This is a genomic window from Streptomonospora wellingtoniae, from assembly GCF_031845375.1.
Classification (GTDB): Bacteria; Actinomycetota; Actinomycetes; order Streptosporangiales; family Streptosporangiaceae; genus Streptomonospora; species Streptomonospora wellingtoniae.
In genome coordinates, this window is record NZ_JAVREK010000001.1 from 173,014 (window position 1) to 228,318 (window position 55,305).

57 protein-coding genes (1 of these 57 only partly in view) are annotated in these 55,305 nt (G+C 72.1%); 28 read left to right on the forward strand and 29 right to left on the reverse strand.

The window, feature by feature from the left end:
* Positions 1–235: 235 nt before the first annotated feature.
* From RM446_RS00705 to RM446_RS00720, 4 genes are all read right to left on the reverse strand, one after another.
* The gene (locus RM446_RS00705; protein ID WP_311543045.1) at positions 236–871 is read right to left on the reverse strand and encodes a DUF6879 family protein; all 636 of its coding nucleotides are present in this window, start codon (positions 869–871) and stop codon (positions 236–238) included.
* Positions 864–1,133: a hypothetical protein gene (locus RM446_RS00710; RefSeq protein WP_311543046.1), complete on the reverse strand. Its 270-nt coding sequence runs from the start codon at positions 1,131–1,133 to the stop codon at positions 864–866. The genes RM446_RS00705 and RM446_RS00710 overlap by 8 nt, the downstream gene beginning before the upstream one ends.
* A 375-nt stretch (positions 1,134–1,508) precedes the next feature.
* Positions 1,509–1,853 (reverse strand): transcriptional regulator, encoded by a 345-nt coding sequence (locus tag RM446_RS00715; RefSeq protein WP_311543047.1) that lies wholly within the window; start codon positions 1,851–1,853, stop codon positions 1,509–1,511.
* Entirely contained in the window at positions 1,850–2,314 is a 465-nt protein-coding gene (locus RM446_RS00720) for a hypothetical protein (protein ID WP_311543048.1), read from the reverse strand. Before RM446_RS00720 ends, RM446_RS00715 begins: the two co-directional genes overlap by 4 nt.
* 449 nt (positions 2,315–2,763) lie before the next feature.
* Here RM446_RS00720 and RM446_RS00725 point away from each other — a divergent pair, with 449 nt between their 5' ends.
* The 6 genes from RM446_RS00725 (at position 2,764) to RM446_RS00750 (ending at position 7,983) form a co-directional block, all read left to right on the forward strand.
* Positions 2,764–3,099, forward strand: a complete 336-nt coding sequence (locus RM446_RS00725; RefSeq protein ID WP_311543049.1) for an ArsR/SmtB family transcription factor — start codon at positions 2,764–2,766, stop codon at positions 3,097–3,099.
* Positions 3,099–3,821 (forward strand): cation transporter, encoded by a 723-nt coding sequence (locus RM446_RS00730; protein WP_311543051.1) that lies wholly within the window; start codon positions 3,099–3,101, stop codon positions 3,819–3,821. Before RM446_RS00725 ends, RM446_RS00730 begins: the two co-directional genes overlap by 1 nt.
* A gap of 33 nt (positions 3,822–3,854) precedes the next feature.
* Complete coding sequence (locus RM446_RS00735) at positions 3,855–5,090, forward strand: flavin monoamine oxidase family protein (protein ID WP_311543052.1); 1,236 nt, start codon at positions 3,855–3,857, stop codon at positions 5,088–5,090.
* A gap of 247 nt (positions 5,091–5,337) precedes the next feature.
* Complete coding sequence (locus RM446_RS00740; protein WP_311543054.1) at positions 5,338–5,661, forward strand: ArsR/SmtB family transcription factor; 324 nt, start codon at positions 5,338–5,340, stop codon at positions 5,659–5,661.
* A gap of 653 nt (positions 5,662–6,314) precedes the next feature.
* On the forward strand, positions 6,315–6,881 hold the full coding sequence (locus tag RM446_RS00745) for a hypothetical protein (protein WP_311543055.1): 567 nt from the start codon (positions 6,315–6,317) through the stop codon (positions 6,879–6,881).
* Positions 6,874–7,983: an SRPBCC family protein gene (locus RM446_RS00750; RefSeq protein WP_311543056.1), complete on the forward strand. Its 1,110-nt coding sequence runs from the start codon at positions 6,874–6,876 to the stop codon at positions 7,981–7,983. Before RM446_RS00745 ends, RM446_RS00750 begins: the two co-directional genes overlap by 8 nt.
* A gap of 281 nt (positions 7,984–8,264) precedes the next feature.
* Here the strand turns inward: RM446_RS00750 and RM446_RS00755 are convergent, their stop codons facing one another.
* From RM446_RS00755 to RM446_RS00765, 3 genes are all read right to left on the reverse strand, one after another.
* The gene (locus tag RM446_RS00755; RefSeq protein ID WP_311543057.1) at positions 8,265–8,492 is read right to left on the reverse strand and encodes a hypothetical protein; all 228 of its coding nucleotides are present in this window, start codon (positions 8,490–8,492) and stop codon (positions 8,265–8,267) included.
* Between the two features lie 48 nt (positions 8,493–8,540).
* Positions 8,541–9,350, reverse strand: coding sequence for a hypothetical protein (locus RM446_RS00760; protein ID WP_311543058.1), 810 nt, complete (start codon positions 9,348–9,350; stop codon positions 8,541–8,543).
* A 497-nt stretch (positions 9,351–9,847) separates the two neighbouring features.
* Positions 9,848–10,261, reverse strand: coding sequence for an arsenate reductase ArsC (locus tag RM446_RS00765; protein ID WP_311543059.1), 414 nt, complete (start codon positions 10,259–10,261; stop codon positions 9,848–9,850).
* A gap of 163 nt (positions 10,262–10,424) precedes the next feature.
* Between RM446_RS00765 and arsB the strand changes: the two genes are divergently transcribed.
* Positions 10,425–11,531, forward strand: a complete 1,107-nt coding sequence (gene arsB / locus RM446_RS00770; protein ID WP_311543060.1) for an ACR3 family arsenite efflux transporter — start codon at positions 10,425–10,427, stop codon at positions 11,529–11,531.
* A gap of 149 nt (positions 11,532–11,680) precedes the next feature.
* Here arsB and RM446_RS00775 read toward each other — a convergent pair whose 3' ends face one another.
* Positions 11,681–12,049, reverse strand: coding sequence for an ArsR/SmtB family transcription factor (locus tag RM446_RS00775; RefSeq protein WP_311543061.1), 369 nt, complete (start codon positions 12,047–12,049; stop codon positions 11,681–11,683).
* 60 nt (positions 12,050–12,109) lie between these two features.
* Here RM446_RS00775 and RM446_RS00780 point away from each other — a divergent pair, with 60 nt between their 5' ends.
* The gene (locus RM446_RS00780) at positions 12,110–13,189 is read left to right on the forward strand and encodes a flavin-containing monooxygenase (RefSeq protein ID WP_311543062.1); all 1,080 of its coding nucleotides are present in this window, start codon (positions 12,110–12,112) and stop codon (positions 13,187–13,189) included.
* A 133-nt stretch (positions 13,190–13,322) separates the two neighbouring features.
* Here RM446_RS00780 and RM446_RS00785 read toward each other — a convergent pair whose 3' ends face one another.
* Positions 13,323–14,552 (reverse strand): MFS transporter, encoded by a 1,230-nt coding sequence (locus tag RM446_RS00785; protein ID WP_311543063.1) that lies wholly within the window; start codon positions 14,550–14,552, stop codon positions 13,323–13,325.
* A complete protein-coding gene (locus RM446_RS00790; protein ID WP_311543064.1) occupies positions 14,549–15,889 on the reverse strand; it encodes an FAD-dependent oxidoreductase in 1,341 nt (446 codons plus the stop codon). The genes RM446_RS00785 and RM446_RS00790 overlap by 4 nt, the downstream gene beginning before the upstream one ends.
* 93 nt (positions 15,890–15,982) lie before the next feature.
* Here RM446_RS00790 and RM446_RS00795 point away from each other — a divergent pair, with 93 nt between their 5' ends.
* From RM446_RS00795 to RM446_RS00810, 4 genes are all read left to right on the forward strand, one after another.
* Positions 15,983–16,843: a helix-turn-helix domain-containing GNAT family N-acetyltransferase gene (locus RM446_RS00795; RefSeq protein WP_311543065.1), complete on the forward strand. Its 861-nt coding sequence runs from the start codon at positions 15,983–15,985 to the stop codon at positions 16,841–16,843.
* Between the two features lie 225 nt (positions 16,844–17,068).
* Positions 17,069–18,043: an arsenic resistance protein gene (locus tag RM446_RS00800; protein WP_311543066.1), complete on the forward strand. Its 975-nt coding sequence runs from the start codon at positions 17,069–17,071 to the stop codon at positions 18,041–18,043.
* Between the two features lie 68 nt (positions 18,044–18,111).
* Entirely contained in the window at positions 18,112–18,471 is a 360-nt protein-coding gene (locus RM446_RS00805) for an ArsR/SmtB family transcription factor (protein WP_311543067.1), read from the forward strand.
* Positions 18,468–19,625 (forward strand): MFS transporter, encoded by a 1,158-nt coding sequence (locus RM446_RS00810; RefSeq protein WP_311543068.1) that lies wholly within the window; start codon positions 18,468–18,470, stop codon positions 19,623–19,625. Before RM446_RS00805 ends, RM446_RS00810 begins: the two co-directional genes overlap by 4 nt.
* Before the next feature lie 152 nt (positions 19,626–19,777).
* Here the strand turns inward: RM446_RS00810 and RM446_RS00815 are convergent, their stop codons facing one another.
* Positions 19,778–20,266 carry a CPBP family intramembrane glutamic endopeptidase gene (locus tag RM446_RS00815; protein ID WP_311543069.1) on the reverse strand — a complete coding sequence of 163 codons (489 nt, stop codon included), beginning with the start codon at positions 20,264–20,266 and terminating at the stop codon, positions 19,778–19,780.
* Between the two features lie 264 nt (positions 20,267–20,530).
* Here RM446_RS00815 and RM446_RS00820 point away from each other — a divergent pair, with 264 nt between their 5' ends.
* Together RM446_RS00820 and RM446_RS00825 are read left to right on the forward strand one after the other, a co-directional pair.
* Complete coding sequence (locus tag RM446_RS00820) at positions 20,531–21,100, forward strand: redoxin domain-containing protein (RefSeq protein WP_311543070.1); 570 nt, start codon at positions 20,531–20,533, stop codon at positions 21,098–21,100.
* A gap of 4 nt (positions 21,101–21,104) precedes the next feature.
* Positions 21,105–21,974 (forward strand): cytochrome c biogenesis CcdA family protein, encoded by an 870-nt coding sequence (locus RM446_RS00825; RefSeq protein ID WP_311543071.1) that lies wholly within the window; start codon positions 21,105–21,107, stop codon positions 21,972–21,974.
* A 90-nt stretch (positions 21,975–22,064) separates the two neighbouring features.
* Here RM446_RS00825 and RM446_RS00830 read toward each other — a convergent pair whose 3' ends face one another.
* Positions 22,065–23,009: a LysR family transcriptional regulator gene (locus RM446_RS00830; RefSeq protein ID WP_311543072.1), complete on the reverse strand. Its 945-nt coding sequence runs from the start codon at positions 23,007–23,009 to the stop codon at positions 22,065–22,067.
* Between the two features lie 141 nt (positions 23,010–23,150).
* On the opposite strand from RM446_RS00830, the gene RM446_RS00835 reads away from it, so the two are divergent.
* The 3 genes from RM446_RS00835 to RM446_RS00845 all read left to right on the forward strand — a co-directional run bounded on the left by RM446_RS00835 (position 23,151) and on the right by RM446_RS00845 (position 27,096).
* The gene (locus tag RM446_RS00835) at positions 23,151–24,401 is read left to right on the forward strand and encodes a M24 family metallopeptidase (protein ID WP_311543073.1); all 1,251 of its coding nucleotides are present in this window, start codon (positions 23,151–23,153) and stop codon (positions 24,399–24,401) included.
* Positions 24,401–25,741: an MFS transporter gene (locus tag RM446_RS00840; RefSeq protein ID WP_311543074.1), complete on the forward strand. Its 1,341-nt coding sequence runs from the start codon at positions 24,401–24,403 to the stop codon at positions 25,739–25,741. The genes RM446_RS00835 and RM446_RS00840 overlap by 1 nt, the downstream gene beginning before the upstream one ends.
* A gap of 98 nt (positions 25,742–25,839) precedes the next feature.
* Positions 25,840–27,096, forward strand: coding sequence for an NAD(P)/FAD-dependent oxidoreductase (locus RM446_RS00845; RefSeq protein ID WP_311543075.1), 1,257 nt, complete (start codon positions 25,840–25,842; stop codon positions 27,094–27,096).
* A 322-nt stretch (positions 27,097–27,418) separates the two neighbouring features.
* Here RM446_RS00845 and RM446_RS00850 read toward each other — a convergent pair whose 3' ends face one another.
* Positions 27,419–27,979 carry a TetR/AcrR family transcriptional regulator gene (locus RM446_RS00850; protein ID WP_311543076.1) on the reverse strand — a complete coding sequence of 187 codons (561 nt, stop codon included), beginning with the start codon at positions 27,977–27,979 and terminating at the stop codon, positions 27,419–27,421.
* 95 nt (positions 27,980–28,074) lie between these two features.
* On the opposite strand from RM446_RS00850, the gene RM446_RS00855 reads away from it, so the two are divergent.
* Positions 28,075–28,818 (forward strand): SDR family oxidoreductase, encoded by a 744-nt coding sequence (locus tag RM446_RS00855; protein WP_311543077.1) that lies wholly within the window; start codon positions 28,075–28,077, stop codon positions 28,816–28,818.
* Between the two features lie 160 nt (positions 28,819–28,978).
* On the opposite strand, the gene RM446_RS00860 is transcribed toward RM446_RS00855, so the two are convergent.
* The 3 genes from RM446_RS00860 to RM446_RS00870 form a co-directional block, all read right to left on the reverse strand.
* Positions 28,979–29,704, reverse strand: a complete 726-nt coding sequence (locus RM446_RS00860; protein WP_311543078.1) for a CPBP family intramembrane glutamic endopeptidase — start codon at positions 29,702–29,704, stop codon at positions 28,979–28,981.
* Positions 29,705–29,790: 86 nt separating this feature from the next.
* Positions 29,791–30,519, reverse strand: a complete 729-nt coding sequence (locus RM446_RS00865; protein WP_311543079.1) for an ABC transporter permease — start codon at positions 30,517–30,519, stop codon at positions 29,791–29,793.
* Between the two features lie 34 nt (positions 30,520–30,553).
* Entirely contained in the window at positions 30,554–31,438 is an 885-nt protein-coding gene (locus RM446_RS00870) for an ABC transporter ATP-binding protein (RefSeq protein ID WP_311543080.1), read from the reverse strand.
* Between the two features lie 222 nt (positions 31,439–31,660).
* Here RM446_RS00870 and RM446_RS00875 point away from each other — a divergent pair, with 222 nt between their 5' ends.
* Both RM446_RS00875 and RM446_RS00880 read left to right on the forward strand, forming a co-directional pair.
* Positions 31,661–32,806, forward strand: coding sequence for a sensor histidine kinase (locus tag RM446_RS00875; RefSeq protein WP_311543082.1), 1,146 nt, complete (start codon positions 31,661–31,663; stop codon positions 32,804–32,806).
* Positions 32,803–33,405, forward strand: coding sequence for a response regulator transcription factor (locus RM446_RS00880; protein ID WP_311543083.1), 603 nt, complete (start codon positions 32,803–32,805; stop codon positions 33,403–33,405). The genes RM446_RS00875 and RM446_RS00880 overlap by 4 nt, the downstream gene beginning before the upstream one ends.
* A gap of 194 nt (positions 33,406–33,599) precedes the next feature.
* Here the strand turns inward: RM446_RS00880 and RM446_RS00885 are convergent, their stop codons facing one another.
* The 6 genes from RM446_RS00885 to RM446_RS00910 all read right to left on the reverse strand — a co-directional run bounded on the left by RM446_RS00885 (position 33,600) and on the right by RM446_RS00910 (position 40,019).
* A complete protein-coding gene (locus tag RM446_RS00885) occupies positions 33,600–34,394 on the reverse strand; it encodes an ABC transporter permease (RefSeq protein ID WP_311543084.1) in 795 nt (264 codons plus the stop codon).
* Entirely contained in the window at positions 34,391–35,362 is a 972-nt protein-coding gene (locus RM446_RS00890) for an ATP-binding cassette domain-containing protein (RefSeq protein WP_311543085.1), read from the reverse strand. The genes RM446_RS00885 and RM446_RS00890 overlap by 4 nt, the downstream gene beginning before the upstream one ends.
* A gap of 122 nt (positions 35,363–35,484) precedes the next feature.
* Entirely contained in the window at positions 35,485–36,279 is a 795-nt protein-coding gene (locus RM446_RS00895; protein WP_311543086.1) for a DUF4097 family beta strand repeat-containing protein, read from the reverse strand.
* Between the two features lie 81 nt (positions 36,280–36,360).
* Positions 36,361–36,918, reverse strand: coding sequence for a histidine kinase (locus tag RM446_RS00900; protein ID WP_311543088.1), 558 nt, complete (start codon positions 36,916–36,918; stop codon positions 36,361–36,363).
* A gap of 156 nt (positions 36,919–37,074) precedes the next feature.
* Positions 37,075–38,025: a CPBP family intramembrane glutamic endopeptidase gene (locus tag RM446_RS00905; RefSeq protein WP_311543089.1), complete on the reverse strand. Its 951-nt coding sequence runs from the start codon at positions 38,023–38,025 to the stop codon at positions 37,075–37,077.
* 521 nt (positions 38,026–38,546) lie between these two features.
* The gene (locus RM446_RS00910) at positions 38,547–40,019 is read right to left on the reverse strand and encodes a helix-turn-helix domain-containing protein (RefSeq protein ID WP_311543090.1); all 1,473 of its coding nucleotides are present in this window, start codon (positions 40,017–40,019) and stop codon (positions 38,547–38,549) included.
* Positions 40,020–40,653: 634 nt separating this feature from the next.
* Here RM446_RS00910 and RM446_RS00915 point away from each other — a divergent pair.
* Positions 40,654–41,331 (forward strand): hypothetical protein, encoded by a 678-nt coding sequence (locus RM446_RS00915; RefSeq protein WP_311543092.1) that lies wholly within the window; start codon positions 40,654–40,656, stop codon positions 41,329–41,331.
* A 104-nt stretch (positions 41,332–41,435) separates the two neighbouring features.
* On the forward strand, positions 41,436–41,951 hold the full coding sequence (locus RM446_RS00920; RefSeq protein WP_311543093.1) for a MarR family winged helix-turn-helix transcriptional regulator: 516 nt from the start codon (positions 41,436–41,438) through the stop codon (positions 41,949–41,951).
* A gap of 67 nt (positions 41,952–42,018) precedes the next feature.
* Here the strand turns inward: RM446_RS00920 and RM446_RS00925 are convergent, their stop codons facing one another.
* Positions 42,019–42,720, reverse strand: coding sequence for a response regulator (locus tag RM446_RS00925; RefSeq protein WP_311543094.1), 702 nt, complete (start codon positions 42,718–42,720; stop codon positions 42,019–42,021).
* Positions 42,717–44,345, reverse strand: a complete 1,629-nt coding sequence (locus RM446_RS00930) for a sensor histidine kinase (protein ID WP_311543095.1) — start codon at positions 44,343–44,345, stop codon at positions 42,717–42,719. The genes RM446_RS00925 and RM446_RS00930 overlap by 4 nt, the downstream gene beginning before the upstream one ends.
* Before the next feature lie 258 nt (positions 44,346–44,603).
* Between RM446_RS00930 and RM446_RS00935 the strand changes: the two genes are divergently transcribed.
* From RM446_RS00935 to RM446_RS00950, 4 genes are read left to right on the forward strand one after another with little or no spacing between them, the layout of a single operon-like run.
* Complete coding sequence (locus RM446_RS00935) at positions 44,604–45,623, forward strand: tripartite tricarboxylate transporter substrate binding protein (RefSeq protein WP_311543096.1); 1,020 nt, start codon at positions 44,604–44,606, stop codon at positions 45,621–45,623.
* Position 45,624: 1 nt separating this feature from the next.
* Positions 45,625–46,224, forward strand: a complete 600-nt coding sequence (locus RM446_RS00940; protein ID WP_311543097.1) for a tripartite tricarboxylate transporter TctB family protein — start codon at positions 45,625–45,627, stop codon at positions 46,222–46,224.
* A gap of 17 nt (positions 46,225–46,241) precedes the next feature.
* The gene (locus tag RM446_RS00945) at positions 46,242–47,879 is read left to right on the forward strand and encodes a tripartite tricarboxylate transporter permease (protein ID WP_311543098.1); all 1,638 of its coding nucleotides are present in this window, start codon (positions 46,242–46,244) and stop codon (positions 47,877–47,879) included.
* An 8-nt stretch (positions 47,880–47,887) separates the two neighbouring features.
* A complete protein-coding gene (locus RM446_RS00950; RefSeq protein ID WP_311543099.1) occupies positions 47,888–48,889 on the forward strand; it encodes a tripartite tricarboxylate transporter substrate binding protein in 1,002 nt (333 codons plus the stop codon).
* A 40-nt stretch (positions 48,890–48,929) separates the two neighbouring features.
* On the opposite strand, the gene RM446_RS00955 is transcribed toward RM446_RS00950, so the two are convergent.
* Both RM446_RS00955 and RM446_RS00960 read right to left on the reverse strand, forming a co-directional pair.
* Positions 48,930–49,250 carry a DUF397 domain-containing protein gene (locus tag RM446_RS00955; RefSeq protein ID WP_311543100.1) on the reverse strand — a complete coding sequence of 107 codons (321 nt, stop codon included), beginning with the start codon at positions 49,248–49,250 and terminating at the stop codon, positions 48,930–48,932.
* A complete protein-coding gene (locus RM446_RS00960; RefSeq protein ID WP_311543101.1) occupies positions 49,247–50,107 on the reverse strand; it encodes a helix-turn-helix domain-containing protein in 861 nt (286 codons plus the stop codon). Before RM446_RS00960 ends, RM446_RS00955 begins: the two co-directional genes overlap by 4 nt.
* Positions 50,108–50,305: 198 nt before the next feature.
* Between RM446_RS00960 and RM446_RS00965 the strand changes: the two genes are divergently transcribed.
* Positions 50,306–50,875, forward strand: a complete 570-nt coding sequence (locus RM446_RS00965) for an ATP-binding protein (RefSeq protein ID WP_311543102.1) — start codon at positions 50,306–50,308, stop codon at positions 50,873–50,875.
* A gap of 169 nt (positions 50,876–51,044) precedes the next feature.
* Positions 51,045–51,497 (forward strand): hypothetical protein, encoded by a 453-nt coding sequence (locus RM446_RS00970; RefSeq protein WP_311543103.1) that lies wholly within the window; start codon positions 51,045–51,047, stop codon positions 51,495–51,497.
* 97 nt (positions 51,498–51,594) lie between these two features.
* On the opposite strand, the gene RM446_RS00975 is transcribed toward RM446_RS00970, so the two are convergent.
* The 3 genes in view from RM446_RS00975 to RM446_RS00985 are tightly spaced (at most 47 nt apart) and all read right to left on the reverse strand, a layout consistent with a single transcriptional unit that may run on beyond the window.
* A complete protein-coding gene (locus RM446_RS00975; protein WP_449657166.1) occupies positions 51,595–52,542 on the reverse strand; it encodes a shikimate dehydrogenase in 948 nt (315 codons plus the stop codon).
* Positions 52,539–54,455, reverse strand: coding sequence for a sugar phosphate isomerase/epimerase and 4-hydroxyphenylpyruvate domain-containing protein (locus RM446_RS00980; RefSeq protein ID WP_311543104.1), 1,917 nt, complete (start codon positions 54,453–54,455; stop codon positions 52,539–52,541). The genes RM446_RS00975 and RM446_RS00980 overlap by 4 nt, the downstream gene beginning before the upstream one ends.
* A 47-nt stretch (positions 54,456–54,502) precedes the next feature.
* On the reverse strand, positions 54,503–55,305 hold the 3' portion of the coding sequence (locus RM446_RS00985) for a DctP family TRAP transporter solute-binding subunit (RefSeq protein ID WP_311543105.1). 196 nt of this gene lie beyond the right edge of the window; the window shows 803 of its 999 coding nt (coding positions 197–999); its start codon lies off the right edge, out of view — the gene reads right to left on this strand; the stop codon is at positions 54,503–54,505.

Sequence of the window (55,305 nt, forward strand, 5' to 3'; positions counted from 1 at the left end):
TTCGCGCCTCAGCGCCCGGCGCTGAGGGCGAACTCACACGCAAGCCGTAGCCGTACCTCCTCCCTGCCGTCGATCCCGAGTTCGTGTCGGCCGCGCTGGGCGCTGAGGCCGCGATCATCGCGCACAGGGTCGTGTCCCCGGTGGCGCCGACCGACGCCATTACCGGGGGTGAGCAGGTCCCGCCACACGGCGGACATTTGTGTGGGGCGCTCCTACGCAGACCGCCCCACGACCCTCAAACCGCCGGGAAACCCCCGACACTGCCGCGCGCCGGGGCCTTCGAGGCGATCTCTCGCTCGAAAAAGCCCACGAACGGTTCCGCCTGCTCGTACAACTCGGACACACTTCGTGCTGCGGCACGCGCCAGCGCGGGGTCGTCGACGCGCTTCGCCCCGGCCGGAACTCCGTTCTCGTCGTAACGGATGTGGTAGAGGACCTGACCGCCGTACACCATGAGCTCCGGAAGCGGGTACCCGCTCTCGAAGTGGCGGATGAGCCCTGCGTCGAGCACGCGAATCTCGAAACCGCACTCGACGAATATCCGGTGGCTATGCGCCTCCCAAACCAGGTAGGCCGTGGGCGGAAGTGCGACGATGCGCAGCCGCCGCAGCCGCAGGCCCAACCGCTCGTAGCTCTGACGCTCCGCGCGAATGTCCTCGCGCTCGCTTTCGAAGATCTCCAGGACGCGATCCCAGTCACCGGAGCAGAACGCCTCCCAGGCCGGATCTCCCGACTCGGAGAAGACCTGTGACCGCTCCAGTTTCCAGACGTCACCGGTCATGGCCGGATCCGCGCGCAGGGCGGCGGCGTCAGCGTGGTAGGCGCGGCGGTCCATGACCGCGCCCTCAGCCGCGCGCACGGCGTCAAACATCAGAGATGTCCGGCTTCGCGGCTCGCAACATCTTCCCAGGGATGACCACGAGCCGCTCGTCGGCGCCTATGCTCAGCCCGGTCGGCAGGCGGTCGCTGAAGCGTTCGGTGACGTCGCGCCCCACGATCGCCACATCGCCGTTGTCGAGTTCCCAGATCTCCGGGCAGTCGTCGTTGGTGCGGCTTTGTTCCAGTTCGGCGGCTGTCTTCCCGAGACGCTGCTTGAACTGGGCGTCGGGCTTCACGTCCCACAAACGTTCCACTGGGATCCTCCTGTGTTCAGAAGCGGGAGAGAACCATTCCCGCCTCGGCGCGTTGGACACCCGACACCCTATGAATGGCGGAATCCGGCCAGGCGAAGGCATGACCGATTCAGTTTCGCCGCCGCGGCCTTGCTCTCGGCCAGACTGGGGCGTCACGGTGGACCGACAACGAGCCTCGCGCGCCTCCGCCCGCGCTTCGCCGAGCACGTCGCCCGCCAGAGCCGGCGGCACTTCGTGCCCTCCGGTGGACAGGCCGAACGGACTCCGCGTCGCCTCTCGGTACCGGTACCGGTACCGGTATTGGTACCGGTATTGGTACCGGTATTGGTACCGGTATTGGTGCCGGTGCCACTCCTCGCGTCCGGGGCCTCGGCCTCAGGGCCCCCGGTCGACCGCCGAACCCAGCTCGGTCAGCCAGGCCAGGTGGCTCGCCAGGACCGCGCGCCCGACCGGGGTCAGGCGGAACCAGGTCTTCGGTCGGCGCCCGACCGCTCCCTTGCGGACTTCGAGCAGCCCCGCATCCTCAAGGGTGCGGCTGTGTTTGGAGACCATCGAGTCGCTGACGTCGAGCAACGTGCGGGCGGTGGCGAATTCGATCCAGTCGGCTCCCTGTAGGAGCGCGCACATCGCCAGCCGCGGGCCGGTCTCCAGGATCGGGTGGCGCCCGGGGGCGTCCGGCCCCTGAGCAGCCTCCCCACCCGGGCTTGGGGATGCGGTCACGGGGTGACCCTGCCGTCCTCGATACTGCGGCGCATGGCCGAGCGGATGAGCACTTGGCCCACGAGCATGACCGCGGCGACGGGCACCAGCACTGCGAGCGCGAGGCCAGGGAGGCCGCGGTCGACCAGTGCGCTGATGCCCAGGTAGCCGGCCCCCGTGGCGGCCAGGGTGGTGATCCACAGGAGTCGGGCACCGGGGTAGGAGGTGACGCGGCGCGGCAGGTACACGCCGCTGCGTCGCCGCCGGATCACCGCGTAGGCCGCCGAGATCAGGACCGCTCCGAGGAGAGCCCACTGGAAGTAAAGGCCGCTGCCGGGAAGGAGCGAGGTCCAGATCGGAAGGCCGGCGATCAGCACGCTCGCGGCCGTGAAGAAGACCCAGTAGGCGACGGGGAATCCGGCCTGGGCGGCGAGCTTGCGGCGGGCTTCGGCAACCTGGTCGAGCTCGGGGGTGTCGGTCATATGTTCTCCTTAATCGGCATCTACTTTCTACATGGAAAGTAGATGCCGATAGACGGAGTGTCAAGTCTGATCGGTGCGAGGACCGCGAGCGCGCCGCACTTTCTCGGGCCGGGAGCCGGCCGTCACCGGTAGTGCACCCCGCGCGGACCCGGCTCCAGATCTCCCAGACCTCCAGGCCTCCAGGCCTCCAGACCTCCAGGCCTCCAAGCCTCCAGGCCTCCACCGGCATCGAACGGGCGCGCGGTTTCCGCTCTCCGCCCGCATCGCCGCCGCCCCCCGGCACCGGCACCGCGGAACCCCCGCACACGCCCGCCGTCACCGCCGCGACCGGTCGGCACGGCGCCCTCCTTTCGCCCGCCTCAACGACGACACCCCCGGATCGCGACACGGATTCACGGATCATGGATTCAGGGGTTTCAGGATTCACGATTTCTTGTACCATTGAGTCCATGCTGACCGTCGCCACCGACATCGACGCCCTGTCCCGCTTCGGCCGCGCCCTGGCCGACCCGATCCGCTGCCGGATCCTGATGCTGCTGCGCGAGGCGCCGGCCCACCCCGCCGACCTGGCCGAATCCCTCGACATCAGCCGCACCCGCCTGTCCAACCACCTGGCCTGCCTGCGCGATTGCGGCCTGGTCGTGGCCGTCCCCGTCGGGCGGCGGGTGCGCTACGAGATCGCCGATGCCCGGCTGGGCCACGCCATCGACGACCTGCGCTCGGCGGTGCTGGCCGTCGCCGACGACAAGCGCTGCGCCGAGGCCGACGAGAAGGACTGCTGCTGATGGCCTTCCAGATCGCCCCATACGTCTCCGAGCAGCGCAAGCGGACGCTCATCCGGCGCGTGCGCCTGCTGGTGGCGGCCACCATCGCCTACAACCTCGTCGAGGCCGTCGTCGCCCTCACCGCCGGAGCGCTGGCCTCCTCCACGGCGCTGATCGGCTTCGGCCTGGACTCGGTCATCGAAGTCTCCTCAGCGGCCGCGGTGGCCTGGCAGTTCTCCGCGCGCGAGGCAGCCGTGCGGCAGGACCGCGAACGCCGGGCACTGCGCGTCATCGCGATCTCGTTCTTCGCACTGGCCGCCTACGTCACCTTCGAGGCGGTGCGTTCTCTGATCAGCGGCGGCGAGGCCGAGACCTCGCTGAGCGGCATCCTGCTCGCGGCGTTGTCGGTGGTCGTGATGCCGTTCCTGTCGCTGGCCCAGCGCCGCACCGGCCGCGAACTCTCCTCGGCCTCGGCGGTTGCCGACTCCAAGCAGACCCTGCTGTGCACCTATCTCTCCGCGGCGCTGCTGGTCGGGCTGCTGCTCAACGCCCTGCTCGGCTGGACCTGGGCCGACCCGCTGGTCGCCCTGATCATCGCCGGTGCCGCCGTCAAGGAGGGCCGCGAAGCCTGGAAGGGCGACGCCTGCTGCGCTCCGAACGGGATGGCCGTCGCCGTCGGCGCCGACACCGCCGAAGGCGACTCCTGCGGCTGCGGCCCCGACTGCTCCTGCTGCGACGACTGAAGGGTGGGCATGCCGCGCTGTCACGATGCCGTGGTGGTGGGGGCCGGGCTCTGCGGCCTGGTCGCCGCCGCCCGGTTGCGTCGGGCCGGGGCCGATGTGGTCGTGGTCGAGGCCGGCAGCGAGGTCGGCGGGCGTACCCGCTCACGCCGGCTGGGCGGACGCGCCGTCGACGTGGGCGGCGAACTCGTCGGCCGCGACTACACCCGGCTGCGCGGACTCGTCGCCGCCCTCGGGCTGCGGCTGGAGCCGGCCGCTCCAGCGCGGCCGCGCCTGCTCGTCGATCCGCGGGCGCGTCCGCAGCTGAGCCCGCCGACCGCGGCCGGTCTCGCCGCCGTGGCCGCACGGCTGCACCACCTCTGCGGACTGGTACCCGACCACGCACCGTGGCAGGCGCCGCTCGCCGACCGCCTCGACGCCCTCTCCCTGCAGGACTGGTTGGACCGGGCGCCGGTGGACGAACGCACCGCGCGCTTGCTGGGGGCGGCGGCCCAGGCCTTCACCACCGCACCGCCGCACGCGTTGTCCCTTCTGGCGTTCCTGCAGTGGTTGAAACCGGCCGGCGGCCTGTCGGCGCTGTGGCGTGAGACCCCCTGGCGCATCCGCGGCGGCGCACAGCAGGTCGCCGTTCGCCTGGCCGCCCGACTCGGCGACCGCGTCGTCTGCGCCAGCCCCGTCCAGGCGATCGAGCAGGACGGCGCCGAGGTCGCGGTGCACACCGAAGGCGGCGAGGTGCGGCGCGCGCGGCGGGCCGCCGTGTGCACGCCGCTGGCCGCCACCGACTCAATCGCGTTCACCCCGCGCCTGCCGTCCACCCAGCGCCATCTTCTCGACGAGGTGCGCAGTCCGGCCGTCACCAAGCTCCTCGCCGCCTCCGCCGACGTGCCCCGCCGGGGCGTGCTGGCGGCCGGAAACGCCGTGATTCCGCTGGCCATGGCCGACGACCAGCACGCCGTGGGCTTCGCCTACGGCTCCGACACGGCTCTGCCGACCTGGCACCTGCGTGACCGCCTGGCGACCGTGCTCGGCCTGGACGCCGATGCCATGGCACCAGACGGCATAGCCCATGCCTGGCACGAGGAACCGTACATCGGCGGTGGCTACCCCGCCTTTGCCCCCGGACAGCTCACCCGGCACGGCCCCGCCCTGCGCACCGCCCTCGACCGGGTGCACTTCGCCGGCGCTGACCGCGGCACGTGGCCGGGAACGATGGAGGGCGCCGTGCGCGACGGCGACCGCGTCGCCGCGGAGATCGGCACCCGGCTGGGCTGACTCGTGGCCATCGCGCGCGGCCCGACCCACTGCGCCTCGAGATCGGGGGCGAGGCGGTCGAGTCCACGAGGCCGGGACCCCGTTGATCTTGTAGCTATCGTGAAGAAAAACGATTTCCAGTGACGATAGCTACAAGATCAACGGTGATACGGCGACTTCAACCGCGTGGCCGCCGGTTGCCAACGGCCTCTCATGCGGGACCGGGACCGCGATTGACGCCCCCGCCCGGCCGTGGTGATATCGAAACATGCTGATGTCGCAGTCGCCGGACGAGTCCCTCACCCAAGCCGCCGTAGGGTTGTTCGGCGACCCGCTGCGGGCCCGGATCGTGCGGTTGCTCGCGAGCGAGCAGATGTGCACCTGCCATCTGATCGAGCAGACCGGGGCGCGGCAGACGACGGTCAGCCACCACCTGCGCCTGCTGCGCGAGGCCGGGCTCGTCGAGACCGAACCCCGCGGCCGCTACACCTACTACCGGCTGCGCCCGGAGGCCATCGCCGCGGCCGCCGAGGGCCTGGGCGACCTCGCCGCCCAGGCGGTCGAAGCACGGGACCGCTACCGTCCGTGTTGAAGCGCGCCTCCGCACCCCACCGGCGACCAGCGCACGCCCGGCGCTGCGTTCGACGGCAGGGAAGCCAGGGGTAAGGCGCGACAGGGAAGTTCCCAGCATTCTTCAATCCTCTGGATGGGAAAGGTAAACGCGAAGTCCCTTGCAACGCACATCGCGGTCTCCCGCGGCCCGGAGGAGAACGTTGAGTTTGATGCTGTTCTTCCGTTCTTGTGTTTCGTTGCCTACTTTCGGGTAGTCGCCGCGCGAAGGGATACCAGCCCTCTGTGCGGATGCTGTTGCCGGGCAGGGGTGCGGTGGGAGCGTCGCTTTGGAGGATCGGATCCCGGCGCAGTGCTTGCTCGTCGGCTGCGGCGTTGAACGCGACGTCCGGGAGGAAATGCCGGCGGGCGTCTTCGCGACGGAGCCGGGAGCCCTGTTGCGCGGGCACCCGATGGCCAAGCAACAGCGCTGATCAGGACCGGCCTTGAGGAGCTGGCCGCACTGCTCCGGATCGCCCGCTGGGGCATGCGCCGACTGCCCCGCCCGCAAGGAGGAGCACTGCGTCCTTCCGACGTCCGGTGAATTCGCCGCAGTCGACGGGTTTTCCGGACCGCATCCATGAGGCCGAGCGCTTACTTACCCGACGACCAGTGACCAGGTAAAGGTGGTCTCAAATGGGACGTATCGACAAGCCCACGAAGATCGTCGCCGCCGCTGTCGGCGGCTATGTTCTCGGCAGGCGCAAGAAACTGAAGCTCGCCGTCGGCCTCGGCCTCTTTCTGGCAGCGAAGAAGCTGGACCTCGATCCGCGGACGCTTATGAAGGAACTCGGTGAGCTCCCGGCGGTCACCGAACTGAAGGACCAGGCCCGCGGGCAGCTCAGCACCGTCGGCAAGGACGTGGCCGGGAGCATGGTCACCGCCTGGGCAGGCGGCTTGGCCGACTCGCTGAACGAACGGAGCGAGCGGTTGCGCAGCGGAACCGCTGAGGTGGGGGAGCCGTCCGGAGAAGCCGGGGAACCGTCCGACCAGGACAGCGGCAGGGGCACCGAAGCGGCCGGGAAGGAGAAGGCGCCTGGAGGCGGCGAGGCGAATGCCCCGGCGGGCCAGCGAGGTGCGGACGGCAAGAGCGCCGGCGGTCGCGCCCGAGGCAATGGAAGGGGTGCCGACGAGTCCCGGTCGACCGCCCGTTCGCGCAGCACTCGCAAGAGCAGCGACCATGAAGGTGATCAGCATGGCTGAGAAGAGCACCGGCCCTCTATCGCGGTTGCGTGAGGCGGCAGACAAGAACGAGGGCACGGCCAAGCTCGCTGACGCGGTCCAGGGCTACCTCACCGCCAAGGCCACGAGTACTACCAGTGGCATGGCGAAGAAACTCGCGGGCTATGCCGAGCGGCTCACTTCGGGAGACGCGGGCGGATCTGCGCAAGCGGTCGCAGAGGGGGGCAAGAAGCTCCTTCAGGGCAAGGGGCCGGTCGGCGCCGCAGCCGGGGCGGTCGGCAAGGGCGCCGAGGGCGTCAAGGGCGCCAAGGACGCGACCAAGGGTCTGCTGGGCAAAGTGTCCGGTGGCAGCGGTGGCGGTGGCGGCGGTGGCGGCGGTGGCGGCGGTGGCGGCACCAAGGCCATCAACATCGTCGAGAACATCGACGTGGGGGTTCCGCTGCGCGCCGCCTACAACCAGTGGACCCGCTACCCCGACTTCGGCCGCTTCGCCAAGGGCGTACTGAGCGTCGAGGAGGAGGACGACACCACGTCCAAGTGGACGGCCAAGATCTTCTGGTCGACCCGTAGTTGGAAGGCCACGATCACCGAGCAGATCCAGGACTACCGGATCTCATGGACGAGCGAGGCCGACAAGGGCACCACGAAGGGCGTGGCGACCTTCCACCCGCTAGGTGAGAGTCTCACCCGCGTGCTGCTGGTCGTCGAGTACTACCCCAAGGGGTTCTTCGAGAAGACGGCCAACCTCTGGCGGGCCCAAGGGCGTCGGCTGCGGTTGGACCTCAAGCACTACCGTCGCCAAGTCATGATGATGGCCCAGCCCGAGGCCGAGGAGTTGGAGGGCTGGCGCGGCGAGATCCGAGATGGTGAGGTCGTCCTCAGCCACGACGACGCACTGGAGCTGGAGGAGGCCGGCCTCACAGCGGAGCAGTGGGCCGAACTCGACGAGCTCGACGAGCTCGACGAGGACGAGCGTGCCGAACTCGACGAACTCAACGAGGACGAGCTTGCTGAGCTGGCGGAGCTTGCCGAGCCTGATGATGAGGAGGAGGAAGAGGAGGGCGAGTACGCCGCCGAATACGAGGAGGAGGAAGAGCAGGAACAGCCCGCTGCGCGGCGTTGACCCCGGGGGCCGTTCCCGACGGGGGCTGGACACTTGTCCTCTGCGGCGCCGTGGCCGCGCAGGCTGCATTCTCGTGGCGGAGGTCGCCCAATGGGCGGCTGACACGGGCAGCCCGCTGCAGGGAAGCGGCAGTCGGATGGACGCATCCCGAGCGAGCCGTCGGATGGCCCCGGCAGCACTCACCGGAATGCGCCTGTGGCGGACTGGGGCCATGGCTCATCCGGTGGTGTGCGGCGCGGGCGGCCTCACCGGCCGCCCGGACCGTCCTCGTGAGCGCGCTGTCAGTCCTCTCGGCTGTCGAGCCGGTCCTGGTCGGTCAGACGACTCGCAATCCGGTAGTCGACGTGGATATCCCGGTAGGTGACTCCGGGTTCCACCTCATCGGGCAGATTGGTGCGGTCGCTGCCAGAGGCGGCGTCCTGCTCCGCGTCGCCTGGAAAATCCACCGTGACCTCCGGTACTTCACTGAAGGTCAGCTCCTCCGCCTTTACCGAGGCGCTGATCTCCACGTCTCCCCGGCGCGGTCGTGACGGTTTGCCCATAGTCCTCAGTCCACCTCAGGTGTCCTTGGTCCTTCTCACCGCGCTCCCACTAGTCCGCTTTCCGGACTTGCCAGCGCCCTTCCCGACCCTGCGCGCGGACTTACCCGCGCCTTCGGCTGTCCTCCCGGCCCCCCTGCCGGTCCGCCTTGCGGACTCGCCTGCGCCTTCGACTGCTCGGCCAGCGGCTTTGCCTGCGCTCTTGCCGACTTCGCCCGCACCCTCGCCGACGTCCTCGACCGCACCGCCGACGTCCTCCACCGCGCTGCCAGCACCCTCGCCGACGTCCTCGACCGCAGTGCCAGCACCCTCACCGACCTCCTCGACCGCACCGCCGACGTCCTCGACCGCAGTGCCAGCGCCCTCGCCGACCTCCTCGACCGCGCTGCCGGCACCCTCGCCGACCTCCTCGACCGCGCTACCGGCGCCCTCACCGACGTCCTCGACCGCGCTGGCGGCCCCCTCACCGACCTCCTCGACCGCACTGCCGGCACCCCGGCCGAGTTCACCCACGGCCTGGCCCGCGCCGCTCCCTACGTCCTCAAGCGTGGACTGCAGGCCGCGGGTCAGGTTCTCCAGGATCTGCGGGTTGTTGTCGACCGTTTCCAGGACCCGCTCGATGATCGAAGCGACATTGTCGAGACGCACCTTCAGCAGGGCCTGCGCCTCGACCCCCTTGATGGTGAGACCGACACGCCCGAGCTCGACATCCGCACCCACATTGAGTTTCACCAGGTCCAGGACCTCGGCCTGCAAAGAGACCCGCGCCCGAAGGTTCTCGACCTCGAGCTCGATCTCGTCCACCTTGACGACCGGGACGTCGAGCAATACATCCGGCTCTTCGGAAACGGATCCGCGACTACCGCCATCAGGCCCTTGCGGCCTCCGCGAGAGTTTCCTCTCGTCGTCCCGCCTCCGCTTGGCGGGCCTCTCCCCACCGTCTTCACGCGTCCGGGTGGGCGGCCGCGTCCTGCCCTGGCCGTCGCTGTCGTGTTCAGGCATGTCCCCCCCTACGACATCCTGGGCGCCGTCTCGGCCGATAAGCGACGCTACGCGTCGCTACGGCCGATCCGGCGCGCGGCAGCACCGGCACAGACGATCCCGCTGCGCTTCACGGCGCTCCGCATACCGACGCCATTTCCCTGGGCTGATCCGGCGAAACCGTCTGACCTGGGGACTTTCGCAATCATCACCCTGGAATAGGCAACATCGCCCGGACGGGGCTGCTGCGGTACTCCTCGGCACCGCTGCACCTGAGAAGGCTCATGGGGGCTAAGGCGCGCCCTCGTGCCCCCGCTGCAGCGGGGGCACGAGGGCGCGCGGCGTCACTCGCGCGGAGCCACGCCCAACTCCTCCAGCAGCCCTTCCACTCGGCGGCGGATCTCGTCGCGCACCGGCCGGACCTTCTCCAGCGGCTGCCCCGCCGGGTCGTCCAACTCCCAGGCGAGGTAGCGCTTGCCGGGGAAGATCGGGCACGTGTCGCCGCAGCCCATGGTGATGACGACGTCGCTGGCCTCGACGGCACCGGCCGTCAGGACCTTGGGCTGCTCGGCGGTGATGTCGATACCCACTTCGGCCATGGCCTCGACGGCGACCGGGTTGATCGCCTCGGCGGGCTCGGACCCGGCGGAGCGGACCTCGACCCGGCCCCCCGCGAGCCGGCGGAGATGCCCGGCCGCCATCTGGGAACGGCCGGCGTTGTGGACGCAGACGAAGAGCACACTCGGTTTGTCCGACACGGGACTCGCCTTTCTGGACCGGCCCGGCGGGCGACGGCGCGACCGCCGAGCGGCGGCCACCATCCGAACTTATCAGCCGTTCTTGATATCAGTCTTCTTCGATGTAACCTGACTCCCGGACCGTGCAGCCCAGCCCGACCATCCCGACCATGAGGAGTCCAGGATGACCCGACCGGATACCGGGGCCGCAACCACCGGTACGACCCGACCGCCGCGGTTGTCGACGCTGGACCGCTTCCTCCCGGTGTGGATCGGCCTCGCCATGGCCGCCGGTCTTCTGCTGGGCCGCTGGATCCCCGGTCTGCAAGGCGCGCTGGACGCCGTCAAGGCGGGCGGCATCTCCGTGCCGATCGCGATCGGCCTGCTGGTGATGATGTACCCCGTGCTGGCCAAGGTGCGCTACGACCGGCTGGACTCGGTCACCCGCGACCGCCGGCTGCTGGTCTCCTCGCTGGCGATCAACTGGCTGGTGGGACCGGCCGTGATGTTCGCCCTGGCCTGGATCCTCCTGCCCGACCTCCCGGAGTTCCGCACCGGGCTGATCATCGTCGGCCTGGCCCGGTGCATCGCCATGGTGATCATCTGGAACGACCTGGCCTGCGGCGACCGCGAGGCCGCGGCCGTGCTCGTCGCCTTGAACTCGGTGTTCCAGGTGCTGGCCTTCGGCCTGCTCGGCTGGTTCTACCTGGACCTGCTGCCGGGCTGGCTGGGGCTCGACCAGAGCGGCATCGACGTCTCGGCCTGGGAGATCGCGGCGATGGTGGCGGTCTTCCTCGGCCTCCCGCTGGTCGCGGGCTACCTCACACGCACCCTGGGCGAACGCGCCAGGGGCCGCGCCTGGTACGAGGACCGCTTCCTCCCCCGGATCGGCCCGCTCGCCCTCTACGGCCTGCTGTTCACCATCGTGATGCTCTTCGCCCTGCAGGGCGAGGCCATCACCTCCAACCCGCTGGACGTCGCACGCATCGCCCTGCCCCTGCTCACCTACTTCGTCCTGATGTGGGGCCTGTCGATGCTGCTGGGCCGGGGCATCAGGCTGTCCTACGAGCGCTCGACCACCCTCGCCTTCACCGCCGCGGGCAACAACTTCGAATTGGCCATCGCCGTCGCCGTCGGCGTCTTCGGAGTCACCTCGGGCCAGGCCCTGGCGGGCGTCGTCGGCCCGCTCATCGAGGTGCCCGTGCTGGTCGGGCTGGTCTACGTCTCCTTGTGGGCGCGGCGCTTCTTCGTCGGGCCTTCGCCTGTCGCGCCGGCTCCCGACCGCGCGTGAACTCAGCCGGGCAACGGCCCGGGGTTCAGACGGCTCGGCGGCTCATCGCCGCCGAGCCGTTCGGCGCTCGGATGTCGGCGGAGCCCGGCGCCGCCGCTTGGCGCATCGCGGGCGGTGCTGACGGCGGCCCCTCCCGTGTGCACCTCCGGTCAGCAGCAGTAGCGCAGGTAGGTCTGGAGGTCGGTGAGGGCTTCCATGGTCCGGTCGCGATCGGAGCTGTAGAGCACGATCTTGCCCTCGCGGCGGGACGCCAGGATTCCGCCCCGGCGCAGCAGGGCGAGCTGCTGGGACGCGGTGGACTGCCCGATGCCGATCCGCTCGGCGACCTCCCCGACCGCCAGCTCCGCCCCCTGAGCGAACAGCAGCATGATGCGCTGGCGGGTCGGGCTTGCCAGCGCCTTGAGGAAGTCGTGCGTGGCCTCGCTCAGTTCGCCCGCGGCCTGCCCGCCGCATGCCGCATCGGGTTCCGCCCCGGTGTCCGAGGCATCGCCGACTCGCGCGTCCGCCGACTCAGTCATGCCCTCGATCATTCCACATCGTCATATCGTTATTTCACGATTTTACGATATGATCCGCGCATGAGCACACCTGACGACACCGTGATCATCGTCGGCGGCGGCCAGTCCGGACTGGCCGCCGCCCGAGCGGCGCGCGACGCCGGACTGCGCCCGCTTGTCCTGGAGGCGGGAGAGCGCCCGGTCGGCTCCTGGCCGCACTACTACGACAGCCTCACCCTGTTCTCGCCGGCTCGCCACAGCGCGATTCCCGGCGCTCCCTTTCCCGGCGACCCCGACCGCTACCCCCACCGCGACGAAGTGGCCGCCTACCTGGAGCGCTACGCCGCAGGCCTCGACGTCGAGATCCGCACGAACACCAGCGTGGAAGCCGTCGAGGCCGACGGCTCCGGGTTCGCCGTCCGCACCGCCGACGGCCGCACCCTTGCCGCGGCGGGCGTCGTCGCGGCCGGCGGCTCCTTCACCAGCCCTCACGTGCCCGAGCTGCCCGGACAAGAGGACTTCTCCGGCGAACTGCTGCACGTGGCCGACTACCGCAACCCGAAGCCCTACGCAGGCAAGCGTGTCGTCGTGGTCGGCGGCGGCAACTCCGCGGTCCAAGTCGCCTACGAGCTCTCTCCGGAGGCGTCGGTCACCCTGGCCACCCGCGCCCCCGTCCGCTTCCTCCAGCAGCGGCACAATGGCCGCGACCTGCACGACTGGCTGGTCGACACCGGCTTCGACCGCCTGCCGCCCGAGTGGTTGATCCACTACGTGGGAGGCACCCTGGTCATGGAGACCGGCGACTACGAGAACGCCTTGAATTCGGGCCGGATGGACCGGCGGGAGATGTTCACCGCCTTCGACGGCGACGGCGTCGTCTGGGCCGACGGCGCCCGGGAACCCGTCGACGCCGTCGTCTTCGCCACCGGCTACCGGCCCGCACTCGACTACCTGCGCCCACTCGGCGCGCTGAATGCCGCCGGCGCGCCCCTGCACACCGGCGGCATCTCGGCCACCCATCCCGGACTGGCCTATGCGGGCCTGGAGTTCCAGCGCTCGTTCTCCTCCAACACCCTGCGCGGGGTCCACCGCGACGCCGAGCACGTCATCGCGCCACTGGCCGCCCACGTGCGAAAGGCCCCGGCCGCGGCGGGACTCTGAGGACGTTCCCGCAGACAACCTGCGGCCGCCCGGGCGGCTGCCGCCCGCCGATCTTGTAGCCATCGTGAAGGAAAACGATTTCCATATACGATAGCTACAAGATCAACGGTGCTGTGCCGGGCCGTCGCAGGCGCTACCCGCTTCGTTCCGGCCGCGTGAACACGGCCAGGACGGCGGCGACCGCGCCGAGGGCCGCCAGCACCGCGAACACGGCAGGGTAGCCGCCGAGCGGTCCGGCCATCGCCGCACCGGCCCACGGGGCCAGGGCGACCGCCAGCATCAGCGGGGTGTGCAATACGCCGTTCAGCGTGGCGTAGCGCTCGATACCCCACCGGTCGGACACGGCCGTGGCCTCCAGCAGGGTGAGGATCCCTCGCGCCACCCCGGCCGTGAGAGCGACCGCCATCACAAGCGCCGCCGGGGAACTCACGACGGCGAGCAGCGCGGTCGTCGCGGCGCAGGCCGCCAAAACGAGCACCGCCCGACCCAGCGGCCCGGCGCGGTGCTCCAGCGGAACGTAGACCAGCCGCCCCAGCACCTGGCCGATCCCGCCGATCCCCAACGCCCACGCAGCGGTGCTGGGATCGAAGCCGCGGGCGTCCAGCAGCGGGACGAGATTGACCACGACCGCATACACCCCGAACGCGCCCAGCGTCAGCGCGCCGGTCAGAGCAAGAAACGCACGGCTGGCGATCACCGGACCCACCGCGTTCGCCTGGGTCCGGGCGCGGCTCGCGGCGGCGACTCGGCGCCAGGGCGCCACGAGGGCGAGGGCGTGCAGTGGAATCACGACGACCGCGAACAGCCCCGCCAGCGCCAGATAGGCACCGCGCCAACCCAGCGCCTGCTCCAGGGCCGCGGCCAGCGGCGCGAAGACCGTGCTGGCCAGGCCGGCCGCCAACGTCAGCACGGTCAGCGCCCCGGTGCGCCTCTGGCCGTACCAGCGGGTGAGGGCGGCGAACGCCGGCGGATAGAACAGCCCTGCCATCGCCGCGCCCGCCGCCAGCCACGCGGCGAAGAAGACCCACAGCGCCGGTGCCCACGCGATGCCCGCGACCGCAGGGACGGCGGCGACGGCCCCGCAGGTCATGACGGTCCGCGGACCGGAGCGCTCCAGCCACCGGCCCACGACCGCACCGCCCAGTCCCGCTACGACCTGGGCCGCCGAGAACGCTGCCGTCAGGTGCGCGAGCGGCCAGCCGGTGTCGGCGCTGATCGCCGGCGCCAACACCGGGAAGGCGTAGAACAGCACCCCGTAGCTCGTGGTCACGGTCACGCACAGGGCAATCAGCGCCCGGCGCGCCCGTGGGGCGACGTCCGCCGCCGTGAACGCGTCGGGCGCGGTGGCCGACGCCCGGGTCACTTCAGGACGGGAAGGGCCGGGCGGGTGAGCTCGACCGCCTGCGGTGCGGGACCGCAGCAGCCGCCCGACGCGGCCTCCTCCTCGGTGGCGTCGGCGAGACCGGAGCCCTGGCACACCCCGGTCTCGGGCAGCGTCAGCTCCACGCGCGCGGCCGACTCGGCATCGCCCGCGAGGGCGGCGGCGATGCTGCGCACCTGCTCGTAGCCGGTCAGAGCCAGGAACGTCGGCGCGCGGCCGTAGGACTTCATGCCCGCCAGGTAGAAGCCGGGCTCGGGATGGGACAGCTCCTTCGCCCCGTGCGGGTACACGGTGCCGCAGGAGTGCACGTTCGGGTCGATCAGGGGCGCCAGCGACACCGGCGCCTGCAGGGCGGCGTCCAGGCCCAGGCGCACCTCCGACAGCGGCGCGAGGTCCGGGCGGAACCCCGTCAGCGCCACGACCTCGTCGACCGGGTCGAGCGCTCGGCCGTCCTCGCCGACCAGCACCGCGCCGCGCCGGCCGGGGCGCACCTCGGCGGCGCGGAACCCGGTCACCACCTCGATGTGCCCGGCTTCCACGGCCCTCTTCGCCCGCTCCCCCAACGCGCCGCGCGCCGCCAGCTGGTCGTCGGCGCCGCCGCCGAAGGCGTCGCCCACCTCGCCGCGGCGCAGCACCCACACCGCATGGGAAGCCGGCACCTCCTCCGCCAGACGCGCCAGCGCCACGAGCGCCGTCAGCGCCGAATGTCCGCTGCCTAGGACGGCCGTGCGCCGACCGGCGTGGCGCAGGCGGACTCCCTCGTCGTCGAGGTCGGGGATCCGGTAGGAGATCCGGTCGGCGGCCGCGCGCTCCCCGAGCGCGGGCAGCCCGTCACCACCCAGCGGGCCGGGGGCTCCCCACGTGCCGGAGGCGTCGACGACCGCACGGGCGAGCAGGCGCTCCTCCCCCGCGGCCGAGCGCACGCGCACGGTGAACGGCTGCTCCTCCCGGCCGGCGTCGACGACACGGTCCCGTCCGCGGCGGCTGACCCCGACGACCTCCGCACCGAGTCGCACGCGGTCCCCCAGTGCGGCGGCCAGCGGCTCCAGGTAGGAGTCGACCCACGCATCCCCGGTCGGGTAGGAGTCGTCGTCCGGGCGCACCCATCCGGTGGCCGCCAGCCGCTTCTCCGCGGCCGGGGACACCAGGTCCCGCCAGGACGAGAACAACCGGACATGCCCCCACTCCCGCACCGCCGCGCCTGCGGACGCGCCCTTCTCCAGGATCACCGCGGGCAGCCCGCGCCGCTCCAGTTCGGCCGCCGCGGCCAGCCCCACCGGTCCCGCGCCGATCACCACGACCGGATTCTCATCCGCCATGACACACCCTTCCATCGATTGCCATCAATCAAATGGAACTTTATCGACCCCCTTCAATGGACGCAACCATAGATCATGGTCGATAATGAGGGCATGGTCCAGACGACAACCGCGTCCCAGCTGCCGACACTGCCCGCCGCCGACGCCGAGACCTACTCCGCCTGGTTCGCCTGCCTGGCCGAACCCGCCCGGGTCCGACTCCTGCACACCGTCGCCTCCGCACCCGGCGCCGCAACGGTCGGCGAACTCACCGAGGCCCTCGGCCTGCGCCAGCCCACCGTCTCCCACCACCTGCGCAAACTCGCCGAGGTCGGATTCATCACCCTGACCAAGCACGGCACCTCCACCCGCGTCATGATCAACCCGGCCTGCTGCACCGGCCTGCCCCACGCCGCCGACGCCGTCATGGGACTGCTCGACTCCCGCCCCTGCTGCCCCACCGACCTGCCCGCCGACGTCACCGTGCGCGCCATGGGACCCGGCGACTTCGACGCGGTGCGCCGCATCTACGACGAGGGGATCGCCACCGGCGACGCGACCTTCGAGACCGAGGTCCCCGCGGCGGCCGACCTGGACGCCAAGTGGCTGCCCGGCCAGCGCTGGGTCGCCGAACTCGACGGTGAGGACGAACCCGTCGGCTGGGCGGCGGCCGCCCCCGTCTCCACCCGCGCCGTCTACTCCGGAGTGGCCGAGACCTCGGTCTACGTCGCCGCATCCGCCCGCGGCCGCGGCGTCGGAAATGCTCTGATCCACAAGCAGGTCACCGCCGCCGACACCGGCGGCCTGTGGACCCTGCAGACCGCGGTCTTCCCTGAGAACAAACCCAGCCTCGCCCTGCACCACAGCGCCGGCTTCCGCACTCTGGGCGTACGCGAACGCATCGCCCGACACCACGGCGTCTGGCGCGACACCGTCATGCTGGAGCGCCGCCGCGACGAGCACGGGTGCGCGTAGACGCGGTTGGCCGAACACGCCGCCGCGGCAGCGGGGGCGGACCGGTGAGTGCGCGGCGCTGCGCAGCGGGCAGGTCGCCGAGGCGGCCGGGATGCGTAGAGTCGCGCACGTGACGGCGCCCGCGCGAGGACCGGGGCGACCGCGTTCCCGGGCCGCCTGCTGCGGTCAGGCGGAAAAGCGCGCCGCCCGGCGGGGCCGAACGATGCGGAGCGCAGGAGGACACGAGTGCCGAAGGGTCCCCAGGGCCTGGTCGCGGGAATGGAGCGCCACCAGGTGGCCGTCTACGTGGGGGCGCTGGCGGTCGGCGCCGCGGTCGGCCGGGCCGCCCCCACGGCGGGAGGCGGGTTGGAGCACGCCGTCACCCCGGTGCTCGGCGCCCTGCTGTATGTGACGTTCTTGCAGGTGCCCGCAGCCGAGCTACTGCGTTCCGTGCGGGCGGGCCGGTTCCTGGCCGCCACGCTGGTGGTCAACTTCGCGGTGGTCCCGCTGGTCGTCGCGGCGATGTTCGCGTTCCTTCCCGACGACCGGGCGATCCGGCTGGGCGTGCTGCTGGTGCTGCTCACCCCCTGCGTGGACTATGTGATCGTCTTCAGCGGGCTGGCCGGCGGCAGCAGCCGGCGGCTTCTCGCGGCGACGCCGCTGCTGCTCGTGGCACAGATGGTCCTGCTCCCCGGCTTCCTCTGGCTGTTCATGGGGGCGGGACTGGCCGGGGTGGTCGAGGCCGGCCCGTTCGTCGAGGCGTTCGCCGTGCTGATCGCCGGCCCGCTGGCGCTGGCCTGGCTCACCCAGGCCTGGGCCGCCCGCCGAAGGGCGGTGCGGAAGGCCGCCGACGTCGTGGGCATGACGGCGGTGCCGCTGATGGCGGCCACTCTGCTGACCGTGGTCGCCTCCCAGGTGCCCGGACTGGGCGGCAGCCTGGCCGATGTGGCCCGCCTCGTGCCGTTCTATGTGCTGTTCCTGGTCGTGATGGCATTCGCAGGGCTCGTCGTGGTCCGCCTGTTCCGCCTGGACGTACCCGCCGGCCGGGCGATCGTGTTCACCGGGGCTACCCGCAACTCCCTCGTCGTCCTTCCATTGGCCCTGGCCCTGCCCGACTCGTTGGCCGCCGCGGCGCTGGTGGTCGTCACCCAGACCCTGGTGGAGGTGGTCGGCATGGTGGTCTATGTCCGCGCGGTGCCCCGGCTGCTCCCCGCCCGCTGACCGCCACCGCGCGCCCTTGGCCGAAGGAATTGCACCGCGCCCTTGTCATCGATTATCGTCGATTACCGATGAGCGATGATGTGGTGGACCGACGTGAAGCCGAGCGCTACGCCGACTGGTTCAAAGCCCTGGCCGACGCCACGCGGATCCGGATCGTCACGCTGCTCGCCCGCCGCGGCGCAGCGCTGAGTGTCGGCGAGATCGTTGCGGCGGTGGATGTGGGCCAGTCGACCGTGTCGCACCACCTCAAGGCCCTGGCCGAGGCCGGTTTCGTGCTCGTGGAACACGAGGGCGCCTACAGCCGCTACCGGCTCAACGAGGAGTGCGTGGAGGCGTTCCCTTCGGCGGCCGACGTGGTGATGGGGCGGCCGGCCCCCGTGCAGGCGGGAGGGCACTCCGGTACCGGGCGCTGGGGACGGCCCCGGTGAGCGCCGCCCCCGCGCCGGTCGGCGCACCGGGGCCCGGCGACCTCACCGGGCGGGGTTCGGGTGCCGCCTACGGGCTCCTGGTCGCGCTCGGAGTCCTGGACGCGGCCGGCTACAGCGTGATCGCCCCGGTGCTGCCAGCACTGGCCCAGCGCACCGGCGCCGGACCCGCTGTCATGGGCCTGATTGTGGCGGCCTTCCCCCTCGGCATGGTCGCGGGATTCGCTCTGGGCGGCGCCGCGATGCGCCGCAGCGCGCCCCTGCGGGTCGTGCTCGCCGGTCTGGTGCTGATCTGCGCCGGCTGCGGCGGCTTCCTCGCCGCCTTCGAGGCACCGCTCCTGGCCGCCGCCCGCCTGGTGATGGGTGTGGGGTCGGGATGCCTGTGGCTGGGCGTCACCTTCGCGGCCCTGTCCTACTGGCCGGGTCAGAGCTATGTGTGCATGAGCCGGATCTTCGCCGCCTACTCCGCGGGCGGGCTGCTGGGGCCGCTGCTGGGGTCGGTTCCGGGAGTCCGCGGCCCCTTCGCCGCCTACCTGGCGGCCGCGCTGCTCATGGCGGTCGCGGTGGTGCTGCTGCGGCGCCGGCTGCCCGCCCGCGGGCCGGGGTTCACCGGCGACCGCACGGCGATGGGCTCGCCCGGGTTCTGGGCGGCCTGCGCCGGTATCGCGTTCGCGGTGATGGCGCTGGGCATGCTCGAAGGGGTGCTCCCTCTGCACTTCGGCACACGGCTGGGCCAGTGGCAGATCGGAGTGTTCTACGCCGCGACGTCGGTGGTGGTGGCCGCGGCCGCCGCGCTCGCCGCCCGGATGCGTCCGCGCACCGCGCTGCTGGCCTCGACGGTGCTGGTGGTCGCAGGGCTGGGCGGGGCAGGGGCCGCCGCGTCGGTGCCGGTCTGGGCAGCGGCCCTGGTGGTGGGCGGTACCGGCATCGGCATGGCCAACACGGGTTCGATCGGCGTGCTGCTTGAAGCGGTGCCCGCCCCGCGCATCGTCACGGCGATGGTGCTGTGGTCGCAGCTGGGCATCGCGGGCTACCTGCTCGCTCCCCTGCTTGGCGGACCGATCGCCGAGACAGCGGGCTACAGCGGTGTCGCCGCTGTTCTGGCCGCCGCCGGGCTGGTCGTGGTCCTCGCCCTGCTCCGGCGGCCCCGCGCGTGAACGCGGTCGCGGTGTCGCACCGCCCGTCGCCGGGCACCGCCACCGCATACCTTCGGCCCCCGACGGCGCGGACTCCGGCCCAAGTGCTTCGCCGATGCGGCAGGATCGGCGAAGGGCCGGACGATCGGAGACGGCGGGCGCGTGTCGGATGTTCAAGCGGACCTCATACTGCTGCCGGACGTCCGGACCGGGCTCGTCGCTCTCGCCGGGCGCCGCCCGGGGCTACCCGGTCCGATCGGCACCCAGAGGTTGCGCGTGGCGGCGTAGGCCGCGCCGAGCATCAGGCCCGCCTCGACGGCGATGGCCAAGGCGCCCCACACCGTGGATCCCGGGTTGGCCAGGTGAACGGCCCCGAACAGCACCGCCGAGACGACGAGTGCGGCGGAGGTACCGCCGACCTCCTCCAGCAGGCGGAAGAGGACTCCCCGGAACAGCAGCTCCTCCGTGACAGCGACACCCGTCATCAGGCCGAGCACGGCCGCCATCCCGCCGAACGACCGGCCGCCCGCGGTCTCGTACCCGCCGAACATCGCGATGAGGGCGATCGTGGCGGTGAAGAGGCCGAGCCCGATGAGGAAACCTCTGGCCAGTCCGGACGCCGCGGTGGCGGGATCCAGCTCCACACCGGCGCGTTGCTCCATCTCCTCCGTTGTCGGACGCCGGCGGCTCGCTCACCCCAGCAATGGGAGGAATGCTAGGAAGCGGTGGCGGCTCGGGCCAACCGCGCAGGAAATCACCGTTGATCTTGTAGCTATCGTCACTGAAAATCGTTTTACTTCACGATAGCTACAAGATCAACGGTGATGTGCCAACGGGATTGGAGGCCCCGCCGCCGGCACGCACCGGAAGGCTCGCGCGGCTGCGGCATCCTGGGATCGCGACATCGACGAGCAGCCGAGGTGACCATGCAAGGTGCCCTTCTCCGCACACTGGCCGCCGCCGCGGCCGCCGTGCTCGCCGCCGGATGCACAGCCACCTCCGAGGACGGCGGAGGCGGACCGGCAGGCGCCCCGGACTCCTCCTCTCCCGGTGGGGAGACCCAGCAGGGCGAAGGCGGGCAGGGCCCGCCGACGGCCCTCGGCTTCACCGCGCCCACCGTCGGAGGCGGCGAGATCGACGGTGCCGACCTGGTGGGCGAACCGGTGGTCCTGTGGTTCTGGGCGCCCTGGTGCACCGTGTGCCGGGGCGAGGCGCCGGACGTCGCCGAGACCGCCGAGCGCTACAAGGGCGATGTGGAGTTCATCGGCGTCGCCGGGCAAGGCGAGCCCGCCGCCATGGCGGACTTCGTCGACTCGACCGGCACCGGAGGCATGCGCCACATCATCGACGGCGACGGTTCCATCTGGTCCGGGTTCGAGGTGACCACGCAGCCCTCCTTCTCGTTCCTGCGCCCCTCGGGGACCTTCCTCACCTACACGGGCACGATGAGCGAGCAGGAGATCGACGAGCGCGTCGACTCCGAAGTGCTGGCCTGAGCCCGTGGAGCAGGTCCCCTTCGCCATCGCCCTGGCCGCCGGCATGCTCGCGGTCCTCAACCCCTGCGGTTTCGCGCTGCTGCCCGGCTATGTGGCGCTGCTCGTGGCCGAGTCGCCCGATGCGCGGACCGGACGGCTGCCCGCGCTCGGGCGCGCGTTGGCCACCACGACCGCTATGACCGGCGGGTTCGTCGCGGTGTTCGGCCTGTTCGCGCTCGTCGCCACGCCGCTCGCGCTGTCGCTGGAGCGCTATCTGCCCTGGGCGACCGTCGTCATCGGCGCGGTCCTGGTCGCTCTGGGCGTCTGGCTGCTCAGCGGCGGGCGGTTCGCCGTGCCCGGACTGCGCACACCCTCGCCGGGTCGGGCCACCCGCTCGCTGCGCTGGGCCGCGGCCTACGGCACCGCCTATGCCACCGCGTCGCTCTCCTGCACCGTCGCCCCGTTCCTGGCGGTGACGACCACCGCGGCCACCGCAGGGGGCGCGACCGGCGCGGTCGGGGTGTTCCTCGCCTACACCGCCGGCATGGCCCTGGTCGTGGCGGTGCTGACGGTGGCGGCCGCCCTGGCTCGCGACGGGATCGCCGCGCGCTTGCGCCGCGTCCTGCCGTACGTGAGCCGCGCGGGCGGAGCGCTGCTCGTTCCGGCCGGGGCCTACGTCTCCTACTACGGCTGGTTCGAACTGCGGGTCCTGTCGGGCCAGGCGGCCTCCGATCCTGTGGTCTCAGCCGCCACCGGGGTCCAGTCGGCGCTGGTCCGGGCGCTGGAGCAGGCCGGGCCGGTCGCGCTGCTGGCCGTTCTGGCGGGACTGGCCGCGGCCGCCGTCGCCGCCGCGGGCCTGCGTCGGCGCTCGCGCGCGGATGCCGGACGGGGATGAGCGGCGGCCGGGATCCCGCCCGGCCCCCCGTTCCGTCCGCGGCGATGCCGGTGGCACCGGAGCCGGCGGAGCCGGTGCGGGCGGCGGCGGTCAGGGGGCGGCGGGGGCGGCCGCTTCGCCGTCCTGTTCCAGGCCGAGGGACTGCGCCGTGTCCAGCGCCGCACGCACGAACGCGAGCTCGGCCGGGCGGTCCCGTGTCGCCGCGCGGCGCAGGATCAGCACCCGGCGCAGCACCGGCGGCCCGAACGGGGCCACGTCCACGCCGTCGGGGCGCAGGGTGAGCCCGAGGTCGGCCACCAGGGTCACGCCGAGCCCGGCGGCGACCATCGCCATCGCCGTGGACTGGCCGTCCACCTGGTGGGCGATGCGCGGGGTGAACCCGGCGTCGCGGCACATCTGCCGCAGCGCCCGCCCGAACTCGGTGTTGGTCTCCGAAGCCACCCACGAGCACGCGGCCAGGTCCTCCATCGCGACCGGACCCGCGGCGCCGCGCGTGCCGCGCGGCGCCACCAGGTAGAGCTGCTCCCTGCCGACCAGTGCGGCCTCCAGTCCCCCGGCCCAGGACGCGGGGGCCTGCCCGGGGTAGTCCAGGACGAACGCCAGGTCGAGGTCGCCGTCGCGCACGGCGGCGGCGGTCTCCTCGGGGACCACTTCGCGGGTCTTGACGCGCACCCCCGGGTAGCGTCGCGCCAGCAAGGCCAGGGTCGGCGGAACCAGGGAACCGGCCAGGGTCGCGGGCATCCCCACGGTGAGGTCCGCATCGACGGTGCGCTGCGCCTGTTCGAGGGCGATGCGGGCACGCTCCTCGGCTGCCAGGACCTCGGCGGCGTGCCGGGCCAGAACGCGCCCGATCTCCGTCAGCCGGACGCGCCGGCCCACCTGCTCCAGCAGCTCCACCCCGACCTCGCGCTCCAGCACCGCCAACTGCTGGGAGACCGCCGAGGGCGTGTAGTGCAGCACCGCCGCCGCGCCGGTGACCGTGCCGCACCGGGCGAACTCGTGCAGCATGCGCAGGCGGTGCAGCGACAGTTCCATGAAGCAACCCTAAAACGTCTGCTGAAAGAACATCCAATAGACCTGAAGGAAAGCCGATACCTAGACTGCCGAACCAGTCGGCGAGGGACGCCGCGAAAGGATGCGCCGAGGCACGCGCTCAACAGGGAGAAGAGGGCCGGAATGAGCCGCGACCAGTTGCCACAACCCCAGCCGGACGTCGCCGGCCTCGCCTCGGGGGCCGCGCCGGAATGGCTCACCGCTGAGGCCGCCGCGACCGTGACGGGGGCCGAACCGGGCCCGTTCACCGACGGCGAGTACCGGGCGCGGCTGGACGGCGTCCGCACCCGGATGGCCGGCGCCGGGCTGGACGCCATGCTCGTGTTCCGGCCGTCCAGCGTCGAGTACCTGTGCGGCTACCACACGGCCGAGACGGCACCCCAGCCGCTGCTGGTGACCGAGTCCGACACCTGCCTCTACGTGCCCGATCTGGAGGTGGGCCGGGCTCTGGCCACCTCCCGCGTAGGGCGCATCCGCTTCTGCGGCTACGCCGACGCGCTGGTCAGCCTCAGGACCTTCCTCGACGACGCCGCCGGAGGGCTCGGGGCGGGAGCGCGGGTGGGAGTGGAGGTCGGGCACGCCTCAACCCCGCCGCAGGCGATCGAGATCCTGCGGGCCCGGGAGGTCGAGGTCGTCCACCCCGACCACCTCGTGGAGCGGGTCCGGCTGGTGCATTCGGCGGCGGAGATCGGCTGCGTCGAGCGGGCCGCCTCGGTCACCGGCGCGGGCACCGACGCGGCCGTCGCCGAGGCCGGCAGGCCCGAGGCCACGGACTCCTCGGTCGCCGCTGCGATCGCCGGAGCGCTGTTCGAGCGCGCCGACTCCCCCTCGGCGTGGGGACCGGTCGTGGCCACCGGGAACCGGGCGGGCATCCCGCATTCGAGCTGGGTGGGGCGCCGACTGGCGCCGGGACCGACGTTCCTGGAGTTCTCCGGCGCCCATCACCGCTACCACGCGCCGGTCATGCGCACACTGGTGCTGGGCGGGCTCTCCCCCGACGACCGGCGCCTGGCGGAGCTGTCCCGCGCCGCGCTCGCGGCGGTGCTGGAGGCCGCCGAACCCGGGGTGCCGTGCTCGGAGGTCGCCGAGCACGCGTGGCGGGCCGTCGGCCGGCTGCCCGGCGACGTGGTGTTCCACGGGCTCTTCGGCTACCCGGTCGGGCTGGCGCACAAGCCGCACTGGATGGACAGCGCGCCCTTCCACATCGTCCGAGGCAACCACGAGCCCTTGCGCAGCGGGATGGTCTTCCACGTTCCGGCGTCGTTCCGCTCGTTCGGCCGCTCGGGCGTGGGGCTCAGCCAGACCTTCGTCGTGGAGGAGCACGGCGCCCGGGTGCTGACGCCCGGCCGTGCCGACGTCGTCGAGGTCGGCTGATGAGCGGGGGGCGACCGGCCGGGTCGGACGACGTGGGCATCACGCAGGACCGGCGCCATCAGCAGGAGCAGGTCACCGCCGCGGTCCGGCGGCGCGCGGTGACGGCGGCCATGATCGGCAACGCGACCGAATGGTACGACTACGCCACCTACGGCTACATGGCCGTCGTACTGGGTGCGGTGTTCTTCCCGCAGTCCGAGCCCGTGCTCTCCCTGCTCGCCTCGTTCGCCACGTTCGCGGTGGCGTTCGTCGTCCGGCCGGTGGGCGCGTTCGTCCTGGGGCCGTTGAACGACCGGATCGGGCGCAAGCGCACGCTGTCCATCACGATCCTGACCATGGCCGCGGCCACCTGCACCATCGGCCTGCTGCCCGGCTACGAGGCGATCGGAGCCGCCGCACCGGCCGCGTTGGTGCTCGTCCGGCTGGTGCAGGGGTTCGCCGTCGGCGGTGAGTACGGCGGCGCCTCCACCTTCGTTGTGGAGTACGCTCCGGACCGGCGCCGCGGTCTGTGGGCGAGCTGGCTGGAGTTCGGGGCGATCGGCGGCTTCCTGCTCGCGTCGGGGATCACCACCTACCTGACTTACGCGCTTTCCGACGCCGACCTGCACGCTTGGGGGTGGCGCATCCCCTTCCTGCTCGCCCTGCCGCTCGGCTCGATCGGCCTGTACCTGCGACTGCGGCTGACCGACACCCCCGAGTTCCTCGCCCTCACCGAGAAGGCCGCCGGGGCGTCGGCGCCGATCAGGGAGACCTTCACCCGCCATCGCGGACGCCTCCTGCTCTGCGTCGCGATCCTCGTCTACTCCAGTGTCGGCACCTACGTCCTGCTCACCTACCTGCCGACCTACCTGACGCAGCAGGTCGGCACGGCGCCGACGACCGCGCAGCTGCTGGTGGCCGTCGCGGGCGGGGTTCTCACCGTCGGCATCCCCTTCGCCGGGGCCCTGTCGGACCGGGTCGGCCGCAGGCCCATGCTGATCGCGGCGGCGGTCGGATACCTCGCGCTCGCCTATCCGGCGTTCTGGCTGATCCGGCACGGCGGGTGGCACGGCGCGCTCGCGGGGGTCCTGGTCCTGACCGCGTGCCACATCCCGCTGCTCGGTACGACCACCGCGACGCTTCCGGCCCTGTTCCCGGCGCGGGTCCGCGGCACGGGCGTGGCGGTCGGCTACAACACCTCCTTCGCGGTGTTCGGGGGGACGGCGCCGCTACTGCTGACGTTCGCGGTCACCGAGACCGAGGACCCGTCCATGCCCGCCTACTACCTCGTCATCGCCGCGCTGGTCGCCGTCGTTGCGGCCGCGCTGATGCCGGAGACCGCGGGCGAACCACTCGACTAGCCGGGGCGGGCGATGCGCAGCGGACCGCGGTCGGTCCGCTGCGCCGCCCCCTGCCACCGCAAGGAGACGCCGATGCAGAACGAAAGCGGGGCCGTGAGGTGAACGGGGCATCGAAGCCGGAGCACGTCGCGGTCGTCGGAGCGGGCATGGTCGGACTGTCGACGGCGTGGTTCCTGCAGGAGCACGGCGTGGGGGTGACCGTCCTCGATCGGACGGGGACCGCGGCGGAGGCGTCCTGGGGCAATGCGGGGCTGCTTGCCCCGGCGTTCACGCTGCCGCTGCCCGAACCGGCCCTCCTGCGCAGCGGACTCGCGTCGCTGTTCGACCGGTCGTCGCCGGTATCGGTGCCGCTCGCACCCGACCGGCGGCTGTGGGCGTTCATGGCCGCGTTCGCCCGCAACTGCGCCCCGGACCGGTGGAAGCGGGCCATGGCCGTGTTCGACGAGGTCAACCGGGTCAGCCTGGAGGCCTACGACCGGCTCGCCGAGAGCGGGATCGGTGCCCCGGTCAAGTCCGCCGACCCGCTCCTGGTCGCGTGCACCTGCGCCGACGACCGACGGCACGTCGTCGAGGAGTTCGCGGCGGTGCGCCGCGCGGGCGGCGAGGTCTCCTACGACCTCGCGACCGGCGACGAGTTGCGCGCTCTCGAACCGTCGCTGAGCGCGAACGTGCACACCGGCCTGCGCGTGCACGGCCAGCGCTTCCTCAACCCGCCCGAGTTCGTCCACGCGCTGGCCGGCGCCGTGCGCGCCCGCGGCGGCCGCATCGTCGACGGGTTCGACGTGACCGCAGTGCGCGACCTGGGCTCTTCCGGTGTCGCCCTGGCCGCCGCCTCCGGGCGGGAACTGCGGGCGGACGCGACGGTACTCGCGAGCGGCGTCCGACTGGAGTCCCTGGCGAGGCCCTTCGGGGTACGCACGCGCGTCCAGGCGGGACGCGGCTACAGCTTCAGCGTCCGACCGCGGGACATGCCGACCCGCCCCGTCTACTTCCCGGCCCAGCGGGTCGCCTGCAACCCCCTCGGGGACCGCTTCCGGATCACCGGCATGATGGAGTTCCGCTCGCCCGACGCCCCGTTGAACCCGCAGCGCATCAGCACCATCGTGGAGTCGGTGCGCCCGCTGATGTCGGGCGTGGACTTCGCCGCCCGCGAAGAGGAGTGGGTCGGCTCGCGCCCCTGCACCCCGGACGGGCTGCCGCTGATCGGCGCGTCCTCGTCGCCGCGCGTGCACATCGCGGGCGGGCACGGCATGTGGGGCATCGTGCTCGGCCCGCTGACGGGGCGCCTGCTCGCCGAGTCCATGGCGACCGGCCGCTCCCCGGCGCTGCTGCGGCGCTTCGACCCGCTGCGCTGAGTGCCGGAGTGCTGTGCCCCCCGGCGGGCGCCCGCCGGGGGGCGGCTCCCGGCGGTCCGCCGCGGCGGGCGGGGCTCAGCCCGGCGCGCCCGCGGTGTAGGAGTGGGCTCCGGCACCGGCCAGGCCGCCCCCGTCGACGATGAGGTACCTCCCGGACGGGGCTCCCGGCCGGCCACGACTCCAGGATCTCGCGGGTGCCGGCGGCGTAGCGGGCCTGGGCCGAGAGAGGTGCCCGGGTCGAGGCGACGCCGTCGGACCGGCCACGGCCGTCGCGAAGGCCGCCGATCCGCTCACGCTGCACCTGCGGCCGGTGCGCCGCCCTTCAGCGGCGGCGGATGCCGTCGACGATGACCGCCACGAGCGTGTCCGCCCGGGCGTCCCATTCCGGTTCGGGTATGCGCGACAACGCACCCAGAAGAAGGACGACGTCGGTCGCATCGACCTCGTCGCGCACTTCGGCGGCGGCCTTGCCCCGATCGAGCAGCGTCCCGATCGCTTCGTTCAGTCGGTGGTGGTGACCCGAGGAGAGGTCGCGCCACGCCGACGCCTCGATGGCCGCCATGACACCGCGCTTGACCCGCGCATACTCGACCAGCCGCTGCAGCCAGCAGGTCAGCGCCCGAAGCGGCGGATGTTCCGCTAGCAGCGGTGCCACGGCGTCGACGAGCTGCGCCAACTCGTACCGGTACACCTCCGCCAGCAGGTGCTCGCGGGTCGGGAAGTGCCGGTAGAGGGTGCCCTGCCCCACTCCCGCCGCCTTGGCGACCCCGTGAAGCTTCAGGTCGGCGGACGCACCGTTGGACCTGCTCAGTGCCGCCCGCGCGGCCTCGACGATGCGGTCGCGATTGGCGACGGCGTCCGACCGGGGCTCACGGCGCGCCACGGCGCCACCTCCTTATCCGCGTAGATAAATGGACAATTGTCCGGTACCGTGGAAAACCATAACCGGACAGTTGTCAGCTTAGAGCAGGAGACGTCATGACGGGCGGATCGGACGGCAAGGTCGTCGCTATCACCGGGGCCAGCAGCGGTATCGGCGCGGCGACCGCAGTGGAGCTTGCGACCCGTGGCGCGGCCGTCGTGTTGGGCGCCCGGCGCACCGACCGGCTCGATTCGCTCGTGGAGCGGATCCGGGCCGAGGGCGGCCGCGCGGAGATGCTGGAGGTCGACGTCACGAAACGCGCCGATCTCAAGCGGCTGGTGGCCCTGGCCGTGGACCGGTTCGGACGCCTCGACGTCCTGGTGGGCAACGCCGGAATCGCCCGGACCGGCCCCGTGGCCGACCTCGACGTCGACGACTGGGACGCGATGATCGACGTCAACCTTCGGGGCGTCCTCCACGGAGTCGCCGCCGCTCTACCGGTGTTCCGCAACCAGGGCAGCGGTCACCTCGTCACCATTGTGTCCACGTCGGGCCTCAAGATCGTTCCGACGCAAGCCGTCTACGCGGGTGCCAAGAACGCCGTGCGCACAATGCTGGAGGCGCTCCGCCAGGAGTCGACCGACGGCGTTCTCCGCACGACCTCCATCTCGCCGGGATTCGTCCGCACCGAGCTCGTCGACCACGTCGACGACCCCGGGCAGCGCGAGCGTCTCCGGCACACCATGGCGGAACTCGGCATCCCCCCCGACGCCGTGGCGCGCGCCGTCGCGTTCGCCATCGAGCAGCCCGACGACGTCGAGATCGGCGACATGTCCATCCGGCCCACCCGGCAGGGCTGAGGTCGGGTGTTGTGGCCGCGGAGGCCTGGGCGAGCCCTGGGCCGCCCCGGTTGCCCGCGGCGTCGGCGCCGCGGGCAGCCGGGATCGGCCGCTGTCGGGTGAAGCAGGGCGGGCGGCGGCCGCCAACCGGGCGCACCGGCGACTCGGGGCGGCCCGGGGCTCAGGTCGGCCCGGCGTACCCGGTGAGCAGCACCAGCAGCGGCAGGGCCGTGTTGTTGACCGCGTGGACGACCACGCCCGGCCAGACCGACCCGCTGCGGCGCATCAGCTCGGCGGCGATGAGACCCACCACGAACGCCGCCGGGAACACGATGTTGATGCCGTGGAAGACGGCGAAGACCAGCGAGCTGGAGACCGCGCCGACGACGGGCCCGTAGCGCAGCAGGGCGTTGGCGACGACGCCGCGGAACAGGAACTCCTCGCCGATGGGGGTGAGGACGGCCAGGAACAGCATCGTCAGGATCAGGGGGACGACGCCCCCGCCGGCCGCGTCGTAGTACATGCCCTGGGGGTCGGATTCGTACCCGGTCACGGCCGCGACGGCCGAGACCACCGCGGCCTTGGCCAGGAGGGCGGCGATTCCTCCCGCCATGCCGACGAGCAGCCAGCGCCAGGTCGTACGCCGAACACTGAAGGCGTTGAGCGAGCGGATGCGCAGCAGGGCCGCCGCGGCGAAGCCGGCGAGGCCGGCGACGCCCGACCAGGCCGCCAGGATCAGCCCGTAGGGCACCGGGTCCAAGTCCAGCCCGCGCGGTCCGAAGAACACGGCCGGGGCCGTGGCGGCCACAAGGGCGAACAGGCCGGCCCCGATCTCGGGCCATCCCGGGCGCTTGCGGGAGGGCGCGCCGGCCGGCGCCGGCCGAAGGTCGTCACGGGCGTTCGACATGGTGAAGTACTCCTTGCTTCGGTCACTTCGGTCACTTCGGCCGCTTCGGCCGCTTCGGCCGGTCCCGCCGGCCCGCTCCCGGGCGCTCATCGGCGCGGCTCCCAGCGGAAGATCCGGGCGGCCAGCGCGGCGGCGACGGCGACCCAGGCAAGCGTGGGCAGCAGGAGCGGCAGCGAGTCGGCGAGGGGGACGCCGCCCTCCCAGGCGTCGACGACCAGCTCGGCGGCCGAGCCGCCGGGAAGCAGCCGCTTGAGCAGGGTGAGCTCGCCGGTGCCGGTGAACCCCACCCAGCCGGAGACGGCGAGGGTGCCGACCATGATGGGCAGCGTCGTCACCTGGGCGTGTTCGGGGGAGTTGGTGAGGCCGGCGGTGGCCAGCGCCAGGCCGAGCATCATGACGGTGGTCGCAAGGACGGCCGCCGCCAGGAGGAGGGCATTGGCGGGCCCGCCGCCGACCACGGCCAGCACGGCCAGGATCACGGCCGCCTGGACCAGGGTTATGGCGACGACGGGGAGCAGCAGCCCGGCGAGGATGCCCGCGTCGCCGACCGCTGTGGAGCGCAGCCGCTTGAGGAAGAGGCTCTGCCGACGGGAGGCGAGGGTGGTGACCGTGGTGGCGTAGAGCCCCATCGCGGCCACGAGGAACACCAGGACCGCGGCGATGGATCCGACGCCCAGGACCGCGCCCAGCTGCGGCACGGACTCGTGCAGGTAGATGTAGAACGCGCTGGAAGCTGCGGGGATGACGAACATGGTGAGCAGCACCAGCCGGTTGCGGAAGATCTGGACGAGCTCGCTGAGAGCGATCGGCAGCATGGCCGAGCTCCTTTCGTGCGGAGTGCGGCGCGGTCTAGTCGCTGCCGATGGCGCGGAACACGTCGTCGAGCCGGGTCGGCCCGGCTTCGAGCTCCCGCAGCTCCACGGCGTGGTCCTGCGCCCAGCCGAGGAGGGAGTGCAGGTCCTTCTGCAGGTCGAAGGTCTCGACGAGGAATCTCCCGTCGCCCTGGCGCGCGGCCTGCGGCGGCGGCACCGGCGCGGAGGCCGCGAGCGCGAAGCGAATCGCGGCCGGCAGGGTCTGCGTCAGTTCGAAGACGGTGCCCTCCCGGTGGAAGGCGCCCTCGTGCATCAGCCCGATCCGGTCGGCGCGCTGCTGCGCCTCCTCCAGGTAGTGCGTGGTGAGGACGACGGTGGCGCCGTCCTCGCGCAGCCGGTCCACGGCGTCCCAGAGGGCGTCGCGGGACCGGATGTCCAGGCCGGTGGTGGGCTCGTCCAGGAAGACCAGCTCCGGTGTTCCGTAGACGGCGGTCGCGAAGTCCAGGCGCCGCTTCTCGCCGCCGGAGAGCTGGGACACCCTGGTGCCGGCCTTGCGCGCGAGGTCGACGGCGCCGAGCACGCGCTCGACCCGGTCATTGCGCCGGGTGAGCGCCCCGATCAGCCGGACCGACTCCCGCACCGTCAGGTCCGGCGAGAACCCGCTCTCCTGCAGCATGACGCCCATCCGGTGCCGCACGGCGCGCCGGTCGCCCGGGCTCCTGCCGAAGACCCGGACGGTGCCCGAGGTCGGGGCGCGGTGGCCTTCGACGGTCTCCAAAGTGGAGGTCTTGCCCGCCCCGTTCGTACCGAGCAGCGCGTAGAGCTCGCCGCGCCGCACCTGGAAGGACAGGTCCCGCACGGCGCGGAAGTCGCCGTAGGTGAGGTTCAGGCGCTCGACGTCGATGACTGGTGGTGAGGACATGCCCTGATTCCAGCGGCCGGAGCGCCCGCACGGCAGTGCGGCCGCGTCACGAGTTCACCGTGACGTTTCTCCGGGGGAAGGCATGACGCGGTGTCACTGGCGGCGTCGGGGATCCGGAAGAATACTGGATCAGACTCCACCGCCCGATCTCGGATCGTCCCCGCGGACGCCCTTCCGCAGCAGTCGAACGACGGCCGGTGAAGCCGACCCGGGAAGGGGCCCATGACGACCGAGCACGCCGGTGCGACGCCGGGACAGCTGCGCACCCTGAACCTCAACATCGTGTCCGGGTCGCTGTCCGCCGTGGGGGCGCTCCTGGTGGCGATCGACGCCACGACCTGGTGGGAGGCCGTCGCACTGGCGGCGGCGTTAGCGGCGGCCGTGTTCACCGTCTCGCGGTGGTCGTCTGGCCGCCTCTTCCTCGTCGCCGTCCCCTGCCTGATCGTCACCGCGCTCGTGTGGGTCCTCGGGGTACTGGTGACCGAGAGCGCGACCGCCGCCTACAGCCTCGCCGTCGTGTGCTCGGTCGTCGTCTACCACCTGCCGCGCCGGAGGCGCGCGGCGGCTCTGGGGCTGATCGCCTTCGCCGCCGCACCGGTCGTGGCGAAACTGCTCGTTCCGGGCGGGGACCTGGGCGAGGAGCTGATCCAGTACGGCCTCGTCTCCCCGGCCGTCGCCGTGACGGCGGTCATCCTCACCTCGCTCAACCAGGTGGTCTTCACGCTCACCGCGGAGCTTGCGGAGTCGCGGCAGCGCGAGGCGGAGCTGGCCGTCGCCCGCGAGCGCATCCGCTTCGCCGGCGACCTGCACGACATCCAGGGCCACACCCTGCACGTGGTGAAGCTGAAGGTCGCGCTGGCCGAGAAGCTGGTGCGCAGCGACAGCGGACGGGTGGAGGAGGAGCTGCGGGAGGTGCGCTCCCTGGTCGGCGAGACCATCACCCAGACGAAGGAGCTCGTCTACGCCCAGCGGCGGCTCAACCTCTCCGCGGAGCTGGAGAACGCCAAGAACCTCTTCACGGCCGCGGGAATCCGCGTGATCGTCACCCGCGAGGCCGAGGTCGACGCCCGCGCGGGCGAGCTGCTCGGCCAGGTCCTCCGCGAGACGACGACCAACATCCTGCGGCATGCGCAGGCCGAGCAGGTGCGGATCACACTCTCGGAGACCGGCATCTCCATCGCCAACGACGGCGCGCAGGAAGCCGCGCAGCCCGAGCTGCGAGGACTCTCGGCCCTGCGGCGGCGGGTGGCGGACGACGGCGGCGAACTGACGGTGGAGCAGAAGGACGGGCGGTTCCTGACGTCCGCGGCCTTCCCGCATCTGCGATCCGACCCCGCCCTGCCGAGAACGGAAGAGGAGGACCGATGACCACCGTGGTGCTCGCCGACGACGAGGCCCTCCTCCGCAAGGCGATGGCCTCTCTGCTCCCCCTCGAAGGGGACATCTCCGTGCTCGCCGAAGCGGAGGACGGCGAAGCGGCGGTGCAGGCCGCGCTGCGGCACCGGCCCGACGTCCTCGTGATCGATCTGGAGATGCCGGGCCTGGACGGGCTCGGCGCCGTCTCGGCGATCCGCCGCGGGCGGCCGGACCAGGTCGTCCTCATGCTGACCCGCCATGCCAGGCCCGGCGTGCTCCGCAAGGCGCTGAAGCTGGGAGTCCAGGGCTTCGTCAGCAAATCGGCGGAACCGGCGCACATCGCCACGGTCATCGCGACCCTGCACGGGGGCAAGCGGTGGATCGACCCGGACGTCTCCGCGCTCGCCGTCATCGACGACTGCCCGCTCACCGACCGCGAGGCCGACGTGCTGCGCGCGACCGGCCACGGGTACTCGGTGGCCGACATCGCCGGCCAGCTCCACCTGGCCCAGGGCACGGTGCGCAACTACCTGTCGAACGCGATGCAGAAGACCCAGACGCGGACCCGGCACGAGGCGGCCCGCTACGCCCGCGAGCACGACTGGCTGTGAACCGGCGCCGGTGCCCACCACTCCCGCCGATCTTGTAGCCATCGCAAATGGAAATCGTTTTACTTCACGATGGCTACAAGATCGGCGGTGCTGTGCCGGGTGCAGCCGCGTGGCCCACGCCGACGGCCCGCCCGGGCCTCGCGCGTGTGCGCGGCTGCTGGGGCGGGCCTTCTCCCGGAACAGGAGGGGGCGGGCTAGCCTGCGGAGCGGCGGTTGTAGAGGCGCTTGGCCCAGATGTAGGAGGCCAGCGCGATGGCGGCGCACCAGGCGAGTGCGAGCGCCGCGGCGTCGCCGATCCCGGTGCCGGTCAGCAGTCCCCTCAGGACCTCGCTGATGGGCGTGAAGGGCTGGTACTCGGCGAACCACCGCAGCCCTGTCGGCAGCGTGTCCGTGGGCACGAACCCGCTGGAGAGGAACGGCAGGAACATCAGGGGCATGGGGACATTGCTTGCGGTCTCGACGCTGTCGGAGACCATGCCGAGCGCGACCGTCAGCCAGGTCAGGGCGAAGGCGACCGCACACAGCAGGCCGGCGGCCGCGATCCACTCGACGGGGCCGGCGCTCGACCGGAATCCGAGCAGCAGCGCCACCCCGGTGACGATCGCGAGGGCGACCAGCGTCTGGAAGAGGGCTCCGACGACATGGCCGGTCAGGACGGATACGCGGGCGATGTCCATGGTGCGGAACCGGGCGATGATGCCTTCGGTCATGTCCGTGGCCACGCCGATCGCCGTCCCTTGGGCGACCATCGCCACGGTGATCAGCAGGATGCCGGGCACGATGTAGTCGAGGTACTCGGCGCGGCCGCCACCGGAGGGGCCGCCGAGTCCGGCGCCCATTGCGCCGCCGAAGACGTAGACGAACAGCAGGAGCAGGACGATCGGCATGCCGGCGAGCATGAGCGTCAGGGAGGGGTAGCGCAGCTGGTGCCGCAGCTGGCGGCCGACCATCGTGGCCGAGTCGCTGGTGGCGCGGGTGAGGGCGTTCATCGTCGGGCCGCCTTCGGTTCGTTGTCTGCGGAGCTGGAGTGGCCGGTGAGGGCGAGGAAGACGTCGTCGAGGTCGGGGGTGTGCACCGACAGCTCTTCGACGTCGATCGACTCGGCGTCGACGCGGGCGAGCAGGGCCCGCAGCGACTCGACGCCGCCGTCGCCGGGGACCTGGAGCGCCAGAGCGTCGTCGTCGCGCGCCCCTCCGAGGATGCGGGCCGCCGCCTCCAGCGCGCCGGTGCCGCCGAACCGCAAGCGGATGTGGCCCCCGGGGATGCGGCGTTTGAGCTCCTCCGCCGTTCCCTGGGCCACGATCCCGCCGTTGTCGAGGACCGCGATCCGGTCGGCGAGCCGGTCGGCCTCTTCCAGGTACTGGGTGGTGAGGAAGACGGTGACGCCGTCGGCGACCAGCTCGCGGGTGATGTCCCACATGCCGCGGCGACTGCGCGGGTCCAGTCCGGTGGTCGGCTCGTCGAGGAAGATGAGGCGGGGCTCGCCCACGAGGGTCATCGCCAGGTCGAGCCGGCGCCGCATGCCGCCGGAGTAGGTGGAGGCCGGCTTGCGGGCCGCGCCGACCAGGTCGAACCGCTCCAGCAGCTCGCCGGTGCGCCGCCGGGCGCGGCGGCGGCCCAGGCGGTGCAGGTTGCCCATCAGCATCAGGTTCTCCTCGCCGGTGAGGAGGCCGTCGACGGCCGCGTACTGGCCGGTGACCCCGATCGCGGCGCGCACCGCGTCGGGTTCCTCGACCAGGTCGTGGCCGAGGATCCGCGCCCGCCCGCTGTCGGCGCCGATCAGGGTGGACAGAATCTTCACGACGGTCGTCTTGCCGGCGCCGTTGGGCCCCAGCAGCGAGAAGATCGTCCCGGCGGGTATCTCCAGGTCGATGCCGTCCAACACGACGTGGTCGCCGAAGGACTTGCGCAGTCCGGTGGCCGTGACGGCCGCCGGCGGCGGTGAGTGGGAGGTCATCTCTGCCTCGATTCGCTCTCGCGGTGTTCGCGGTGGTCCGCGGGTTCCAGGGTTGTGCGCCGTGCCGGTCCGGCCTCAGCGCAGGGGGCGGGGGTGCGACGCGCGGTTCCCCGCGCGTGCGCTCAGGCGCGTCGGACGACGATGTCGCCGTAGGTGCTCCGGGCGCGGACCTCGACGGTCTCCTCAGCAGGGCCCGGGTCCTCGGCCGCTTCCAGCGAGCTGGTCGTGCTGCCGTGCTTGGACCCGGTGTCCAGCCAGGCGGCGGTGCCCTCGCGGATGCCGACCTCCACCTCCCCGTAGGAGGTTTCGAGGTCGACCTCGCCGCGGACCACTTCGCCGATCCGGACGCTGCCGTGCGCGGTCCTGGCCGTGACGGAGGAGAGCGCGCGCTCGACCGCGACGTCGCCGTGGGCGGAGTTGGCCCGCAGCCTGCCGGTCACCGTGCCGAGGGTGATGGCGCCGTTGGACGTCCGTACCGCGGCGGTGCCGTCGATCTCCTGGACGCGGACCCGGCCGTGCGTCGAGGTGATCTCGGCGTTCCCGGCCAGCCGGTCCAGGGTGATGTTGCCTGAGGAGGCGGTGACCCTTGCCGTACCGAGGCGGCCCTCGCACCGGATACCGGCGTCGCGGGTCTCGGCCTGGAGCCGCGAGCCGGCCGGCAAGTCGATCGTCACGTCGACCACGCCTTTGCGCAGCAGCCGGCCCAGGCCGGTGGTCCCGGGGTCCTGCACGAGCAGGCTGTCGCCGGCGAACTCGACACGGATCTCCTCGGCGGCCCGGACGTCGGCGTCCTTCGCGGGGTCGCGCGGGTGCACTTCGACGTTCGTGTCGGCGCGGTCGCCGGCGTTGATCTGCACGGTGCCGACCGCCAGGTCGACCTCGGCGGTGATCGGTTCGGGGGTGTCGAAATTCGGCATGGGTGTCTCCCGTTCGTGGCGCTGGTGGGCGTCTCCGCTGGCGGGAGACGTGTGGGTGAGGGTTCGGGGATCCGGGTCCGGTCAGCGGACCCAGCCGGTGTAGCCGCGCCCGACCGGGCGGCTCGCGCCCGGTGCGGTCCGGCGGGCTCCAGGGTCGAGCGCGGCGGAGACGGCGCGTACCAGCCAGGCGTTGACCGAGAGGCCTTCGCGGCGCGCCTCTTCCTCGACGCGCGGCTTGAGGTGGTCCGGCAGCCGCAGGGTGACGCGCGACGTACCGCCCTCGTCGCCTTCCGGCGGGAGCGCGCCCGCGGGAGGCCGGGCGTCCGCTGCGGCGTCCGCCGGGGCGTGCGGTGCCGGTGCGGGGCCGAAGCCGGAGTCGCCGAACGACTCGTCGGCCGAGGGTGACGTCACAATGAAGTCAGTCTGACCTCCGCGCAGCCGAACCTCGACCGACCCGGGTGCGAAGTCGCGGGTGATCTCGTCCGCGGCATCGGACAGCGCGTCCATCAGGGCCAGTCGTGCGGCCGGCTCCAACGCGGCGGTCAGTCGTTCGGCGATCGCCCGGGTGTCCTCGCCCCCGGCCTCGGCGGCCGTCACGAGCTGACGGCGGAGGTTGTCCACATACGGCGTCAAATCCATGACCTCATAATGACGTCACGAATGACGTCATGTCAAGCGTCATTCGCGCCAATCTGACGCCACCCCGCGCCACAGCGGATCCCGGTGCTCCCTCGTTCCGGCCGCGGCCGAGCCCACGAGGGCCGGCCGGTCCGCGGAACGGCCGGCCGCGCAGGGTCAGGACGGGACGCCCGCTCTGGAGCCCCGCCCCTCCTCGGACGCGGAACCGGACGCGCGCGAAGCGGCGGCGGCCGCCGGGGCGTAGCCGAGCCTGCCCCGGGTCCCAACGATGAGCGCGCAGGCCGCGAGACCGAATGCGAGGAGCACGATGTGGAAGGCGGCGGCGTGCGAGGCGTCCATCGATGGGAACAGGGAGGCGAGCACGATCGACATGAAGTTGTTGACGCTGGCGTGCAGCAGGATCGCGATCGGCAGGCTCTCGCCGGTGCGGTTGAACACCCAGGTCATCACCACGCTGATGGCGACGCACGAGGCGACGAACTCGACGGGCTGGACCCAGGTGGTGTCGGGGAACCCGCCCCACTCGGTGAGGAACAGCGGCAGGTGCCAGATTCCCCAGATGACGCCGAGGACGAGGGTGCCCAGCAGCGGCCCGAAGTACGGCTGCATCCGGGGCAGGGCGAAGTCGCGCCAACCCGGCTCCTCGGCGATGCCGGTGGTCAGGAACTGCAGGACCAGGCCGGGGATGTAGGCGGCGAGGACCACGAGCGGCGGAAGCTGCACGTCGCCGCCGGCGAACGGAAGGCCGCAGAGGACGAGCGCCGCCGGGACGCCCAGCAGGGACAGCGCGTACCAGCGCCAGTTGATCCGCCACTTCAGCAGGCGGCCCGCCCACACCCGCAGCCCTTCGCGGCCGTCGGCCGCCGCGGTGACGAGGAAGGCCGAGAAGATCGGACCGAGGTACGCGCCGGGCAGCATCAGCAGGAGCTGGGACCACAGGCCGGGGATCTCGAAGTCGGCCAGCCCGAGACCGTGGCCGGAGAGGATGTAGGGCGTCCAGGCGATCCAGCTCAGGGAGATCGCCAAGGTGAAGAAGCTCGCCATCGGGCGGCCCTTGACGAAGCGGCGCCACGCGGGCATGCGGTCGGGGTGCGGGGTGTCGGGCATGGGTCTTCCTCGGAGTCAGGGCGGGTTGCATCAGGTGTCGACGGGTGCCGGGAGGTACCGCCCGTCGCGATGCCCTGACATTACGGAGACCGCATGCGCCGCTACGATCCAGTGAACAGGCCGCTTTCCGTCCGGCAGGCCGGACACGGCCACGGGGAGGAGGCGGCCACCGCGAGGGCGGGGGCGGTGCGCCTACGGCGTCCCCGCGGGAAGCGGCCGAGGGGAACTCGCGCCGGATGCGGTCCGTTCGTCGAATCGAGCCGGCCGGCTGCGGCCGGGTGCCGGACTCCGTCCTAGTCCGGCACCTCGGCCACTCCGGCTGTTCGCCTCGTCGCCAGTCGGCGATGCCGGGTCCGTGGGCGAGTCGGCCGCGGCCCCTACCCCGGACCCTTCCTGCCGGGGACGGCACCCCGTCCTCCCGCCTGCCGCCCGACTTCCGCCACTGACGGACGCTGCAGACAGTAAGCGTGCGGCAGGGCCGGAGCAATGCGCACGGTGCTCAACAGGCAGCCGGCGGCTAATCACGATGCACTGTCGGTGACCCGCAGAGCGTGCACGAGGTCGTGGGTGCCGGGACCGGAGGCGAGCAGGTCCCGGTTCAGGAGGCGTTCGGCGGTGCGCAGGTGGGCGCGGACCGTGGTACGGCTCATATCGAGCGTCCGCGCCGTGCGCTGCGCGTCGGTGTCCGAGTCGACCCAGGTCCGCAGCGTGGGGAACAGCTGCTGGTGCCCCCCGTCGCGCAAAGGCTTGAGGAAGGACCGCGCCCACGTGGCGGCCTCCTCGGTGGCCAGCAGCGCGTCCAAGGACGGCGCCGCGCCTGTGCCGGTGGGGGCGCTCTCCGGTGACGGGAGTCCGGTGACCGTGAGCGCGAGCGTGAGGTCGGCACGACAGTGCACGTCGTGCAGGTCCAGGCCCAGCGCCTGCTCGACCCGGCGCAGGTGCGCCGTGACCGTGTTGCGGCTGATTCCCAGCAGGCGCGCGACCCCCGAGCGCGGGAAGCTCAGCGCGAGGCGGGTGACGTCGACGGTGAGCCGGGGCAGCGGTTGGAGCGGCGCGAGAACCGCACGCGCCCAGGCGTGCGCCTGGTCGCGCGGCAGCAGCCGGGCCAGGGGCGCGTGGCCGTGGTAGGGGGCGGCGCGGTCCGGCGTGTGGCGGGCGGCGGCCAGGGCATGGCGGGCCTGTTCATAGGCCTCGGCAGTCGCCGCGAGGGGCCGCGGCTCGCTGATACCGAGCGCGTACCGCGGCTCGTCGCCGACCAGGGATCGCAGCAGCGCGCTCAGGCCGTCGTCGACGTCGGCGCACCCGTCGTCGGGGACGAGGCAGATGAGGTGGGAGTCGTAGACCGGGCAGCGCAGCATCAGGCTGCGGCCGTGGTAACCGGACGAGTCCTGGTAGCGCTCGGCGATCCGGTCCCGGTCCGGCGGGGGGCAGTGCAGCACGTGGAGCCGTACGCGATCGGCGTCCAGCAGCGGAGGGACGGCGCCGGTGGTCATCCTGCGGGCCAGCGCCAGGTCGCCCGCCATCAGGGCCATGAAGACGGCGAGGCGCAGCCGTCCGGCCGCCCGGTTGTAGCGGTGGGCGAGATCGTCGGCGTTGCGGACGCGGCGCAACGCGTCGATCACTGTTCCGGTGTGCGACGCGAGCGTGATCGCCTCGCGTGTCAGCGGTGACCGGGAGGCCACCACCAGTACCGTCCTCGGCGACTCCCGCCGCAGGACCTCGCACCGCACGTGCAGCTCATCGGTCTGCGTCGCGGCCGCGGCGAGCCGCCCGCCCGCCAGCTGCTCCAGCACCGGCCGGAGGGCCGCGAGCACGTTCGCGGTAATCCCGGCGGTGGCCAGGTCCACCGCGCCGTCGCCGTCGACCAGGGCGATGTCCGCGCCCGTGTGGCCCCGGAACCGGTCGGCGAGCCGCCGCGACTCGGCTTCGAGGTCCTGGGACGCGCTCAGCCGGAGATGGCGCAGGAGATCGTCGAGGATCCGGGGTGTCGACACGGCGCTCCCAACCCGTAGGCCGACCCGTGGCCCGTGCGGTCCCCTGCGGGACGGGGCGGACGGGCTCCGGGTTCCGGCGGCGGACTTTGAGATCAAATGCTACTTAACGCGGAGAATGCGGTGAATGCCGTTATTGCCTCCTGCGGCGACCGGCAGGGCACGTCACCGCCCGCCCGGCCGGAATCTGCGGCGTCCACTGGGATGCGACCGACCCGCCCCACCGGGCCGCGTGCCGCGCGGACGGCGAGCCCGCGACGCGCCCTCGCCCATCCTCCGCCATCGGGCGAAGGCCGTCGGCCGGCGCCGCCGCGCCGCAGGCCGAAGGCACCGGCGATGCGTCCCGCGCCCCGCCGGGGGGACGAAGGACCAGCTCGGCGCAGCCGTCCGATCGAGCCGCGGAAGGCGCGGACACGGCGGACTGGCCGAGAGTCGGCCCGCCGGAGTGCACAGCGGGGCCGCTCCGCATCAGCCCGGCACCCGGCGGCGGCGGCGCCGCCTCCGGTCGCCGGCCGGGGCAGGCCCCGCCTCGGAACGGCACACGCCGCAGTCCGCCGCGGGCTTTGCACGGCTCCCTCTAGCGCATATATTCGGGTATCCGAACTATTTTCCCATCCGGAATACAGAAGGCGAATCCATGAACCGCTCAGCAGGCTCCTACCCGAGCCCGGAATTCACCGATCCCTATCCCTACGGATACCTTTACGCAGGGCTCTCCGTCGCCCCGCCGCGCGTGCCCCTGGTCCGGCGCACCGCCGAACGCGACGAAGCGCTGGAGCACTGCCGCAAACTGGCCGGGCGCCTTGAAGCCCGCACCGACGTCGTCCGCGCGCGCGTCTTCGAGACCGTGCTGATCCCGCCGCTCAGGGGCATGCCCCGGTTCGACGTCCTCGTGCTCGTGGAGGCCTCCGCGCCGGACGCGCTCCCCGGCGTGCGGGCGGACGAGGCCTTCCGGGACATCGGGGCCGACCTGGTGATGCCCGCCTACAACAGCGTGCGGATCGGCGACACCGAAGACCCGGCGTCGGGCACCTACCTGTTCAACCACTTCACCGCCGAGGACGGAGAGGCCGCGCTCCGCGCGTGGGAGGGCCTGGCCGGCTGGTACACCGCCAAGGCCGGCGTCGACAACTCGGCACCCCTCGTCCCGCTGGAGGACGCGCGCTTCGCGTTCGTCAACTATGTGCGCCTGCCCGGCGGCGCGGCGGCCTTCATGGCCGACCAGCTGCTGCGGCCGAGCTTCCACAGGTTCGTGCGCGCCCGGCTCAAGGAAAACGGCATGGCGGCGCTGCCGCTGATGTGCCGCCCGGTGTGAACGGGCGGCGCCGCACCGCAGGCGCGCCGAAGCCCCGGTCCCCGCACCTCCCGCCGCCGAATCCGAACCGAGGTTCGCATCCCCGAACCGGCTAGAATCCGGTTGTGGACGGTGGCGAGTACTTCGAGGACGCCCGGCTCCCCGACGCCGAGCCGGTCGAGGGCGTGCTCCGATTCGTCCCGCTGCTGGAGAGCTACTACCGGCGCGCGCACGACGAGATGCCCGAGGAGCTCCAGCGGACGTTCCGGCGCCACCGCCTCACCGGCCGGCACGGGGGTGTCCTGGTCCAGCTCGTCCACGGCCGGGAGCTGACCGTGACCGAGCTCGCCGAGCGGCTGGGTGTGCGACTGTCGACCGCCAGCGAGCTGGTCGGCGACCTGGCCAGCGTCGCTCTGGTGGTGCGCCGGCCCGACCCGGGCGATCGCCGGCGCGTGCTCGTCGCACTGGGCCCGGACTACCAGGAGCCGATGGAGCGTTTCATGGCCGCCCGCGCCGCCCCGCTGCTGCGGGTGCTGGAGCGGCTGTCGCCGAGCGAGCAGCAGGGCTTCGCTGCGGGCCTGGAGGCCTGGGCCCGCGAGGTGAACGGCCAAAGCGCCCCCGAACCCCCGTCGATCTTGTAGCTATCGTGATGGCAATCGATTGCCAGTGACGATAGCTACAAGATCAACGAGGACCCCCGACACCGGGTCATCCGGCCGGGGGCCCGACCCACCTGTAGCGGCGCTCCGGGCGTCCGGCGGTTCCGTAGCGCAGCCGCACTTCGGCGCTGCCCGCCTGGACGAAGTACTCCAGGTACCGGCGCGCGCTGACACGCGACAACCCGGTCAGCCCCGCGCACTCGGAGGCCGACGCTTCGCCGGCGCTGCGCAGTTCGCCCTCGACCAGGCGCGCGGATTCCGGCGTCAGGCCCTTCGGCATCGCCGGGCCCGGCGGACCGGCTACGGACGGCGCGGCGGCGGCACCGCCGAACACGCGGTCGACATCGTCCTGCCCCGGCACACCCGGCCCCTCCAGAGCCTGGCGGGCCTCCTGGTACCGCGTCAGCCGCTCCCGCAGCGCGGCGGCGTCGAAAGGCTTGATGATGTAGTGGACCGCGCCGCCGTGGAGCGCCTGGCGGACGGTCGCGGCCTCGCGAGCGGCGGTGATCATCAGTGCGTCCACCTGCGACGATCCTCCGCCGCGCAGTCTGCGCAGCACGTCGATGCCGCTGATGTCGGGCAGGTAGATGTCCAGGAGCAGCAGGTCCGGGCGCAGCTCCTCTGCCAGCCGAAGCGCCTCCGCGCCCGTGCGCGCCTCGCCCACCACGGTGAAGCCGGGCACCCGCTCCACGAGGCGCCTGTTGACCTTCGCGACCATGAAGTCGTCGTCCACGACGAGCACACGGATCACCGCACATCCTCCTCTCCGCCTCCGCCTCCGGCTGCGCCGGCCGCGGCATCGGGCGCAGGCGACTCGCGGTAGGGCAGCCAGGCGGTGAACTCCGACCCGGCGACCTCGACACCGCCGCCGCGGCGGATGCACACCAGGCGGGTGAGCGCCAGGCCCACGCCGCGGGCGGCCGCCCCGGACTCCTTGGTGCTGAAGCCGCTGCGGAACACCTCCTCGGCCAACTCCGGGGGCACGCCATGGCCGGAGTCGCGCACCCGCACGCGAACGGCGTCATCGGCACCGGCCACCTCGACCTCGACCCAGCCTTGCGCACCCTCGCCGCGGACGGCCTCCAGCGCGTTGTCCACCAGGTTGCCGACCACGGTCACCAGGTCGGCGGAGAGCCGCTCGTCCTGCTCGCCCAGCTCGGTCCGCTCGGAGACACGCAGCTCGCTGCCCTGCTCGGCGGCCAGACTCGCCTTCGCGATGAGCAGCGCCGACACCGAGGGGTCGGCCACCCGCGAGGTGACGTCGGCGGCCAGTTGGGCCCGCGCTCCGCCGACGCTGGCCACGTACCGCTCCACCTCCTCGTACTCCTCCAGGCTCAGCAGCCCGCTGATGACGTGCAGCCGGTTGCTGAACTCGTGCGCCTGCGCTCGCAGCGCCTCGGTCGTGGTGCGGGTGATGTTCAGCTCGTGCCGGAGGGCGACCAGGTCGGTGCGGTCGCGCATGGTGGTCACCGACCCGATGCGCCGCCCGCGCGTATTCAGGGGCGTCCAGTTCAGCGTGACCAGGCGGTCGTTCATCACGGTCACCCGGTCAGGTTCGGGGACCTGGTCGGTCAGCACCTCCACGAGCTGCGGATCCACGCCCAGCTCGGTGAGCCGGCGCCCCGCCGGCTCCGCGGGCAGCCCCAGCAGCTCCGCGGCGGTGTCGTTGACCAGGGTGACCCGGTTGTCGCTGTCCAGGCCGAGCACGCCCTCCTTGATGCCGTGCAGCATGGCCTCGCGATGCTCGGCCAGACCGGCGATCTCGGCCGGCTCCAGGCCGAGGGTCTGGCGCTTGATCCGGCGGGACAGCAGCAGCGACCCGGCGACGCCGAGGACGCAGGCGATGCCCAGGTACACCAGCAGCGTCGGGGCGGCCTCGGCCATGAGCTCCACCGGCCCCGGGTAGTCGCGGACTCCGGCGACGACCCCGATCACGCGGCCGCTGTCGTCGATCACCGGAACGTGCGCGGTCAGCACCCGCCGCTCGCCGAGCGTCACGACGCCGACCCACGCGCGCCCGGCGAGCACCGGGCTGTCCCCCCGCGGCAGCTCCCGCCCGATCAGCCGGGGGTCGGCCGAGGCCAGCATGCGCATGTCCGTCCCGGCGATGATCAGGTCGTCGATGTCGGCGAGACCGCGCAGCCCTTCGGCGGCCGGCTGCAGAATGCCCTCCTCCGAGGAGTTGCTCAGTCCGCTCCGGATGGAGTCGGTCGCGGCGGCCGTCTCGGCGACCGACAGGATGCGCTCGCCCTCGACCTCGCGGAAGCGGGCGTCGGCCTGCGCCAGCGACACCCCGGCCACGGCGACCAGCACGGCCACGACGATCGCCAGCTGCAGGCCCAGGAACCGGCCCGCAAGCGTGAGCCTGATCCGCACCGCTCCTCCCCGCCGTCACGACGCACATCGGATCGGCGGGGGCCTCTCCGACGGCGCGCCCAGCCGATCCGCCTCATCCTCGCACGTCGGCGGCCTGCCGGACGCATGACCAATACGACCGAAACGTCCATTACCACCACTGCTCGCACAACGGCCAGAACGGTTCTGCGCGCCGGACCGTCCCTGCTTTCATGTGCCTCCCCTCACATCCGCCTGTTCGGCGGATCACCATCCCCCGACCACGATTCAGGAGGCACCATGTTCCGCACGTTGGCCGCACGCCTGGCCGCCCCGGTGTCCGTCTGCGCCTCGCTGGCGCTGGTGGCCACCGGCTGCGGCTCCGGAGGCTCCTCCGGTGGCGGCGACGGCGATTGGGCACCGGAGAAGCCCATCGAGATGGTCGCCCCCGCCGCCACCGGAGGCGGCTGGGACACCCTCGCCCGCACCAGCTCCCGTGTGCTGGAGCAGAACAACCTCGTCGACCAGCCGATCCAGGTGGTGAACAAGCCCGGCGGCGGCGGCGCCGTCGGCTGGGCCTACGTCGCCGGCGCCCCCGAGCCGACCCGGCTGTTCGTCACCAGCCCGCCCATCACCCTGGTGCCCCTCACCAGCCAGTCCGCCCAGGATCACGACGACTTCACCCCCATCAGCCGGCTGATGACCGAGTACATGGTCTTCGCGGTGCCCGCCGACTCCCCGCTGAAGTCGATGGACGACCTCGTGGACAAGCTGAAGGACGACCCCTCCTCCCTCAGCGTCGCCGGCGGCTCCGCTCCCGGCAGCATGGACCACGTCGCCTTCGCCGGCGCCATGAACAAGGCCGGGATCGATCCCCGGAAGCTGAAGTACGTCCCCTACGACGGCGGTGGCGAAGCCCTGACCCAGGCGATCGGGGGGCACGTCGACGCGGCCGTGACCGGAGCCTCCGAGGCCGCCGGCCTGGTGGAGTCCGGCGACCTGAGGGCGCTGGCCGTCTCGGCGCCGGAGCCCACCGACACGCTTCCGGAGGTGCCGACCCTGCGCGACGAGGGCATCGACTACACCTACGACGTCTGGCGGGGCGTGATGGGCCCCGGCGACATGACCGACGCGCAGGTGGCCTACTACGAGAAGGCGTTCAAGAAGATGGTCGAGCAGGAGGACTGGAAGAACGAGGCGAAGAAGCTCGGCTGGGAGACCTCGTACATGGACAGCGCGGAGTTCGGCTCGTTCCTGGACGAGTCGAGCAAGGACGCCGAGGACCTGCTGGGCGAGATCGGGCTGAAGGGGCAGGGCTGACATGACGCCGTTCGGCTTCTCCAACCGGGCGGCGGCCCTCGTAGTCGGCCTGTTCGCGGTCGGCTACCTGGTGCTGGCGTTTCGGATGCCGGAGTTCACCGCAGTCGAGGTACCCGTTCAGCCGTCCACGCTGCCGCGCTGGCTCGGCGTCGTGCTGCTGCTGCTCGCCGGGCTGCTGTTCTTCCAGCGCGGAGAGCCCGGCGAGGACGGCGAGCAGGTGCCCGCGGCAGGCGCCTCGGGCACCGCAGGCGCCGAGGCCGCTGAGGGCGCCGAAGGGCGGGCGGACGCCGCGGAGATCGCCGAGGGCGCACAGGCCGGGACCGCGGGCGGCGCGGTCCCGGCGGCCTCCCTCGGTCGCATCCCCGATGCGCGGCTGGAACTGGCGGCCTTCGCCGCCTCCATCGCCGCCTACATCCTGCTGTTCGAACCGCTCGGGTTCCTGATCAGCAGCGCGGCGTACGTATTCGGTGCCTCCTGGTACCTCGGCTACCGGCGCCATTGGGCCAACGCGCTGGTCAGCGTGGGTGTGCCGGCGTCGCTGTACTTCACCATGTCCGAATTCCTCGACGTCGCGCTGCCCACCGGGCCGCTGCCGTTCTGACCCGCGGAGCCACCCTCATGGAAACGCTCGACCAAATCGGCTACGGGTTCGCGGTCGCGCTGGCGCCGGAGAACCTGCTGTTCGTCTTCATCGGCGTGCTCGCCGGAACGATCATCGGGATGCTGCCCGGCCTCGGGCCGATGAGCGCGATCGCGCTGATGATCCCGATCGCGTTCGGCATGGACCCCACCACGGCCATGATCATGCTGGCCGGCGTCTACTACGGCGCCGTCTTCGGCGGCTCGACGTCGTCGATCCTGCTGAACGCGCCGGGTATCTCGGGGACGGTGGCCACATCCTTCGACGGCTACCCGATGGCGCGCCGGGGCAAGGCCGGCAAGGCGCTGGCCATCGCCGCGATCGCGTCGTTCGCCGGCGGCACCGTCGGCGTCGTGCTGCTGATGCTCATCGCGCCGTGGCTGGCGAAGTTCGCGGTCAGCTTCGGCCCCGCCGACTACTTCTCGCTGATGATCCTCGGCCTGACCGCGGTGGTCTCGCTGGGCGGCAGGAACCTCACCAAGGGGTTGATCGCGGCCGTGGTCGGGGTGATCATCTCGCTCATCGGCATCGACTCCCAGACCGCGACCATGCGCTTCACCTTCGGTGTGCCGGAGCTGTTCGAGGGCGTGCAGTTCCTCATCGTCGCGCTGGGCGTGTTCGCGCTGGCCGAGGTGTTCGCGATGCTGGCCCGGCGCGGCACCGGCGGCGGGGACGGCACCATCACCTCCCTGCGGCTGAACCGCCAGGAGGTCGGCGCGCTGACGCCGCCGACGGCCCGCGGCTCGCTGCTGGGCTTCTTCGTCGGCGTCCTGCCCGGCGCGGGAGCCACGATCGCCTCGTTCATGGCCTACTCGACGGAGAAGCGCATCGCCCGCGACGGCGCGACGTTCGGCAGCGGCAACATCAAGGGCGTCGCGGCCCCGGAGTCGGCGAACAACGCGGCGGCGGTGGGCTCGTTCGTCCCGCTGCTCACGCTGGGCGTCCCGGGCTCGGGGACGACGGCGATCCTGCTCGGCGCGCTGCTGGTCCTGGGCATCCAGCCCGGCCCGCTCATGCTCTCCGACCACCCCGACGTGTTCTGGGGCGTGGTCGCGAGCATGTACGTCGGCAATCTCGTGCTGCTCGTGCTGAACCTGCCGCTGATCCCGCTGTTCGCGAAGGTGCTCAAGACCCCGCGGGCGGTACTGCTGCCCCTGGTTGTCGTGTTCTGCGTCATCGGCGTGTACGGTCTGAGCTTCACCGTCTTCGACCTCTGGCTGCTGCTCGGGTTCGGGGTGCTGGGATATGTGATGCGGCAGAACGGGTTCCCCGCGGCGCCGCTGATCCTCGGCCTCATCCTCGGCGGCATGATGGAGAAGTCGATGCGCCAGGCGCTGCAGATCTCCGATGGCGCCTGGTCCACGTTCGTCACCAACCCGTTCTCGGCGGGGCTGCTCGCGCTCGGGGCGCTGGCGCTGGCGGGGCCCCTGCTGGCCCGGCTGCGGCGCAGGCCGTCCGAGCCTTCGGGCGCGGCGCCGCCGGAGGAGGGCTCCGGCGGGGATGACGGCGGTTCACAGGACGGCCGCGGCGGCGAGGCCGGCGGGGCTCAGCGCTCCGCCTCGTCCGCCGGCGACGGGCACGCCGGCGACGGGCACGAGGCCGCCGAGGGGAGGTAGCAGCGACGATGCGGGCCGAAGCCGCGGACCGCCGCGCGCGGGGCACCCGTGCCCGGTGGCGGCTCCGGCTCGCCGCCTCCGCGATGGCGGCGCTGCTGGGGGCGGCCGGGTGCGCCCCGGTCGCCCCCATGTCCGAAATGCGCATCATGGTGCCCAATCCGCCCGGCAGCGGCTACGACATGACCGCCCGGACGGTCGCCGCCACGCTCAAGGACGCCGGCCTGGCCGCGGAGGTCGACGTGTTCAACCTCCCCGGCGCCGCCGGCACGGCGGGCATGGCCCGGCTGATGTACGAGGCGGGCAACGACCGGCTGATGCTGCAGATGGGTCTGGGGCTGGTCGCCCGCACGCACCTGCAGGACACGTACAGCACCACCTCCGCCGTCCCGCTGGCGCGCATGGTGCAGACGCCCACGGTGCTGCTGGTGCCCGCCGACTCGCAGTACCAGACTCTCGACGACCTGGTCGACGACTGGCGGGACCCGGAGGTCCCGGTCCGTCTGGGCGGCGGTTCCAGCCCCGGCGGACCCGACCACCTGGCCCTGATGCTGCTGGCCGAGCGGCTGGGTATCTCCGCCGTCGACACCGACTACGTCTGGCACGACGGTGGCGGCGCGATGCTGTCGGCGCTGATCGAGCAGCGGGTGGACGCGGCGGCGGCCGGCGCGGGCGAGTACCGCCACGCCATCAAGGCGGGCGAGCTGCGGGTGCTGGCGGTGACCGGCCCCGACCCGATCCCCGGGATCGACGCGCCGACGCTGCGGGAGCTCGGCATCAACCTGGAGTTCCTCAACTGGCGCGGACTGCTCGCGCCGCCCGGCATCGGCGAGTCGCGGCGCGAGGAGCTGATCGACGCGCTGGATGAGCTGCGCACCACCCCGGAGTGGCGCGACGCGCTGAACGACAACCACTGGCACGACGCCTATCTCGCCGGCGACGACTTCGGCGCCTTCCTCGCGGCCGAGGACGACCGCGTCGGCGGCCTCCTCGCCCGCCTCGACGAGTCCTGACGGCACAGCGCCGGCGACCCGCGACGGCGAGATGCGCGCGCTACAGCTCGGCGGAGCGCGCAGCGCTGATGAAGGCGTCCCACTCGGCGGCGGGGAAGGCGAGGTATCCGGCGTCGGGATGCTTCGAGTCGCGCAGCGCCGCACCGGCGGGAAGGTCGGCGACTTCGACGCAGTTCACATCGTGGCCGCTGGAGCTGCTCTTGCGGAAGGACGGGGACGGGGCTATAGGGGCGACCTCCACACACTCCTGCCCCTGAGCGCTGTAGCTGCTCTTCCGGAAGGACGGCGGGATGGGGGCGACCTCGACGCAGTTCTGGCTGGCGCCGCTGTAGCTGCTCTTCCTGAACTTCAGTGGTCTCACTGGTCACTCTCTAGCGAAGTGGCGACTTCCTCGATGAAGTCGATGGACTGGGCAACGGTCAGAGAAGCGTTGAGGGCTTCACGCCACATGGCGTCATTACGGCGTATGTCCTCTTCCTCCTCGACAAAGAGAATAGAAGCTGGTGTTTCGGCGTAGGCGATCGCGGGGTCCGCATCGTCCGGGAAGTCCATGATCATGAACCCGCCCAAGTTTGCTGCATGCATCCCAGCGGCGAATGGGAGCACGTGGATCGTGACATGCCTGAGTGTCGCTAGCTCGGCCAGGTGATGCAGTTGCTCCACCATCGCTTGACGCCCGCCAGCTGGGCGGCGCAGTACTGCCTCGTCGATGATGGCCGCGTACTCCGGCGGGTAGGGATGCTTGAGGATGTACTGGCGTTCCATCCGGGCGTCTACATGGCGCTTGACCTCGTCTTCCGCGAACGCGTTTGTACCAGTGAAGACGGCACACGCATACTCACGCGTTTGGAGTAATCCAGGGACGACTTGGGCTTCGTAGGTTCTGATGACGCTCGCCTCTGCCTCGAAGTCTGGCAGCGATCCAGGGCTGAAGACATCCCTGTACTTCGACCACCAGCCGCGCTGCTCCGCGTCCTTGGCGAGCTGGTGCATTGCGAGTCGCGTCTTGTCGTCGACGGCGTAAAGCCGGGCAAGCGAATCCAGATCCGTGAGCCGCAACCGCTTGAGATCGGCTGTCTCCAACTTGCCGAGCGTCGCCCGAGGAAGTGCGGCCTGTTTCGATGCCGTGTCCAGGGTTAGGCCCGCAGCCTCGCGCAGCCCGCGCAGGACGCGTGCGAGCCGTCGGCGTCGGACGGTTGGACTGAGGGTTCGTGACATGACCCAAGCCTACTTACAGAGATTCTCCAAATCGCTTGATTTCAGAGATTCTCTAACTACGATGGTGAGTGATCCGTCACCGGTACGTCACTTCGTGTGATCGGTGGTCAGCCTACAAACGGTAATCCACCCTGTCCCGAAAAACGGCCACACGCACGCCTCCACTGTCGGCACCTAGCCACGCCTCAAGGAGTCGCCATGCCCTCCTCTCATGCTGCCCTCAGTCAGCTACCGTCCGTAACCGTCCCGCTCGCTCTCCTCATCCCCCGGCAGAAGCAGCACTACTTCGACACCATCGGCCCGCGCACGCCCTACCGGTCCCGCGCCTTCACGTTCTGGGGCGATGCGGCCCTGTTCCCCCTGGTCCACGCCTTCCTCAACGGATGCGCGCGCGACCGGGACCCCGACTACCGCTACGTCTTCGATCTCCTGGGCACCGAACTCGCGGGCAACGCCGTCCGGCACACGCGCTCCGGCGAGCCCGGCGGCACCTTCACGCTGCGCGTGGACCGCTCGGCCGCGGGGCTGACGCTCACCTGCCGCGACGGCGGCCTGCCCGACACGCATCTGCGGGACCGCCGCGACCGCGCCCGCCTCCAGCCCAATCCCGCCGGACTGCGCGCCGACGCCGACGCCACCGCCGGACGCGGGCTCGCCCTCGTGGACGCGCTGGCGACCGCCTGGGGCGACAACGGCGTGCCCACCTACCGCCACGTGTGGTTCCACCTGGCCTACGACTTCGCGGGCTCCGCCTGGGCCGCCGCCTGAAGGACGAGGCGACAGCCCGGCGTTCGCCGCGGCTACCCGCAGCCCCGCTCACTCCTGCCCACTGCCGCCCGACCTCACTGCCACCAGACGGCAAGCGGCCCGGAAGGTGCACCACCACCTCCCGGGCCCTGATCCCACAACCCGTTTCAAAGGGAAAGGAACGGAATCAATGCCCGACATTACCCTCGCGCCCGCCCGCACCGCCGCCCGCGTCCACAGGCGCACCGGCACCCTCGCACCTATGCATCCCCCTGTGCCCGCACCCGCCCCGGTGCCGCCCCCGCGCGAGCCCGCCGACATCGCGGACACCCCACCCACCCGGCGACCCTGCACCGACTGCGCCCATCCCTTGTGCCGCACCCGCCGCGCCGGCCGCCAGGACCGCATATACGGCCGCACCCCCGAGTTCGCCCGCGAGCACCGCACCGCTGCCGCCCTCCGAGCCCGCTGCCGCAGCGCCGTCGTCTGGTTCGGCGAAGCCACCCAGTCCTACTGGGCCGCTACCCCCGGCGGCCTCATAGAGGCCCCCGACGCCGACACGCTCCTGCTCACCCTCTCGGCCGGGGCCGCCCGGCCCCGGCGTCCCTCCGTGCGGTCGGCACCTCCGGAACTGTCGCGCTGAAATCGCGAACTCGTGCCGTACAGGATGGAAGAAACCCGGCGGAAGCCGTCCCCGCCCACACAGGAGGGCACGGGCGGCCTCCGGCCCCGAGGACCGCTTACTCCGCCGCCAGAAGTTCGTGGAAATGGGCGAGCATGCGGTCGCGGTCGGGTGGTGTGCCGGTGAAGAGCTGGAAGGCGTCGGCCGCCTGGAAGACGGCCATGGCTCCGCCGTCGAGGGTGGCGCAGCCCCGGGACTCCGCGTCGTCCAGCAGTTCGGTGCGCAGCGGGCGGTAGACGACGTCGGCGACCCAGAGCGGGGGGCGCAGCAGCTCGCGCGGGACGGGCGTGCCGGGATGGTGGGCCATGCCCACCGGGGTGGCGTGCACCAGGCCGTCGGCTCCGGCGAGCAGGCGGCCGGGGTCGTCGGCTCCGGCCGGCTCGCAGCGGGCACCGGGGAACCGGCGGCCGACGCGCTCGGCCAGTTCGGCCGCCCGCCCGGTGTCGAGGTCGGCGACGACCAGCGTGCGCACCTCCGAGGCCAGCAGCGCGTGCGCGACGGCCGCACCCGCTCCGCCCGCGCCCAGCAGGACCACCCGCTCGCGCGCCGCGTGCGGCAGACCGCGCTCCAGCGAGCGCGCGAATCCGGACCAGTCGGTGTTGTGCCCGATGGCCGAGCCGCCGTCGAAGACCACGGTGTTGACGGCCCCGATCGCGGCGGCGTCGGAGGTGAGCCCGTCCAACACGGGCAGCACCAGCTGCTTGCAGGGATGCGTGATGTTCAGGCCGTTGAACCCGAGCCGCCGCGCCGCCGGCACCAGGTCGGCCACCGACTCGGGCGGCAGGTCCAGCTCGGCGATGTCGATGGTGCGGTAGATCAGGCGCCGCCCCGACGCGGCCGCCTCCCGCTCGTGCATGGGCGGCGTCAGCGAGGGGCCGACCCCCGCCCCGATGAGCCCGACGAGGTAGGACGGCGCCGTATCGCGGGGCTCGGCTCCGTCCGCGCCGGGCGCCTGCGCCTCGCCCACCGCCCGCAGTGCCGCCTCGTCGCCGATCGCGCCGGTCACCTGGCCTGCTCCGCCCGGTGGGCGGCCATGCGGACGGCGGCGTTGGCGGCACCGTAGCCGCGGTAGCCGCCCGTGCGCTGCACCACCTCGAAGAACAGCCGGTTGTCCAGCATCGGCGTGTAGAAGTGGAAGAACTCGCCTCCGGCGGCCGAGCGGTCGTAGAGGATCCCATTGGTGCGCATCCGCTCACGCACCGCGGGCGCGAGATCGGTTCGGGCGGCGAGGTCGTCGTAGTAGTTGTCGGGTATCGGCAGCGGGGCGACGCCGGCGGCGCGCATCGCCTCGGCCGCCGCGAACACGTCGTCGCAGGCGAATGCGGCGTGCTGGGCTCCGCCGGCCGCATCCGAGTGCGCACCGCGGCCCAGCACCGACACGTTGAGCGCGATGCGCAGCCCGCCGTCGTCGCCGCCGGCCAGCGCCCGGCTCCGCACGAGCCCGTCGGGTGCCGCCACCTCCAGGCTCTCCTCGGGGGTCAGGCCCAGCACCGAGCGGTAGAACAGCGAGGCTTCGTCGAAGTGGTCGAAGGGCTGGAACAGGCCAACGTGGTCGATGGCCGACAGTGGCGCCCCGTCGTCGCCGGGGTGCCGGTCGCGCACCGCCGCGGCGCCGAAGTCGGCGAGCCACTCCCGGCCCTCCCGGCTGCCGGGGCAGAAGAACACGGCTGTGCCGTCGGGGGCCGCGACCGCGTTCAGCCGCGACTCGGCCGGGTCGCGCCGGCGCGGCAGCGTCGGGGCGAGCAGGCGCTCGGCCCGCTGGGCCGCGCGCCCGGGGTCGGCGACCTCCACACCGAGGGCGGTGACGGCCGCGTCGCCGTCCCAGGTGTGGCCCAGGCGCGGGTCGGTGGAGTTGAGCAGCACGCGGACACCGCCGCTGCTCCACAGCTGGACGGGCTTGGACCGGTGGTCGCGGGTGTGGGCGAATCCGAGCGCGGCGAGCACGGCGCGCACGCGCTCGGCGCCGCCCTCCTCCCCCTCCTCCTGCGCGGCGACCTCGACGAAGGCGTACCCGGCGTCGTCGGGCGGGTCGGGCAGGCGGGTCAGGGAGACCCGGGGCCGTGCGCCGTCGGCCCCGGGCTCCCCGTCGACGCGCTCGGCCGCCCGCTCGCGGGCGAGCGCGTCCTCCAGCACCGACAGCGAGCGCATCGCGTCGGCGGCGGTGCGGTGGGGGTCGGCTGCGCGGAAGACGTCGTTGAACACCTCCAGCGACAGCGGCCCGGTGTACCCGGCCGCGAGCACCTGCCGGGTGAAACCGGTCAGGTCGAAGGCGCCCTGGCCGGGGAAGCACCGGTAGTGCCGGCTCCACTGCAGCAGGTCCATGGCCATGTAGGGGGCGTCGGCCAACTGCAGGAAGAAGATCTTCTCGCCGGGGATGCCGCGTATTCCGGCGGGATCTCCGCCCTTGGACAGGATGTGGAAGCTGTCCAGGCACACCCCCAGCGACGGGTGGTCGGCCTCGGCGACCAGGCGCCAGGAGTGCTCGTAGGTGTCGACTCGGCGGCCCCAGGCCAGCGCCTCATAGGCGATGCGCACGCCGTAGGGCGCGGCGGCCTCGGCGAGGCGGCGCAGCTGGGCCGCCGCCCGGGCGTCGCCGCCGAGGGCCGCCGGCGAGGCGTTCGAGCAGACCAGCAGCGTGTCCGCGCCGAGTTCCAGCATCAGCTCGAACTTGGCCTCGGCCCGGCGCAGGTTCCGTTCGAGCCCGGCGTCGTCGACGCCCTCGAAGTCGCGGAACGGCTGGTAGAGGTCGATGCCCAGGCCGAGCTCGGCCGCCGCCGCGCGGACCTCGCGCGGGGGCAGCGGGGAGGCGACGAGGTCGTTCTCGAAGACCTCGACCCCGTCGAACCCCGCTGCCGCGGCCGCCCGCAGCTTCTCCTCCAGGGTGCCGCTGAGCGATACGGTGGCGATACTGCGCCGCATGTCGGTTGCTCTCCGCTCCGTCGTCCTTCGGGCCCGCTGCGCGCCGGTTACCGCGCCTCTTGGAAGGCCTGGTAGAGCGCCAGCGAGTCGCCTTCGAGGTTCTTCTGGAAGTAGTCCCTGGCCTGGGAGCGGAACGCCTCGGTGTCGACGTCGTCGACGATCTCGATCGTCCCGTTGGCCTTCCACTCGTCGACGATCTCGGCCTCGGCCTTCTCGATGCACTCGCGGTTCTGCGCGCGCGTCTCGCTGACCGCCGTCTGCAGGGCCTCCTGCTGCTTGGCGGAGAGCTTCTGCCACGTCTTGCCGGATACGACGATCATCTGCGAGCCGATCTGGTGGCTCGTGAGGCTGATGTGCGACTGGACCTCGTCGAAGTTGTCGCTGTGGATGGTGGGGATGGGGTTCTCCTGGCCGTCGGCGGTGCCCTGCTGCAGGGCCAGGTAGACCTCCTCGAAGGCCACGGTGGTCGCGTCGGCGCCCAGAGCCTTGGCGTTCTGCAGGTAGATCGGGGAGTCGGGGAACCGCATCCGCAGGCCGTCGAGGTCGGCGGGCTTGCGGATGGCCGTGTTCGCGGTGAAGTGCCGGTCGCCGAAGTACCAGACGTCCAGGATCTTGGCGCCGGTGGCCTCCTCGAAGTCTGTCTTGATCTTCTCCGAGGCGTCGGAGTCGAAGAAGTCGAACAGGTGGTCGGCGTCGTCGAAGGCGTAGGCGGCGTCGAACACGCCGATCGGCTCGTAGGTCGAGCCGAGCGCCGCCGAGCCCTGGACGTCCATGTCGATGTCGCCGGACATCACCGAGGCGAAGGTCTCGGTGTTGCCGCCGAGCTGGCTGTTGGGGAAGGTGTCGACGG

Bases quoted from the DNA above. Each gene is read 5' to 3' on its own strand.
- RM446_RS00950 (WP_311543099.1), top strand. From the start codon at position 47,888: ATGCGGGCCGAAGCCGCGGACCGCCGCGCGCGGGGCACCCGTGCCCGG.
- RM446_RS00745 (WP_311543055.1), top strand. From the start codon at position 6,315: ATGGGACGTATCGACAAGCCCACGAAGATCGTCGCCGCCGCTGTCGGC.
- arsB (WP_311543060.1), top strand. From the start codon at position 10,425: ATGACCCGACCGGATACCGGGGCCGCAACCACCGGTACGACCCGACCG.
- RM446_RS00895 (WP_311543086.1), bottom strand. From the start codon at position 36,279: ATGCCGAATTTCGACACCCCCGAACCGATCACCGCCGAGGTCGACCTG.
- RM446_RS00945 (WP_311543098.1), top strand. From the start codon at position 46,242: ATGGAAACGCTCGACCAAATCGGCTACGGGTTCGCGGTCGCGCTGGCG.
- RM446_RS00730 (WP_311543051.1), top strand. From the start codon at position 3,099: ATGGCCTTCCAGATCGCCCCATACGTCTCCGAGCAGCGCAAGCGGACG.
- RM446_RS00725 (WP_311543049.1), top strand. From the start codon at position 2,764: ATGCTGACCGTCGCCACCGACATCGACGCCCTGTCCCGCTTCGGCCGC.
- RM446_RS00890 (WP_311543085.1), bottom strand. From the start codon at position 35,362: ATGACCTCCCACTCACCGCCGCCGGCGGCCGTCACGGCCACCGGACTG.
- RM446_RS00965 (WP_311543102.1), top strand. From the start codon at position 50,306: ATGCCCTCCTCTCATGCTGCCCTCAGTCAGCTACCGTCCGTAACCGTC.
- RM446_RS00830 (WP_311543072.1), bottom strand. From the start codon at position 23,009: ATGGAACTGTCGCTGCACCGCCTGCGCATGCTGCACGAGTTCGCCCGG.
- RM446_RS00900 (WP_311543088.1), bottom strand. From the start codon at position 36,918: ATGGATTTGACGCCGTATGTGGACAACCTCCGCCGTCAGCTCGTGACG.
- RM446_RS00780 (WP_311543062.1), top strand. From the start codon at position 12,110: ATGAGCACACCTGACGACACCGTGATCATCGTCGGCGGCGGCCAGTCC.
- RM446_RS00720 (WP_311543048.1), bottom strand. From the start codon at position 2,314: ATGACCGACACCCCCGAGCTCGACCAGGTTGCCGAAGCCCGCCGCAAG.
- RM446_RS00970 (WP_311543103.1), top strand. From the start codon at position 51,045: ATGCCCGACATTACCCTCGCGCCCGCCCGCACCGCCGCCCGCGTCCAC.
- RM446_RS00880 (WP_311543083.1), top strand. From the start codon at position 32,803: ATGACCACCGTGGTGCTCGCCGACGACGAGGCCCTCCTCCGCAAGGCG.
- RM446_RS00885 (WP_311543084.1), bottom strand. From the start codon at position 34,394: ATGAACGCCCTCACCCGCGCCACCAGCGACTCGGCCACGATGGTCGGC.
- RM446_RS00855 (WP_311543077.1), top strand. From the start codon at position 28,075: ATGACGGGCGGATCGGACGGCAAGGTCGTCGCTATCACCGGGGCCAGC.
- RM446_RS00875 (WP_311543082.1), top strand. From the start codon at position 31,661: ATGACGACCGAGCACGCCGGTGCGACGCCGGGACAGCTGCGCACCCTG.
- RM446_RS00980 (WP_311543104.1), bottom strand. From the start codon at position 54,455: ATGCGGCGCAGTATCGCCACCGTATCGCTCAGCGGCACCCTGGAGGAG.
- RM446_RS00835 (WP_311543073.1), top strand. From the start codon at position 23,151: ATGAGCCGCGACCAGTTGCCACAACCCCAGCCGGACGTCGCCGGCCTC.
- RM446_RS00795 (WP_311543065.1), top strand. From the start codon at position 15,983: ATGGTCCAGACGACAACCGCGTCCCAGCTGCCGACACTGCCCGCCGCC.
- RM446_RS00940 (WP_311543097.1), top strand. From the start codon at position 45,625: ATGACGCCGTTCGGCTTCTCCAACCGGGCGGCGGCCCTCGTAGTCGGC.
- RM446_RS00705 (WP_311543045.1), bottom strand. From the start codon at position 871: ATGTTTGACGCCGTGCGCGCGGCTGAGGGCGCGGTCATGGACCGCCGC.
- RM446_RS00820 (WP_311543070.1), top strand. From the start codon at position 20,531: ATGCAAGGTGCCCTTCTCCGCACACTGGCCGCCGCCGCGGCCGCCGTG.
- RM446_RS00870 (WP_311543080.1), bottom strand. From the start codon at position 31,438: ATGTCCTCACCACCAGTCATCGACGTCGAGCGCCTGAACCTCACCTAC.
- RM446_RS00905 (WP_311543089.1), bottom strand. From the start codon at position 38,025: ATGCCCGACACCCCGCACCCCGACCGCATGCCCGCGTGGCGCCGCTTC.
- RM446_RS00935 (WP_311543096.1), top strand. From the start codon at position 44,604: ATGTTCCGCACGTTGGCCGCACGCCTGGCCGCCCCGGTGTCCGTCTGC.
- RM446_RS00865 (WP_311543079.1), bottom strand. From the start codon at position 30,519: ATGCTGCCGATCGCTCTCAGCGAGCTCGTCCAGATCTTCCGCAACCGG.
- RM446_RS00960 (WP_311543101.1), bottom strand. From the start codon at position 50,107: ATGTCACGAACCCTCAGTCCAACCGTCCGACGCCGACGGCTCGCACGC.
- RM446_RS00915 (WP_311543092.1), top strand. From the start codon at position 40,654: ATGAACCGCTCAGCAGGCTCCTACCCGAGCCCGGAATTCACCGATCCC.
- RM446_RS00840 (WP_311543074.1), top strand. From the start codon at position 24,401: ATGAGCGGGGGGCGACCGGCCGGGTCGGACGACGTGGGCATCACGCAG.
- RM446_RS00860 (WP_311543078.1), bottom strand. From the start codon at position 29,704: ATGTCGAACGCCCGTGACGACCTTCGGCCGGCGCCGGCCGGCGCGCCC.
- RM446_RS00815 (WP_311543069.1), bottom strand. From the start codon at position 20,266: ATGGAGCAACGCGCCGGTGTGGAGCTGGATCCCGCCACCGCGGCGTCC.
- RM446_RS00775 (WP_311543061.1), bottom strand. From the start codon at position 12,049: ATGACTGAGTCGGCGGACGCGCGAGTCGGCGATGCCTCGGACACCGGG.
- RM446_RS00740 (WP_311543054.1), top strand. From the start codon at position 5,338: ATGCTGATGTCGCAGTCGCCGGACGAGTCCCTCACCCAAGCCGCCGTA.
- RM446_RS00790 (WP_311543064.1), bottom strand. From the start codon at position 15,889: ATGGCGGATGAGAATCCGGTCGTGGTGATCGGCGCGGGACCGGTGGGG.
- RM446_RS00750 (WP_311543056.1), top strand. From the start codon at position 6,874: ATGGCTGAGAAGAGCACCGGCCCTCTATCGCGGTTGCGTGAGGCGGCA.
- RM446_RS00805 (WP_311543067.1), top strand. From the start codon at position 18,112: ATGAGCGATGATGTGGTGGACCGACGTGAAGCCGAGCGCTACGCCGAC.